The sequence below is a fragment of the Halobacteriovorax sp. RZ-2 genome (assembly GCF_043196685.1).
GTDB lineage: Bacteria > Bdellovibrionota > Bacteriovoracia > Bacteriovoracales > Bacteriovoracaceae > Halobacteriovorax_A.
The window spans coordinates 57,672-115,342 of record NZ_JBEBMR010000001.1; the positions used below are offsets into that span (position 1 = coordinate 57,672).

59 protein-coding genes (1 of these 59 only partly in view) are annotated in these 57,671 nt (G+C 38.5%); 35 read left to right on the forward strand and 24 right to left on the reverse strand.

Annotation, left to right across the window (positions count from 1 at the left end; translation table 11 throughout):
• The first annotated feature begins 177 nt into the window (after positions 1-177).
• The gene (locus ABMA78_RS00215; protein ID WP_392855854.1) at positions 178-921 is read left to right on the forward strand and encodes a glutathione peroxidase; all 744 of its coding nucleotides are present in this window, start codon (positions 178-180) and stop codon (positions 919-921) included.
• A 35-nt stretch (positions 922-956) separates the two neighbouring features.
• Here ABMA78_RS00215 and ABMA78_RS00220 read toward each other — a convergent pair whose 3' ends face one another.
• Positions 957-3,131 (reverse strand): glutamine synthetase III, encoded by a 2,175-nt coding sequence (locus tag ABMA78_RS00220; protein ID WP_392855855.1) that lies wholly within the window; start codon positions 3,129-3,131, stop codon positions 957-959.
• 79 nt (positions 3,132-3,210) lie between these two features.
• Positions 3,211-3,357 carry a hypothetical protein gene (locus tag ABMA78_RS00225; protein ID WP_392855858.1) on the reverse strand — a complete coding sequence of 49 codons (147 nt, stop codon included), beginning with the start codon at positions 3,355-3,357 and terminating at the stop codon, positions 3,211-3,213.
• A gap of 51 nt (positions 3,358-3,408) precedes the next feature.
• Here ABMA78_RS00225 and ABMA78_RS00230 point away from each other — a divergent pair, with 51 nt between their 5' ends.
• The gene (locus ABMA78_RS00230) at positions 3,409-3,981 is read left to right on the forward strand and encodes a 4'-phosphopantetheinyl transferase family protein (protein ID WP_392855860.1); all 573 of its coding nucleotides are present in this window, start codon (positions 3,409-3,411) and stop codon (positions 3,979-3,981) included.
• Positions 3,982-3,985: 4 nt separating this feature from the next.
• Here ABMA78_RS00230 and ABMA78_RS00235 read toward each other — a convergent pair whose 3' ends face one another.
• Positions 3,986-5,728 carry a M61 family metallopeptidase gene (locus ABMA78_RS00235; RefSeq protein ID WP_392855863.1) on the reverse strand — a complete coding sequence of 581 codons (1,743 nt, stop codon included), beginning with the start codon at positions 5,726-5,728 and terminating at the stop codon, positions 3,986-3,988.
• A 118-nt stretch (positions 5,729-5,846) separates the two neighbouring features.
• Here ABMA78_RS00235 and ABMA78_RS00240 point away from each other — a divergent pair, with 118 nt between their 5' ends.
• Complete coding sequence (locus tag ABMA78_RS00240; RefSeq protein WP_392855864.1) at positions 5,847-6,284, forward strand: HesB/IscA family protein; 438 nt, start codon at positions 5,847-5,849, stop codon at positions 6,282-6,284.
• Positions 6,285-6,287: 3 nt separating this feature from the next.
• A complete protein-coding gene (locus tag ABMA78_RS00245; RefSeq protein ID WP_392855867.1) occupies positions 6,288-7,088 on the forward strand; it encodes a LysR family transcriptional regulator in 801 nt (266 codons plus the stop codon).
• 28 nt (positions 7,089-7,116) lie between these two features.
• On the opposite strand, the gene ABMA78_RS00250 is transcribed toward ABMA78_RS00245, so the two are convergent.
• Positions 7,117-7,614 carry a hypothetical protein gene (locus tag ABMA78_RS00250; protein WP_392855869.1) on the reverse strand — a complete coding sequence of 166 codons (498 nt, stop codon included), beginning with the start codon at positions 7,612-7,614 and terminating at the stop codon, positions 7,117-7,119.
• A 128-nt stretch (positions 7,615-7,742) separates the two neighbouring features.
• A complete protein-coding gene (locus tag ABMA78_RS00255; protein WP_392855871.1) occupies positions 7,743-9,461 on the reverse strand; it encodes a DUF6178 family protein in 1,719 nt (572 codons plus the stop codon).
• 226 nt (positions 9,462-9,687) lie between these two features.
• On the opposite strand from ABMA78_RS00255, the gene ABMA78_RS00260 reads away from it, so the two are divergent.
• From ABMA78_RS00260 to ABMA78_RS00300, 9 genes are read left to right on the forward strand one after another with little or no spacing between them, the layout of a single operon-like run.
• The gene (locus ABMA78_RS00260) at positions 9,688-10,392 is read left to right on the forward strand and encodes a Crp/Fnr family transcriptional regulator (protein WP_392855873.1); all 705 of its coding nucleotides are present in this window, start codon (positions 9,688-9,690) and stop codon (positions 10,390-10,392) included.
• Positions 10,393-10,444: 52 nt separating this feature from the next.
• On the forward strand, positions 10,445-12,889 hold the full coding sequence (locus tag ABMA78_RS00265) for a heavy metal translocating P-type ATPase (protein ID WP_392855876.1): 2,445 nt from the start codon (positions 10,445-10,447) through the stop codon (positions 12,887-12,889).
• The gene (ccoS, locus tag ABMA78_RS00270) at positions 12,889-13,065 is read left to right on the forward strand and encodes a cbb3-type cytochrome oxidase assembly protein CcoS (RefSeq protein WP_392855879.1); all 177 of its coding nucleotides are present in this window, start codon (positions 12,889-12,891) and stop codon (positions 13,063-13,065) included. Before ABMA78_RS00265 ends, ccoS begins: the two co-directional genes overlap by 1 nt.
• 8 nt (positions 13,066-13,073) lie before the next feature.
• Positions 13,074-15,227 (forward strand): cytochrome-c oxidase, cbb3-type subunit I, encoded by a 2,154-nt coding sequence (ccoN, locus tag ABMA78_RS00275; protein WP_392858003.1) that lies wholly within the window; start codon positions 13,074-13,076, stop codon positions 15,225-15,227.
• A gap of 2 nt (positions 15,228-15,229) precedes the next feature.
• Complete coding sequence (locus ABMA78_RS00280; RefSeq protein ID WP_021267131.1) at positions 15,230-15,430, forward strand: cbb3-type cytochrome c oxidase subunit 3; 201 nt, start codon at positions 15,230-15,232, stop codon at positions 15,428-15,430.
• On the forward strand, positions 15,402-16,034 hold the full coding sequence (locus ABMA78_RS00285; protein WP_392855883.1) for a cbb3-type cytochrome c oxidase N-terminal domain-containing protein: 633 nt from the start codon (positions 15,402-15,404) through the stop codon (positions 16,032-16,034). Before ABMA78_RS00280 ends, ABMA78_RS00285 begins: the two co-directional genes overlap by 29 nt.
• Positions 16,035-16,052: 18 nt before the next feature.
• A complete protein-coding gene (gene ccoG, locus ABMA78_RS00290; RefSeq protein WP_392855886.1) occupies positions 16,053-17,456 on the forward strand; it encodes a cytochrome c oxidase accessory protein CcoG in 1,404 nt (467 codons plus the stop codon).
• A complete protein-coding gene (locus ABMA78_RS00295; RefSeq protein ID WP_392855889.1) occupies positions 17,440-18,153 on the forward strand; it encodes a sulfite exporter TauE/SafE family protein in 714 nt (237 codons plus the stop codon). Before ccoG ends, ABMA78_RS00295 begins: the two co-directional genes overlap by 17 nt.
• Entirely contained in the window at positions 18,144-18,278 is a 135-nt protein-coding gene (locus tag ABMA78_RS00300; protein ID WP_021266605.1) for a hypothetical protein, read from the forward strand. The genes ABMA78_RS00295 and ABMA78_RS00300 overlap by 10 nt, the downstream gene beginning before the upstream one ends.
• Positions 18,279-18,371: 93 nt before the next feature.
• Here the strand turns inward: ABMA78_RS00300 and ABMA78_RS00305 are convergent, their stop codons facing one another.
• Both ABMA78_RS00305 and ABMA78_RS00310 read right to left on the reverse strand, forming a co-directional pair.
• Positions 18,372-25,991, reverse strand: coding sequence for a beta strand repeat-containing protein (locus tag ABMA78_RS00305; protein ID WP_392855891.1), 7,620 nt, complete (start codon positions 25,989-25,991; stop codon positions 18,372-18,374).
• 305 nt (positions 25,992-26,296) lie between these two features.
• Positions 26,297-26,764: a hypothetical protein gene (locus ABMA78_RS00310; protein ID WP_392855893.1), complete on the reverse strand. Its 468-nt coding sequence runs from the start codon at positions 26,762-26,764 to the stop codon at positions 26,297-26,299.
• A gap of 157 nt (positions 26,765-26,921) precedes the next feature.
• Between ABMA78_RS00310 and ABMA78_RS00315 the strand changes: the two genes are divergently transcribed.
• Complete coding sequence (locus ABMA78_RS00315; RefSeq protein WP_392855896.1) at positions 26,922-28,247, forward strand: cation:proton antiporter; 1,326 nt, start codon at positions 26,922-26,924, stop codon at positions 28,245-28,247.
• Between the two features lie 37 nt (positions 28,248-28,284).
• Positions 28,285-29,001 (forward strand): diacylglycerol/polyprenol kinase family protein, encoded by a 717-nt coding sequence (locus tag ABMA78_RS00320; RefSeq protein WP_392855897.1) that lies wholly within the window; start codon positions 28,285-28,287, stop codon positions 28,999-29,001.
• A 7-nt stretch (positions 29,002-29,008) separates the two neighbouring features.
• Here the strand turns inward: ABMA78_RS00320 and ABMA78_RS00325 are convergent, their stop codons facing one another.
• Complete coding sequence (locus ABMA78_RS00325) at positions 29,009-29,296, reverse strand: hypothetical protein (RefSeq protein WP_392855900.1); 288 nt, start codon at positions 29,294-29,296, stop codon at positions 29,009-29,011.
• A gap of 36 nt (positions 29,297-29,332) precedes the next feature.
• Here ABMA78_RS00325 and ABMA78_RS00330 point away from each other — a divergent pair, with 36 nt between their 5' ends.
• Complete coding sequence (locus ABMA78_RS00330; protein ID WP_392855902.1) at positions 29,333-30,001, forward strand: alpha/beta hydrolase; 669 nt, start codon at positions 29,333-29,335, stop codon at positions 29,999-30,001.
• On the opposite strand, the gene ABMA78_RS00335 is transcribed toward ABMA78_RS00330, so the two are convergent.
• Complete coding sequence (locus tag ABMA78_RS00335) at positions 29,987-31,021, reverse strand: metal-dependent hydrolase (protein ID WP_392855904.1); 1,035 nt, start codon at positions 31,019-31,021, stop codon at positions 29,987-29,989. The genes ABMA78_RS00330 and ABMA78_RS00335 overlap by 15 nt on opposite strands.
• Positions 31,022-31,069: 48 nt before the next feature.
• Between ABMA78_RS00335 and ABMA78_RS00340 the strand changes: the two genes are divergently transcribed.
• The 3 genes from ABMA78_RS00340 to ABMA78_RS00350 all read left to right on the forward strand — a co-directional run bounded on the left by ABMA78_RS00340 (position 31,070) and on the right by ABMA78_RS00350 (position 32,546).
• A complete protein-coding gene (locus tag ABMA78_RS00340) occupies positions 31,070-31,807 on the forward strand; it encodes an NAD-dependent deacylase (RefSeq protein WP_392855906.1) in 738 nt (245 codons plus the stop codon).
• Between the two features lie 88 nt (positions 31,808-31,895).
• The gene (locus ABMA78_RS00345; RefSeq protein ID WP_392855909.1) at positions 31,896-32,252 is read left to right on the forward strand and encodes a hypothetical protein; all 357 of its coding nucleotides are present in this window, start codon (positions 31,896-31,898) and stop codon (positions 32,250-32,252) included.
• Positions 32,253-32,270: 18 nt separating this feature from the next.
• Positions 32,271-32,546, forward strand: coding sequence for a hypothetical protein (locus ABMA78_RS00350; RefSeq protein ID WP_392855911.1), 276 nt, complete (start codon positions 32,271-32,273; stop codon positions 32,544-32,546).
• Between the two features lie 59 nt (positions 32,547-32,605).
• Here the strand turns inward: ABMA78_RS00350 and ABMA78_RS00355 are convergent, their stop codons facing one another.
• Genes ABMA78_RS00355 through ABMA78_RS00375 form a run of 5 tightly spaced genes read right to left on the reverse strand, consistent with a single transcriptional unit; the run spans position 32,606 to position 37,238 of the window.
• Positions 32,606-33,877 (reverse strand): acetyl-CoA C-acetyltransferase, encoded by a 1,272-nt coding sequence (locus ABMA78_RS00355; protein ID WP_392855912.1) that lies wholly within the window; start codon positions 33,875-33,877, stop codon positions 32,606-32,608.
• Positions 33,878-33,904: 27 nt separating this feature from the next.
• Positions 33,905-35,263 carry a hypothetical protein gene (locus tag ABMA78_RS00360; RefSeq protein WP_392855914.1) on the reverse strand — a complete coding sequence of 453 codons (1,359 nt, stop codon included), beginning with the start codon at positions 35,261-35,263 and terminating at the stop codon, positions 33,905-33,907.
• Positions 35,263-36,087 (reverse strand): hypothetical protein, encoded by an 825-nt coding sequence (locus ABMA78_RS00365; RefSeq protein ID WP_392855917.1) that lies wholly within the window; start codon positions 36,085-36,087, stop codon positions 35,263-35,265. Before ABMA78_RS00365 ends, ABMA78_RS00360 begins: the two co-directional genes overlap by 1 nt.
• Positions 36,080-36,817, reverse strand: coding sequence for an ABC transporter ATP-binding protein (locus tag ABMA78_RS00370; protein ID WP_392855919.1), 738 nt, complete (start codon positions 36,815-36,817; stop codon positions 36,080-36,082). Before ABMA78_RS00370 ends, ABMA78_RS00365 begins: the two co-directional genes overlap by 8 nt.
• A 10-nt stretch (positions 36,818-36,827) precedes the next feature.
• Complete coding sequence (locus tag ABMA78_RS00375; protein WP_392855921.1) at positions 36,828-37,238, reverse strand: acyl-CoA thioesterase; 411 nt, start codon at positions 37,236-37,238, stop codon at positions 36,828-36,830.
• 70 nt (positions 37,239-37,308) lie between these two features.
• Here ABMA78_RS00375 and ABMA78_RS00380 point away from each other — a divergent pair, with 70 nt between their 5' ends.
• From ABMA78_RS00380 to ABMA78_RS00400, 5 genes are all read left to right on the forward strand, one after another.
• Complete coding sequence (locus tag ABMA78_RS00380; RefSeq protein WP_392855923.1) at positions 37,309-38,064, forward strand: MotA/TolQ/ExbB proton channel family protein; 756 nt, start codon at positions 37,309-37,311, stop codon at positions 38,062-38,064.
• 11 nt (positions 38,065-38,075) lie between these two features.
• Complete coding sequence (locus ABMA78_RS00385; protein ID WP_392855926.1) at positions 38,076-38,924, forward strand: VWA domain-containing protein; 849 nt, start codon at positions 38,076-38,078, stop codon at positions 38,922-38,924.
• A gap of 127 nt (positions 38,925-39,051) precedes the next feature.
• Positions 39,052-40,269 carry a transglycosylase SLT domain-containing protein gene (locus tag ABMA78_RS00390; RefSeq protein ID WP_392855927.1) on the forward strand — a complete coding sequence of 406 codons (1,218 nt, stop codon included), beginning with the start codon at positions 39,052-39,054 and terminating at the stop codon, positions 40,267-40,269.
• A complete protein-coding gene (locus tag ABMA78_RS00395; RefSeq protein WP_392855929.1) occupies positions 40,244-41,011 on the forward strand; it encodes a PilZ domain-containing protein in 768 nt (255 codons plus the stop codon). Before ABMA78_RS00390 ends, ABMA78_RS00395 begins: the two co-directional genes overlap by 26 nt.
• A gap of 145 nt (positions 41,012-41,156) precedes the next feature.
• Positions 41,157-41,939 carry an endonuclease I family protein gene (locus ABMA78_RS00400; RefSeq protein WP_392855931.1) on the forward strand — a complete coding sequence of 261 codons (783 nt, stop codon included), beginning with the start codon at positions 41,157-41,159 and terminating at the stop codon, positions 41,937-41,939.
• Here the strand turns inward: ABMA78_RS00400 and ABMA78_RS00405 are convergent, their stop codons facing one another.
• The 3 genes from ABMA78_RS00405 to ABMA78_RS00415 all read right to left on the reverse strand — a co-directional run bounded on the left by ABMA78_RS00405 (position 41,940) and on the right by ABMA78_RS00415 (position 45,187).
• Complete coding sequence (locus ABMA78_RS00405; RefSeq protein ID WP_392855932.1) at positions 41,940-42,767, reverse strand: DsbA family protein; 828 nt, start codon at positions 42,765-42,767, stop codon at positions 41,940-41,942.
• 159 nt (positions 42,768-42,926) lie between these two features.
• Entirely contained in the window at positions 42,927-43,616 is a 690-nt protein-coding gene (locus ABMA78_RS00410) for a response regulator transcription factor (protein ID WP_392855934.1), read from the reverse strand.
• Between the two features lie 2 nt (positions 43,617-43,618).
• Positions 43,619-45,187 carry a sensor histidine kinase gene (locus ABMA78_RS00415; protein WP_392855936.1) on the reverse strand — a complete coding sequence of 523 codons (1,569 nt, stop codon included), beginning with the start codon at positions 45,185-45,187 and terminating at the stop codon, positions 43,619-43,621.
• A gap of 120 nt (positions 45,188-45,307) precedes the next feature.
• On the opposite strand from ABMA78_RS00415, the gene ABMA78_RS00420 reads away from it, so the two are divergent.
• A complete protein-coding gene (locus ABMA78_RS00420) occupies positions 45,308-46,078 on the forward strand; it encodes a 3'-5' exonuclease (RefSeq protein WP_392855938.1) in 771 nt (256 codons plus the stop codon).
• A 77-nt stretch (positions 46,079-46,155) separates the two neighbouring features.
• A complete protein-coding gene (locus ABMA78_RS00425) occupies positions 46,156-46,554 on the forward strand; it encodes a DUF309 domain-containing protein (RefSeq protein WP_392855940.1) in 399 nt (132 codons plus the stop codon).
• Here ABMA78_RS00425 and ABMA78_RS00430 read toward each other — a convergent pair.
• Complete coding sequence (locus ABMA78_RS00430) at positions 46,477-46,896, reverse strand: group II truncated hemoglobin (RefSeq protein WP_392855941.1); 420 nt, start codon at positions 46,894-46,896, stop codon at positions 46,477-46,479. The two genes, ABMA78_RS00425 and ABMA78_RS00430, sit on opposite strands and share 78 nt — an antisense overlap.
• 49 nt (positions 46,897-46,945) lie before the next feature.
• Positions 46,946-48,211: a S8 family peptidase gene (locus ABMA78_RS00435; protein ID WP_392855942.1), complete on the reverse strand. Its 1,266-nt coding sequence runs from the start codon at positions 48,209-48,211 to the stop codon at positions 46,946-46,948.
• Positions 48,212-48,409: 198 nt separating this feature from the next.
• On the opposite strand from ABMA78_RS00435, the gene ABMA78_RS00440 reads away from it, so the two are divergent.
• The 4 genes from ABMA78_RS00440 (at position 48,410) to ABMA78_RS00455 (ending at position 51,556) form a co-directional block, all read left to right on the forward strand.
• Positions 48,410-49,126, forward strand: a complete 717-nt coding sequence (locus ABMA78_RS00440) for a VC0807 family protein (protein WP_392855944.1) — start codon at positions 48,410-48,412, stop codon at positions 49,124-49,126.
• A 25-nt stretch (positions 49,127-49,151) separates the two neighbouring features.
• Entirely contained in the window at positions 49,152-50,204 is a 1,053-nt protein-coding gene (locus ABMA78_RS00445; RefSeq protein WP_392855946.1) for an aldo/keto reductase, read from the forward strand.
• A 90-nt stretch (positions 50,205-50,294) separates the two neighbouring features.
• Positions 50,295-50,903 (forward strand): hypothetical protein, encoded by a 609-nt coding sequence (locus ABMA78_RS00450; RefSeq protein WP_392855948.1) that lies wholly within the window; start codon positions 50,295-50,297, stop codon positions 50,901-50,903.
• 95 nt (positions 50,904-50,998) lie between these two features.
• Complete coding sequence (locus ABMA78_RS00455) at positions 50,999-51,556, forward strand: hypothetical protein (protein ID WP_392855949.1); 558 nt, start codon at positions 50,999-51,001, stop codon at positions 51,554-51,556.
• A gap of 74 nt (positions 51,557-51,630) precedes the next feature.
• Here ABMA78_RS00455 and ABMA78_RS00460 read toward each other — a convergent pair whose 3' ends face one another.
• The 3 genes from ABMA78_RS00460 to ABMA78_RS00470 all read right to left on the reverse strand — a co-directional run bounded on the left by ABMA78_RS00460 (position 51,631) and on the right by ABMA78_RS00470 (position 54,015).
• Positions 51,631-52,116, reverse strand: a complete 486-nt coding sequence (locus tag ABMA78_RS00460) for a hypothetical protein (protein ID WP_392855952.1) — start codon at positions 52,114-52,116, stop codon at positions 51,631-51,633.
• 227 nt (positions 52,117-52,343) lie between these two features.
• Complete coding sequence (locus tag ABMA78_RS00465) at positions 52,344-52,814, reverse strand: hypothetical protein (RefSeq protein ID WP_392855953.1); 471 nt, start codon at positions 52,812-52,814, stop codon at positions 52,344-52,346.
• Between the two features lie 181 nt (positions 52,815-52,995).
• Positions 52,996-54,015: a 3-oxoacyl-ACP synthase III family protein gene (locus ABMA78_RS00470; RefSeq protein WP_392855956.1), complete on the reverse strand. Its 1,020-nt coding sequence runs from the start codon at positions 54,013-54,015 to the stop codon at positions 52,996-52,998.
• 218 nt (positions 54,016-54,233) lie between these two features.
• Here ABMA78_RS00470 and ABMA78_RS00475 point away from each other — a divergent pair, with 218 nt between their 5' ends.
• Complete coding sequence (locus tag ABMA78_RS00475) at positions 54,234-55,109, forward strand: endonuclease I family protein (protein ID WP_392855958.1); 876 nt, start codon at positions 54,234-54,236, stop codon at positions 55,107-55,109.
• Positions 55,090-55,536 (forward strand): hypothetical protein, encoded by a 447-nt coding sequence (locus ABMA78_RS00480; RefSeq protein ID WP_392855959.1) that lies wholly within the window; start codon positions 55,090-55,092, stop codon positions 55,534-55,536. Before ABMA78_RS00475 ends, ABMA78_RS00480 begins: the two co-directional genes overlap by 20 nt.
• Here ABMA78_RS00480 and ABMA78_RS00485 read toward each other — a convergent pair whose 3' ends face one another.
• Both ABMA78_RS00485 and ABMA78_RS00490 read right to left on the reverse strand, forming a co-directional pair.
• On the reverse strand, positions 55,537-55,668 hold the full coding sequence (locus ABMA78_RS00485; RefSeq protein WP_392855961.1) for a hypothetical protein: 132 nt from the start codon (positions 55,666-55,668) through the stop codon (positions 55,537-55,539).
• Positions 55,669-55,673: 5 nt separating this feature from the next.
• Entirely contained in the window at positions 55,674-55,835 is a 162-nt protein-coding gene (locus ABMA78_RS00490) for a hypothetical protein (protein ID WP_392855962.1), read from the reverse strand.
• A 196-nt stretch (positions 55,836-56,031) separates the two neighbouring features.
• Here ABMA78_RS00490 and ABMA78_RS00495 point away from each other — a divergent pair, with 196 nt between their 5' ends.
• The 3 genes in view from ABMA78_RS00495 to ABMA78_RS00505 are tightly spaced (at most 15 nt apart) and all read left to right on the forward strand, a layout consistent with a single transcriptional unit that may run on beyond the window.
• Positions 56,032-56,487, forward strand: a complete 456-nt coding sequence (locus ABMA78_RS00495; protein WP_392855963.1) for a hypothetical protein — start codon at positions 56,032-56,034, stop codon at positions 56,485-56,487.
• A gap of 2 nt (positions 56,488-56,489) precedes the next feature.
• Entirely contained in the window at positions 56,490-57,077 is a 588-nt protein-coding gene (locus ABMA78_RS00500) for a tRNA-uridine aminocarboxypropyltransferase (RefSeq protein ID WP_392855966.1), read from the forward strand.
• A 15-nt stretch (positions 57,078-57,092) separates the two neighbouring features.
• Positions 57,093-57,671, forward strand: the 5' portion of a protein-coding gene (locus ABMA78_RS00505; protein WP_392855967.1) for an arginyltransferase. The gene runs 132 nt beyond the window's last position; the window shows 579 of its 711 coding nt (coding positions 1-579); the start codon lies at positions 57,093-57,095; the stop codon falls past the right edge of the window.

Below are 57,671 nucleotides of genomic sequence, written 5' to 3' on the forward strand. Positions count from 1 at the left end.
TCATTTATCAAGTTTTGAATAGTTACCCAGAATTTTTGATAGATTTTACTTATCTTAAGTTAATCTTAATTTAATGGATTTATTAGGCCAGGCCGACGATAATAAATACAAGACAAATGAGGTGACTAATTAAAATGGTCAACTTAAGCTAACTAAACAAAATCAAGGAGAATTATAATGGCATTTGAAAGTATTGATGGAAAGCAAGTCCCTAAGACATCATTTAAAGTTTTTAAAGATGGAGGATTAGTAGATCTAACATATGATGAAGTATTTAAAGGTAAACGTGTTGTAGTCTTCTCACTACCTGGTGCCTATACACCAACATGTTCATCGACTCACCTTCCACGCTACAATGAACTTGCTGGCGCGATTAAGAAAGAAGGTGTTGATGCAATCTATGTCCTATCGGTAAACGATGCATTTGTTATGGACGCTTGGATCCAAGACCAACACGCTGAAGAAGTTGGTGTTCTTCCAGACGGAAATGGTGACTTCTCAAAAGGAATTGGCCTATTAGTTGATAAATCAGATATTGGATTTGGTGCAAGAACTTGGCGCTATTCGATGGTCGTTAATGATGGAGTTGTTGAAAAGTCATTTATTGAACCAGATAAACCAGGTGACCCATTTGAAGTTTCAGATGCGGATACAATGCTTAATTACCTAAACCCAGAAGCAAAAAAACCGGAGGCCATTGCAATTATCACACGCCCAGGTTGTCCTCACTGTCACCGAGCAAAGGAGCTTCTAACAGAGAAAGGCCATAAGTATAATGAAATTATTCTAGGCCAACATACATCTAATCAATCTCTATTTGCCATTACTGGGCAAACAAAGGTTCCTCAAATCTTTATCAATGGTGAAAGAATTGGTGGACGAGATAAATTAGAAGAATTAAACGAACAGGGTAAATTATAAAAAAAGGCCGTCATCATGACGGCCTTCTTATTTATTTAAATTAAAAATAACATTTCAAAATAAGTTGGTACAGGCCACAGGTCATCAGGAATAATACTTTCAAGACGGCCACAGTGGTCAGCAATAATTTCACTAATTGGCATTAAATCGTATGCAAAAGAGTGAGCAACCTTCTCTTCGTCATGGACTTCACTTAATCCAGCAAGAGCATTTTTTAAATTTCTATTTTGCTCGAAAACTGCTTCTAGAGAGAATTGAAGATCTTTTAAAATTTCAGTCTCTACTGTTGCCTCAATTTTGATGGCCTTAGAAGCTGCAATAGATGAAGTTAATTTCGCCTTATAATTTAGTGCGGCCGGAACAACTAATTGGTTCACCATATTAGATAGTGTACTAAATTCAATCGTGCGCTTTGTAATATAAGTTTCAAGAAGAACATTGTAGCGAGTATCCAGCTCTGATTCACGGTAAATTCCATGCTTCGTTAAAAATGCTGTCTCTTCCCTATCCACAAGAACATTTAAGCTATCAGCTGTTGTCTTAAGATTTGGAAGTCCTCTCTTTTGTGCTTCTTCAAGCCATGCTTGTGAATAACCATCACCGTTGAAGATAACATCCCAAGATTCATTAATGAAAGTATGGCAAATATCAAGTAGTGCCTGATCAACTGAGACACCATCACGAGTTTTAGCTTCAAGTAGATTATTGGCCTCTTCTAAAACGGCCGCTACTGCACCATTAAGAATCGTTAATGGGAAACCAATAGATTGATCTGAACCACATGCACGGAATTCAAATTTATTTCCAGTAAAGGCAAATGGCGAGGTTCTATTTCTATCCGTATTATCTTTTGGAAGCTTAGCAAGTGCTCCTGCTCCAAGATCGAGAATAGTTTGTGACTCTGGAGAAAATTCTTCACCTTCTTTGATGGCCTTAAAAATTCTTTCAATTGTTGAACCTGTAAAAACTGAAATGATCGAAGGAGGTGCTTCATTTGCGCCAAGACGATGGTCATTACTATGAGAAGCAATTGAGGCCCTTAAAAGCTTAGCATGGCGATGTACTGCTGCGATAACAACAGAAGTGAAGGCCAAGAAACGATAGTTTTGATGTGGCTCACTTCCTGGATCAAGAAGATTGATTCCACTATCACTTGCAAGTGACCAGTTTAGGTGTTTACCTGAACCATTAATCCCAGCAAATGGTTTCTCATGTAAGAGAGCAACAAAACCGTGACGGATGGCAACGTTTTCAATCGTGGCCATAACCATGTGGTTATTATCGGCCGAAACGTTTGCATCTCTAAAGATTTGCGCAAGCTCAAATTGTCCTGGGGCAACTTCATTGTGACGAGTCTTGGCAGGAATCCCTAATTTATGAAGCTCATAATCAAGCTCTTCCATAAATGCTAAAACGCGCTCATTGATTGCACCAAAGTAGTGGTCATCTAATTGTTGGTTCTTAGTTGAAGGCGCACCAAAAAGCGTACGTCCAGTCATAACCAAATCTTCTCTTAAATTATAATAACTCTTATCAACGAGAAAATATTCTTGTTCAGCTCCACACGTTACAATCACGCGATCAACATTCGTCTCCCCCGTTAAATGAAAGAATTTCTTTGCACTTTCTCCAAGAGTAGAAACCGAACGAAGAAGTGGAGTTTTAATATCGAGGGCCTCACCATGGTATGAAACAAAGGCCGTTGGAATACAAAGAGTTTTTGACTCTCCCGTTCCGATCAAGAACATTGGTGAAGTTAAGTCCCATGCAGTATAACCGCGGGCCTCAAATGTCGAGCGTGATCCACCATTTGGAAAAGATGAAGCATCGGGCTCACCTTGAATTAACTGACTTGCAGATAATTTCTCAATAGGTCTTCCTGTTGAGTAATCGAAGTCTAAGAAAGCATCGTGCTTTTCAGCAGTCGAGCCAGTTAGTGGTTGAAACCAGTGACAAAAGTGAGTTGCACCTTTATCTAGGGCCCACTTTGTTACGGCCTTAGCAACGATCTCTGCCTGGGCCTTAGAGATATGAGAGTTTGAGTGAATTGCCTCGTTAATTTCTTCCTTAATTGAATCAGGTATTTCCTCGGCCGTTTGAATATCAAACGTATTCTCACCGTAGTAATCTGTTACTTTTTGATGCTTACCTGATTTATCTCTGGGACGTAGAAAATTTAAACCTTCAATTAGATTATTTGGGACACTCATTTACTTCCTCTCCGTGGCAGTATAGATGGATAACTACCTATATTATAAGGACTAAAGAGGATTTGTGTCCAATGAAAATTTATTTTTGTAGTGAGATGATTTGAGTTTCAAACACCTGATTATGATCGATTTCAGCTGCTTTAATTTTGGACATACAAAGTACACATCCTGCCATTAAAACAAAGATCATTTTTACGATTGCTTCATATGCATCCGGTGGTAACATTGCTAACTCCAAAAGTTTAGGCTAATTTAATTGACTTAATATTAGAGCATAATGGCAAAAGAAATGCTGATGAGCAATAAAAAATTCATGCGTAGTACATTTTTATACCTAGGCCAAAGCGAGCTTCCAGAGGGCTTTATGGCCGACAAGCGCAACGACTTCAGACTAAGTCGCTTCTGCTTATCTTCACTAACAGGCCTTAAAGATTTATCTATTATCAACCACTTACATTTAGAAGGTGATAAGAGTAAGCTCGTTTCAATTAGCCACACCAAAGAGCTTGCAGCCTGTGCGCTATGCACAAACCCTGAAGTAAAATCTGTCGGTATCGATATTGAGTGGTCTGATCGTAAGATGCGAGAGGGTACATTCAAATACTTTGTCTCTCATGAAAGAGAACTAAAGCTCCATACTCCACTTGAGATCTGGTGTATAAAAGAAGCGGCATTTAAGGCCTACTCACCATTTCACGATGATGAAAAAGAAAAGATTCTCGTCCTAACTGACTTTGAAATTATCGAACAAGGTATTTTACAAGGGCCAAATGACAGTGAGCTTATTTATGAGATTATCGAAGAAGAATATCAGGGCAGGCCATTTAAGCTTGCCCTGACAGAGTATTAATTTTTTATTTTAAGAAACTTTCTAATTTCTTTTCATCTTCAATCTTGATTTCTTTTATCTCTTTTAGGCCATTTCCAAGTGTCACTCTCAAAGTCATAAGCTTTCCTGTGCGAGCGATTAAGAAATCAATTTGATCATTTTCCTTATACATCTCTGCAATGGAGTCATAGGCCTTCTTATCAAGTCTAAGGGAATTAATGGCAATAAGTTCATCTCCAGCATTAAGGCCGGCCTTATACCCACAGCTATCTTGGCGAATAGACTTGATGATAAGCTTACCACCTTCTTCAGCGATATTTGCGCCAATATCTAATTTAGGCGTTGACCACTCAACACTTGCACCCATGCGCTTTAGATAATCTTCAAAATCAATCTCTTCCACACCTTCAACAAAGAGTCTAAACTCATCACTTACATTTTTAGAAACAAGGCCTTCTAGAATTTCAAAGAAGCCTTCTTTTGTTAAGCCAACGGCCGGCCTTTCTTTGTAGTCGGCCCAAAGTGCACGAACAAGATCGTTGATCCCCTTGCCTTCATTCTTCATAAGTGTATTTAGAATAAAGAAAACAAGTCCACCCTTTAGATAATAACTCACAGATGAGTTCTTAAAATTTTCTCCTGCACGGTAAAGTTTAATCCATGCATTGAATGATGAGTCTTCAAGAGAATGGTAACCGCGCCCAGGTGTTGCAAGGTAGTTATTGATATTCTTCTTCATGCACTCAAGATATTCTTTAAGCGAATAAAAACCACTGCGATAAGTGATTAACTGGTCAACAAAGCTTGTCATTCCTTCCGTTAGCCAGTGCATACGAGTATAATTTTCGTTCTTATAATCAAATGGCCCTAGCTCAATAGGACGGATTCTTTTAACATTCCAAAGGTGGAAGTACTCGTGAGCAACAAGCTCCATATACTCTTTGTAGCCTTTCTCTTTGGCCAAGTGGTACGGACAAAATTGCAGAACTGTTGAATCTAAGTGCTCAAGTCCACCAAAGCCACTTGGACTTAAGTGAGTGATGAAATAGTAATGATCATATGGAAGCTCGTCACCGACGATCTTTGCCGTCTCTTCGACGATTGTCTTGATATCGTCATTAAGTTTATCCATCACTTTATGTGACGCTTGTGCATGAGCAAAATCACCATAAAAAGCAATATGGTGCTCCTTATCTTGGTGCATGAAACCATAAGTTTCATGGCAGCCAATTTCAATTGGCGTATCCAGTAGTTCATCAAAGTCGGCCGCTTCATAAATAAAGTGGTCCCTTTTTTCAGAGATATCTTTTAGTGCCGTCGTCACCTTTGACCACAGAGGATTAATTTTAATTTCAACTTGTGAGCTTCCAGTCTCCCCTTCAATACCGATAAAGACACTCGGCCCATGTAAGAAAGCATGAGTGTTATCAACATGGGAAGTACGAACAGTTAGCTCATGACAATAGATCGTATAGGCAATTCTAATTTTTCCATCTTCACTAAATGAAGCAGATTGAAAACTTGGGTGAGCAAGATCAACTCTCCACTCATTCTTTGAAACCTGTTCATGAAAAAGACGATTTCCCTTTGAGTCCTCGACTTTGATTTCTTTGATATTTCGAGCGTACTCTCTCATTAAATATGAGCCAGGAGACCAAGATGGCATGTAAAAACGCACCTCGTTCGCCTTTTTATCAAGCATAGCGTCTAAAGAAATATTAACTAAGTGAGTCTGAGGGTTTGGAATATCGATTATATATTTAAGCATTTAACGCTCCTTTTATAAGCTTTGTTATACCACCAATTTATTTCAAGAAAAACCTCTTGAAAAGGATTCGTTTACTTGCTAAAAGCCCTCTAACAACACAATTTAATGGAAAATCATAATGGAAAATCGATCTGACAACGTACAGCAGTCTGGGCATTATAACATCGACCGCTCGCAAATTATTCTCCCGCAACTGACTTTCACGCAGATAGCACAAGATCAACTTAATCTTATGCTTGAAAATGATTTCACTCTACAGGGGAAATACTTAAGAATTCTTATTAGCGGTAAAGGATGTGAGGGATTCAAGTACTCAATTGGATTTCACAACTTAAATGACGATGACTTTCTAATCCCTGTTCCAAGCATGGATATTGAAGTTATTATCGACCCATTTACAGCTTTCTATCTAGGTGAAACTCTCATTGATTATCAATTTAATTATATCAATGATGAAGAAGGCTTTATTGTGACAAATAAACAGCAAGAAGAATTCCAAGGAAAGTTTTGGCGAAAAGACAAAACAAAGATTCCTCCAAAGGCCGAGGTTCAATAAAAAATGGACTATCGTTACCTCAGGGCGTTTACACTTACTGCAAAATACTTAAGCTTTTCAAAAGCTGCCGCAGAACTAAAGATTGCACAATCAGCGGTTTCAAGACAAGTTAAACTCCTTGAAGAGTCCATGAATGAGGAACTTATCATTCGTTCGAGTAAGAAGGTAATTCTTACGAAGAAGGCCAAGCAGTTGCTAAAATCGATTGACCAATTTGAAGATAGCCTAGGAAATATTTTTGAAACCACTCAGGAGCGCCCAGTACATATTGGGATTCTCGATGGGCTTCTAGTTAATTGGTTTAATCCCATTCTTGCAAAGTATGCAAAGAATTATAAGAGAGATATCTTCATTCACGTGGCCGACAGTCCGGCCCTAAGACGTGGAATCGAAGATGGTATTTACGATATCATTTTCTCAACTGATAATTTTCAATCAGACCTCACTTCTTCTTTAAAACTTTTTGAAGAGAAGTTCGTCATTATTTCAAACGAAACAATTAACAAGAGAAAGCTTCACGAACATACGTGGATTGTTTTTAGTGAGCTAGACCATCTTCATAAGCTCTCGACAAAGGCACCGCCTAAGAAGATTGTTGTGGACTCACTTGAGAGTATCAAGGCCCTTGTAAAGCACGGTGTTGGAATTGCAGTTGTGCCTGATCACACGCTTTCTAAGCACGATAATTTTGTTACAGAGCCTGTTAGTGGACTTAAGAATATGAATATCTATATGACCACTTTAAGCTATAAGAATAGGCCTGCATTTTTAAAAGAATTTATTAAGATTTTAGAAACGAAATAAAAAAGGCGAACAATGTTCGCCTTTTTTATTATTTTCTTTTGATGTCCTTGATTCCAACAACACCAATTAGGAATACTTTATTTGAGATGAAGTGAAGATTCTTAGTCTTTCTATTTTCAAAGTTAAAAAGCCAGTCTTCTCCAACTCTTTCAACTGATGCCGAATACTTTTTTCGACTATCATTAACACCACTATAAAGAGTATCAATTTCAATATCACCACCGTCTGATGGATTTAGGTTACTAACAGTAATCCTAACAACATCACGATCGCTTCTTCTAACTAAGACAACACCTTTCATCACTTGCTCTAGTGAATAAGTGTCAGTTCCGATGATTTTCCCCTTATCAGAGAACTCCTTCTTATAGACTGATGTAACCTCTCCGATTTCCTCATCAACATTTACACCTAGATGATAGAAGCTCTTATCTTCATCATTTGTAATGTGAACAAGTTTAACCTGTGCTGCCATAAGTGAAGTCGTGGTAACAACGGTTAAAAGAAGTAATTTCATCAATGATTTCATATTCATCTCCCTCTCAATTTGATAAGGCATATTGCCATTAATCGCATGCTAATGGGAGAGAAAATTTTACAACTATGTAAGAAACACACGACTTCAAACATTAGCCAAAGCTAATATCGAGAATTAGTCTAGCTTAACGTATTAAAAATAATAGGCCCACCAACGTGTTTGAATTCATCATCGCGAAGATCAGCGAATTCATAACCCGATAAATGGTCGTGTAATATTTTCAGGATATACTCATTAATATTCTCAATCTGATCAAGGCCAAAGGTTTGAGCAAAGCCGGCCACCTTTTGCGTAATATAATCATTCTTGAAAATACCAGAGCTTAAATTAGACTTCTTAGAGAACTCTCTAAACTCTTCAATTGAAACACCCATCTTGCGTGAGTCATCCTTGTCAAATTTATCAAGGCTATAGTTGATAAGAGTTGAAAGAATTATGGCCTCAAAGTCAATTGAGTTAATATCGTAATTTAGATAGAAATTATCAGAAAGCATGCCGTCATCTTTAAGAGACAGGTAAGTTTCTTTTAATGTCTTAATGAAAGGCATTAGCTCTATAAGAAGCTTGCACTTACTTTGTAACTTCTTCCAAACCTCAACATTATTTACCACAACAATTTTATTATCATTGTCACGATACTTCACAAGGTCGCTAAAGAAGTCATCTAGGAATAGATCAAATGAAGCCCCTAGGAAGTTCTCTTCCGAGTCCTCAAAAAGGTGATTTCTTAAGGCCTTCTTTACATCCTTTTGTAGGATACGAATTAGTGAGTTTCCGATCTTATAGATATCAGTGAAATCAAAGTACTCGAAAATGCTTTCATCACCGAAGTTTCGAATATCTTTAATATAAGACATTCCAAGAAGAATAAGCTCGCGGTTTTGATTACCAATACGAGTCATGGCAACAGGGCCATCTTTTAAAACACCGTAGTATTCCATACTTGCATTGAGCATACGAATAAAGTTGAAATGTAAGTAGCTAAAGCGCTTCTCATCTTCCACTTTATTGAGCTCATCATGGATACTTCCAGCATTCTTTTCAAAGGCAATAATCGAGTTCTGATGCAGAGTTTGCATCTTTCCCTTAGTTGTAATATTTCCAGTTAGAGGCTGCTTCTTATTGATAAAGAGGTCGATATGGCCAATTGAAGGAAATGGATTAACCACTTGCAGGGCCTCAAAATAATCAACGAAACCGTAGTCTCTAAGCCTTTCTTTCTTATCTTGGTACTGATTCTCGTTATAGATCATATAATCTTCAGAGATCATTTTAAAGAGGTGCTGGTAAGCGGCTTCAACACCAACTTCAGTGTAGAGGTCCTTGATGAGTTGGCGAACCTCATCAACAATATCGCAATCTTCATCAAATTCAAAAAGAAGAAGATTATCTTCTGTTAAGAAGTAATTGTCGTGATCATCAGGATATAGAGGATCTTCAACATCAAAGGTCCAAACATTGAAGCGTCCTTTAAGGAAAAGAATGAACTGATCTGACTTGACGAATTCATAGCGAATTTCTTCATCTGGGCACTTGGCAACAGTGCTCACCCAAGATGTGAATTCATTGACATCGAGTTCATCTTTTGACCAAAGGTCTATATCGTAGAAGGTTTCTCTTTGCTCTTTAGAAAGTAATTTAAGAGCATGAGACTTTACTTCGATTGGCAGGGCCTTAACGGATACATAAAGAGGCTGAACAGGAAGTTTCTCAAGGCTCTCTCCCTTAGAGATATAGCTATTTACTAGCTCCATCGAAGTGTAGGCCTTAGATTCCTTAAGAATTAAAGAGATTACATCTGTTGCTGGTAATTTATCTTCGTGTTTTTTGTCGCTCATATATCCGCCATTATATCAAATAAGCCTTTAATTTAAGCTATTTAACATAAGTTGTTAACCTAAATCTAAAGTTTGTACTGCACAACAGTAAATAACTAAAAATATTAAGAAGAAAAAGCACTTCTAACACGAAAACATGATATTCGTCATATTATTTCCCCTATAACTTATTTAATTTAGATATATGAAGTGATAAGATGGATTTAACCAAGAAAAGGTATAGATTATGGAAAAGAGACAGTGTGTAGATTGCCCATCAAGAGAGTTAGGAATCTTCTGTGGGTTATCAAATGATGAAGCCGCTAAAGTGTCACTTACAGCTTCTTCTCTAAAATTTAAACGTGGTGAAAAGCTATTTTCTCAGGGAAATCGCCCTGCGGGAATCTACTGTGTTCAGTCAGGTAATATTAAGCTGACAAAGACAGGCTCTGATGGAAAAGAGACAATTGTAAGAATTGCTCAACATGGAGATGTTATCGGTCACAGATCACTATTTACTGCTCAAGACTTCAATGGAACGGCAACGGCCATTGATAATGTTTCTGTATGCTTTATTGATAAACCAAGCTTATTAAAATTAATTAATGATAAACCGGCAATCGCTCTTGAACTAATTAATAAATTAAGTCGCGACATGGGAATTGCTGAAGAGCGCTCAAGTGCTTTTCACCAAAAGAATGTTCGCGAGAGAATTGCTAGACTTCTCCTCGACCTTGCCAAGACTCACGGTAACACTCTTATCAACGGCGAAGTTCAAATCGAACTTAAGCTAACAAGAGAAGAAATGGCCACGATGATCGGTACGGCCAATGAAACACTCATTCGCATTATTTCTGAATACAGAAAGGATGGGCTAATTGATCAGAATGGTAAGTTAATCATCATCAAGGACGCTGTAGAACTAGAGAAAAGAGCTGAAGGCGTTTATTAAAGTTTTACTATTTTAAGTTTATAAAAAAAAGATAACTAACAAGAATAGAGAGATGGATATCCAAAGTATCACAAGCAAGAGTCAGTCTTGCGAGGCAGAAGTGTGCCTTCACTGCTCTGAAGAAATTGCCCCTGGTGAGCTCATCACTAATGAAAGAGATGGCAAATTGGAAAAGTTTTGTTGCTACGGGTGTATGAGTGTCCACTCTCTGCTTCTTAGTAATAACCTTGAAGACTTTTACCGTTATCAAAATGAGCAAGGCTCTCAAGCAAATAGCTTAAAAGAGCGTCCTAGTAACTCGAAAAGTAAGTTTGAATATATGGATAGCGAAGCCTTCATTCGTGAATACGTCACAATTGAAGAAGATAAGCTTAAGGTTCACTTCCTATTAGAGGGTGTCCACTGCTTTGCCTGTATCTGGCTTATTGAAAGAATTTCAAAATTAGAAAACTCGGTCATCGAGGCCCAGGTCAATATTGGAAACAACTTAGGTAGCTTCACAATTGATACAAAGAGGCCATATTCGATTGCAAAGCTTGCTGCGACACTTGCGCAACTTGGCTACACTCCTCACCCATTTAATATTGAAAAAGATCAGGAAAAGAAATTAAGTGATCGTCGCGATATTCTGCAAATTGGAGTCGCTGCTTCGGCCATGAGTAATATCATGATCTATGCGGTATCCAACTATGCTGGAGCAACTGGTGATTACGTTAAGTTATTTGATGGAATCAGTTTTGCATTTTGTCTTCCGGTCATTCTCTATAGTGCAAAGCCTATTCTAGTGAATAGTGTTAGCGCAATTAGACTAAGAAGCACAAATGTTGATATTCCACTGGCCATGGCCATTGTCTTTGGATTCTTACTTTCAGCAATAAATTTCTTTAGAGAGTCGGGCCCAGTTTACTTTGATTCAATCACAACACTTATCTTTCTAATTCTACTTTCTCGCTACTTTGTAAAAATGCTGACTCAAAAGTCCATGTCAACAAAGGGGATCTCTTCACTCTTTCTAAACACAGGTGTGAAGAAGATTGTTGGCGGTGCAATTAAGCATGTTTTTTCTAACGAGGTAGAAGTTGGAGATCACGTTGTCTTTGAAGAAGATGAAAGAATTATCTATGACGGAAGGCTTGCTAGTGAGAAGGCCCTTATTCTTAACTCAATCAACACTGGGGAAAGCCGCCCATTAGTAGTCAATAAAGGTGACTTCATTGCAGCAGGAGCAGTAAGCCTAAGCAATGACCTAGCACTTGAAATTAGTGCCATTGGAACACAAACAAAACTAGGAAAGAATCTTTCTGCTATTGAAAATAATACAATTGTAAAAAATCCTGCCAATGTTTGGGCACAAAAGATCTCACGCTATTTTACAATTGGAATTATCCTTCTAAGTATCGTGGCCCTTACTCAAGGCTTAGTGACAGGAGACCTCTCAAGATCATTTGAAGTCATCCTAGCAATTTTAATTGTTGGCTGCCCATGTGCTTTTGCCATGGCCACACCAATCGTAGTTGCAACTCGAATTAATAAACTTAAGTCATACGGAATCTACGTTAAAAACGAATTGAGCCTTGAAGAGTTAAATAATGCCAAGAATATCATCTTTGATAAGACAGGAACTCTGACAAAGGGGAAATTTGCGGTTAGCTCATTTTCGAATCACTCACAAATGAGTGATGAAGAGGTTCTTGCCTTAACATTCACACTTGAACGAGCGGCCCAACACCCTATCGCCTTTGCTTTAAAAAAATACTCAAAACAAAAAATATCGAACGAGAGTCTTTTAAAGTATGCAGATATTGTTGCTGAAGTTGTCACTGGAAAAGGTGTTCAGGCACAAATTGATGAAATAACTTACTTTATCGGAAAAGGCCTTCTTGACGGCGAGATTGCACTTTATGCAAATAGCGAAGTCATTGCAACTTTCAAGATCGAAGATAGTATCAGACCTGAATCAAAGGATCTCGTTAGCTTCTTACAACAACGAGGTATCGATATTCACCTCTCAACAGGTGATGCCTCAGAGATGGCCAAAAAGATCGCAAGTGAAGCCGGAATTAATGAGACTAGCCTCTATATCGAACAAAGCCCAGAACAGAAGCTAGAGCTTGCTGACAAGCTAGAAAACGTTGTCTTTGTTGGTGATGGCGACAATGATGCCTTGGCCATGATTAAGTCTAACGTGTCCATTGCTATTGGTGCACAGGCCGATATTGCCCTTAGAAGCTGCGATATCTATCTGCCACAAGAAGATCTAAATTTAATAAAAGTCTTATTTAAAGTTGCACGTAATGTGAAAGGTACTTTACGCCGAAATATTATGTTTGCAGTTACATATAATATTGTAGGAATTACATTAGCGCTTATGCATATCATTACTCCTCTGCATGCTGCGATCTTAATGCCTATCAGTTCTTTAACAGTTCTTCTCTCAAGTACATTGCCATTAATTGGATTTGATAAGAGAATGTTAAAAAATAAAGGAAAAAGCTGATGGAAGTCATTATCGTTCTATTACCAATTGCAATATTCTTAGCAGTAGGATTCCTATTGATTTTTATTTGGGCAACTAAGTCAGGTCAATATGATGACTTGGATACGCCATCCATTAGAGTTTTATTTGAAGAAGAGAATAATAATATTGTTCACAACCAAAAAAAGGAAGAATGATTATGAGCATGAGTACGAATGCCAATCTAGAAGAGTTCTCGTATAACGATAAGATATCGAAAGCTTTTCTAATGGCGACAGTTTTCTGGGGGGCGATTGCACTATTTATGGGTGTTTTCATCGCTTTTCAATTGGCCTATTGGAAACTTAACCTAGGTATAGAATGGACAACTTTTGGCCGTCTAAGACCACTTCACACAAATGCTGCAATTTTTGCATTTGTTGGAAACGGGATGTTTCTTGGGGTTTATTATTCAACTCAAAGGTTATGTAAGGCGAGAATCTTTTCAGATTTCTTATCTTGGGTACACTTTTGGGGATGGCAGCTGATTATTGTTTCAGCAGCACTAACACTACCACTAGGTATTACAACAGGGAAAGAGTATGCCGAACTAGAATGGCCAATTGATATTGCCATTGCAGTTATTTGGGTTGTCTTTGCAGTAAACTTCATTGGTACGCTAATTAAGAGACGTGAACGTCATATGTATGTGGCCCTTTGGTTCTACATTGCAACAATTGTAACAATTGCTGTTCTTCACATCTTTAACTCTCTTTCTGTACCAGTTAGCTTTTTAAAGTCTTATCCTGTTTACGCTGGTGTTCAAGATGCGATTGTTCAATGGTGGTATGGGCACAACGCTGTTGCCTTCTTCCTAACAACTCCGTTCTTAGGTATCATCTACTACTTCTTACCAAAAACAGCTAATCGTCCAATCTATTCATATAGACTTTCGATTATCCACTACTGGTCTTTAGTATTTATTTATATTTGGGCAGGTCCTCACCACCTTCTATACTCATCTGTTCCAGATTGGGTACAGACACTTGGTATGACTTTTTCAATTATCCTATGGATGCCTTCTTGGGGTGGGATGATCAACTTTCTTCTAACACTAAGAGGTGTTTGGGATAGAGTTAGAACTGAACCAATCTTAAAGTACTTTGCTACTGCTGTAACTTTCTACGGTATGGCAACTTTTGAAGGTCCACTACTTTCAATTAAATCGGTAAACTATATTGGTCACTTCACTGACTGGGTTGTAGGTCACGTACACGCTGGTACAATCGGTTGGAACTACATGCTAATTGTTGGTGTCCTTTATTACTGTGTCGAAAAACTATGGAAGACAGAGCTATACTCTAAGAAAATTGCAAACGCACAATTCTGGTTAGCAACAATCGGTCTTCTACTTTATATGATGTCAATGTGGGTTGCTGGTATTACTCAAGGTCTAATGTGGCGTGCAGTAGATGCTACAGGAAAACTTGTTTACCCTAACTTCATTGAAACAGTTATTAAAGTTATTCCAATGTACTGGGTACGTGCATTTGGTGGTGTATTTGTTTTACTTGGTTTCTTCTTAATGATCTTCAACCTATGGATGACTTATAAGAAAGCTAAGTATGCAAACAAAGACAAAGAAGAATCACAAGAAGTGTTTAAAGCGGCACCTATTTCAGCTCACCCTGAAGATGCGAATGCTGAAACTCACAGAAAGCTTGAGGGGCTTCCTGTAACTTTTACTGTTCTAACTTTAATTGCAATCGTTGTTGGTGGAGCAATTGAAATTATCCCTTCAATGCTTTCAAATAAATTTGTCGAAGTAGACCCAAGAGTTAAACCATACACTCCACTAGAGCTTATGGGACGAGATATCTTCGTTAAAGAAGGATGTTACGTATGTCACTCTCAACAAATTCGTCCAACAGTTGCTGAGAAACTACGTTACGGAAACCCTTCAACTGCTGCGGAATCTGTATACGATAGGCCATTCCAATGGGGATCACGTCGTATTGGACCAGACCTTGCTCGCGTTGGTGGAAAATACAATGATATGTGGCACTACCGTCACATGATCAATCCACGTGAAGTAACTGCTGGATCAATCATGCCTAATTATGATTGGCTAACTAAGAAGAAAGTTAACTTCAAAATGCTTCCGAAGAAAATGGACGTTATGGTTGCCCTAGGTACTCCATATAGCGAAGATGAAGTAACAAATGCAATTGATCTTGCAATGGAGCAAGCAACTCAAATCACTAAAGGTTTAAATGAGTTTGGTGTTCCAATGAAAATGCAAGATAAGGAAATCATCGCACTAATTGCGTATCTACAAAGACTTGGGGTCGATACAAAAGAATCGAAGTCAGAGGAATAGAGATGAAATCTGAAGTAATGCAAAATATGCCGTGGGAATGGATGCCAGCAGTGTCGCTATTCATTTTCGCGGCCATCTTCTTGGGCGCCTTCTTCTGGTCAATGAGACCGGGCTCAAAAGAGCTTTATGAAGAAGTTGCCAACAATGCACTTTCTGACGGCGAGGCAGTCGTTAATGAAAACAAAGGAAGCAACAATGACTAACGAAAATAACAAATCGAAGCAAGAAAATATCGTACTTGAAGATGAGAAAGATCTTGTTATGGATCATGAATACGATGGTATTCAAGAGCTTAACCACCCTCTACCTAGCTGGTGGACAGGTGTTTGGGCACTTTCATTTATCTTCTCTATCCCATACTTTATGTATTACGTCCTAATGGACGGGCCAACTCTTTTGGATACATACAAAATGGATATGGCGCAAATGCAAAAGATCATCGATGCTGAAGCAGCAAATACTGCAAACTTTGATATCCAAGCATACGATAGCTACGTAGCAACACCTGCTGCAAAAGAACTTGGTAACACTGTCTTTATTGAAAACTGTGCAGCTTGCCACCTTGACGATGGTGGTGGGGATATCGGTCCAAACTTAACAGATAAACACTGGATTAATATTACTAAACTTGATCCAGAACAAATCTATAAGTTTGTTGTTCATGGTAATGAAGATATGGGGATGCCTGCTTGGGGAGACATCCTAAGTAAGGAAGACATCATGGCCGTTACTGACCATGTAATAGCACTGCAAGGAACAACTCCTGCAAAAGCTAAAGAGCCACAAGGTGAGCTACTTAGCGAATAAAAATTAAAAGAGAAAGAAATGGCAAAGAAATCACAATTTGAATTACACGAATCGAGACTAGGTACAACTGATGACAGTGGACACCGCGTCTTCCTGTTTCCAGAAGAAGTAAAAGGTATCTGGAAAACCAGGCGTGAGATATTCTATTGGTTTCTAATTTTTGTCTATCTCGTCTTGCCGTGGATATATATTCAAGGAGAACAAATGATTCTCCTTAATATCCCGGCCAGAGAGTTTTCATTCTTTACATACAAATTTTATGCCCACAATGCGCCTATTTTAATATTTGTGATACTCGGTTTTCTATTTTTTATCGGGTTTATCACAAGTATTTTTGGGCGCGTTTGGTGTGGTTGGGCATGTCCTCAAACAGTTTTTATCTCATCTATTTTCCTCAAGCTTGAGGCCCTTATTGAAGGGAAGCCAAGAGCGAGAAAGAAATTAGCTGAAGGGCCGTGGACGAAAGAGAAAGTTATTAAGAAATCACTTAAGTGGATTGCTTTCCTTGCCGTCTCTCTACATATCTCACATACATTTCTGGGATACTTTGTAGGAACACATCACCTACTCTCTGTTAGTTTCCAAAACCCAGCAGAGAACTTCACTCTATTCACAATCATGCTCCTTATTACAACAATTGTCCTTTTAGACTTCGGTTGGTTTAGAGAGCAGTTTTGTATTATCGCTTGTCCTTACGGAAGAATGCAGTCTGTAATTATGGATGAGAATTCACTGGCAATTCTATATGATGAAAGACGTGGAGAGCCAAGACGTCAACCAGGAATGAAACCTGAAGAGCATGGTGATTGTATCAACTGCTATGCTTGTGTTAAGGCCTGTCCAACAGGAATTGATATCAGACGTGGTGTCCAACTAGAATGTATCGCTTGTACAAATTGTATCGATGCATGTGACGACATCATGTTAAAAACGAATCGACCAAAAGGGCTCATTCGTTACGACACTCAAAGTAATATTGAAGGAAAGGGCCGCCATATTTTTTCAATTAGAAATATCGGCTACCTTGTTGTTCTTATAGGTCTAATCATCGGATTTGTTTATAGTCTTTCTTTATCACAAGGGATCACAACGACAGTTCTAAGAGGGCCAGGAACACCGTTTACGGTAAGTTCTCCGACGACAACAAGAAACCACTTTCATATCGTTATTGAACAAAGTGGTGATATTGTCGAAAGAAATATCGAAGTTGCAGTCCAAGGTATTAAAGAAGGCTCTTACGAGTTAAAAATGCCAAGAAACCCTTTCGTTTTCAAATCGAATCACGAAAGAAAAATTGTCTTCATCGTCTTTAACAATGAAGTACTAACTAACGGAAGCTTAAAATTTAATTTCATCATAAAAGATCTCGACACAAATGAAGAGATCATTAAAGAGGCGGTACTCGTTGGACCAGTTAAGTAGTCTACAGGGAATCTCTCCATACGTTATCATAAGCGCAGGTCTTACAATGGGGCTTGTTGCTAATTTCCACTGCGTGGGAATGTGTGGCGGAATTACCATGGCCGTCTCTAAGTCCTTTAGTCAAAACATGTCCTACCAAGTAGGAAGACTTCTGGGCTACATGGCCACAGCACTGGTTATCCCGGTGCTTGGCTTTACAATCTTAGATATCAAATCAAACCCATATCTTATGCTTTTTTCAGGTTTGAGTATTGGTTTGATCTTAATTTGGATGGGACTTAAAAGGCTTTTTAAATTCTCAAATTTCAAATTTGCTCAAACAGTTTCACAAAAATTACACAACTTGAATGCCAAGCTTTGGCCAAAGATTTCAAAGAAAGTTGGAAATAAACCTCACCTCTTTAATTTTTCAATTGGAAGCATCAGTGTTCTTCTTCCATGTGGGCTTTTATGGGCGATGTTAGCACTAGCGATAAGTGCGGCCTCACCTGCACTAGCAGCACTCTTTGTATTCTTCTTTTGGCTAGGAACACTTCCGGGACTATTATTTGGGCCAAGTGCCATTAGAAAGATAAAATTCCCAAGTAGAATTCAAGCTGGTGTCCCTTACCTATTTTTAATTATTGGAACTGCTACAATCGTCTACCGCGTGTATATGATGTGGAGTCCAGCGCCAGGAGCGCCAACATGTCACTAAAGAAAATGATAACTAAATTTTTTCAAGATCCAGAGTTCTATGCATTTAACTTTTTGCTCTTCACTGTGATCATCCTCTTTCCTTGCCTACTCGTTGCTTTAACAGTTAAGTACTGGTCTTGGTAAGAGGGTGCCATGCTCCTTTGGTTTCGCACTTGCTAAATACGAAAACACAAAGATATTTTTTAGCAGGTGCGAAACCAAAGGTGCATGGCACGCTTACGGAATAACTGTATAATCGACGCTACCAACTCCACCATCACGACTGGCATCGGCACCAAGGCCACCAGAGGCATCAGCAAGTCCAAGCCAATTATTCGTTCCACAATTTACGTGAATACGGCCACCACCCCCACCTGATCCGCGATAACCTGTCGTATTTGACCCACCAATTGTTGATATATTTCCACTACCATCACAAGTTAGGCCCTTTACATAAACCGAACCACCAGCACCAGAGCCACCTGTTGCTCCAGAGAGGTTTCCGTTAACACCATTTGAATCGACTACAGCGGAAATATTAACATTGGCATCTGAAACTAACCAGATGACACCACCACCAGCACCACCACTGTAATCACCCGAGTCATCACTTCCACCACCAGAACCCGGAGTATTTGGCTCAGTTGCACTACCATATGTAATTCCACTATTAGTACAATAACCATTTCCACCGGCTCCAGCGTGTCCTCCCGCTCCGGCCGGATTATTTCCACTTGAACAGGCAAGTCCACCTGCCACTCCATATCCATTATGACCAATTCGGCCAGGAAGCTCCCCTTTACCAAGAGAAGAAATAGATGCATTCACATTAATGTCTCCGATTGCATAGACATCAGGAAGCCCAGCTTCAACAGCTCCATCAAAAGTGACAACACCACCTGAATGGATTTGAGTAATATCTTTACTTGCAGAAATTAAACTAGAAGTTGCTGTTGAGAAATTCCCACTAACATCAAAACCTACATCAGTATTATTTCCATAAACTCTAAGAGTCATAGCTGTATCAAGAATAAAGTTTCCGGCACCTGTAAAGCTTTGCACACCACCTAGTGTTAGGTCGTTACTAACGGTACAAGTTGAGGCAAAGTCACCTGTTGTACAAATTGAGTCCTGATCCATTAATGATACATAGAATGAACCTTCATCAATTCCACGATCGTTATTTTTCATATCAATTGTTCCACCATATTGATAGACACCACTAATGTCTGTCATCGTGATAGCAATTCGGCCCGCACCACCATGTCCACTTGAAGATCCAGTTGCAGAACCACCTTGAGCGGCCATTGATCCATTTCCAGTAATTGAACCAGTATTGATCCAAATTGAACCACCAGAACCACCTGAACCATAGTTTCCTGATATATAAGTACCATTTCCACCATTAGCTAAAATTGCTCCCGTGAAATTTGTTAAGTTTGAAATAGAAAACTTAACGGCACCACCACCGTCACCTCCGGCAGCATGAGCATGACGTCCACCACCTGAACCGAAATCAGTTGGTGCAGTTTCATCTCCATACAGATTTCCCCAAGTATTGGCACTATAACCTTGGCCACCAATACTTCCATAACTAGCAGCACCGCCATGATTATTCCCACCACTAGAGTCTTTCCCTCCACCTGGTCCGGACGTACTCGTATAACCTCTTTGCGAAACATCAACTGTTCCAGCAAGATCGAGATTTGTTGCAATAAAGTCCGCAAGGTTAACCTTCATCGTGGCACCGGCTTCAATCGTTGCATTTCCAGATATATCGAAAGTGTACTTATCACGATTTTGGGACTGAATCGTTGCACCAGATTTCACTAGTAGATCACCAGTAACGTTAATATTTGTAGCGCTATCATAGAGATAAATATCATTATTTAAAGTTAAGTTACCAGCAAAGAGATCACTCGGTAGCCACTTAGCATTGTTAATTTCACAAGTCGTTCCACTTGTTCCAACATCACAGAATTGGTCTAATGTTGAGTAAGCAAAATATAGAGTTCCAGAATCTCCTGGATGAGTTGAAGTACCAGGCCCATAGTCAAAAAATCCAGAAAATGTATTAGTTGAAGTTGTGATATCAATTGATAAGCGACCGCCTGATCCTGAACCAGCACCACGTCCACCAGAGTTACCGCCTTTGGCCTGAATATTACCTGTACCAGTAAAACTTGTATTAGCAGTAATCCAAATGGAACCACCAGCACCACCACCAGCAGCGTAAATACTTGCACCTAAACCAGCATTGGCGTCGGCCTTAATCTCACCATCAACATTAACAGTATCAGCAATAATTTTGATGGCACCACCACCATTACCACCTCGGTAATTTCCAGATGAACCACCACCTGAACCAAAAGTGACAGGAGCAGTTAAGCTACCATATGGACTATTTCCACCAGCAGTCGATGTTGCGTTTTCACCATTTCCACCATTTCCACCGTGCGCCCCGCCCCCAGCTTCATCATTACTATTTGTGAGTCCAGGAGAAGGCCCAAAACCTTCTTCAAGGCGATTTCTAGAACCGTAGTACCCAAGTCCAACTGCACTAATTAGGCCACCAGATTGAAGATCAAAAGCAGATGTTTCAAGAAGAGATAGGTTCGCATTAATTGATGATCCATTCTCAATTGTGATGGCCGTATCGGCCGCAATTGAAATCGATTTAAGATATTCTGTATAAGAAATACTTGAGCCAGCTTGAAGGCTTAGGCTTCCTGTTAAATCAATCGAGAAATTTCCATTATGGCCTTGAATTGCAAGCCCTGCACTTGGAGATAGAATAAGATCCGCACCAGTGAGAACAATATTATTTCCTAATGGTTTAGTTGCAGCAATTGTACAAGTAGTTGCGAAATTACCACTATCACAAATGGCATCATTAGTTGAAAGTCCTAAGTGAAATGTTCCAGGGCCACCGTGCTTACTACTAGATCCACCATTAGTATTAACAACACCTGTTAAGTTATAATTACTACCAGCAAGTTCAATTGAAAGCCTTCCACCAGAACCACTACCACTTCCGTAGTAATATAATTTACCTTCGCCACCAGAAACAAGAATATTTCCAGTTCCAATAATAGAGTTGGCCGCTTGAATCCAAACAGAACCTCCGGCACCACCACCTGAAGCATAAATAGAAGTGGTCGCTCCGTCATTTCCTTGTGCCAGGATATTACCATTTACAATAATATCGTTGGCCACAATCTTAATGGCCCCTCCACCATTACCACCAGAAACATTCTTAGAAGCTCCACCACCTGAACCATAGTCAACAGGATTGGTTGCACTACCATATGGAGTTTGTCCACCTAGCGTTGCTGCGCCTTCTCCGTTACCACCAGCAGATGCGTGAGCACCACCACCTGCTTCATCTGTATTATTTGAAAGTCCAGGAGAGATCCCAAAACCATCTTGACGGCCAAGACCGGCCCCAAGATATCCAAGCCCTTTTGCATTGAGGCTTGAACCTGTTTGGAGCTCAAGAGTCTGCGTTTCTAGATTTGTGAGATTGGCTATAATCATTGCATTTGTTTCCAATGTCGTATTTCCATCAGTTAAGATTTCAATTCCGCGAGCATTAGCAAGATATGTGATACTAGAGTTTGGCTTAAGAGTTAAGTTACCAGTTAGATCAAGTGCAACACCAGGGTTTAGGCCATCGATAGAAAGTGAGACACTATCTGCAATTTCTAAGTTATTTGCATTGATTGTATAATTTGCACCAATTGTTTTACTTTGATTAATAAAGCAAGTTGAAACGAGATCACCACTATCACAAATCGCTGAAGGATTTGCTAGAGCTAAATAAAACGTTCCATCTGCGGCCCTTTTCTTTCCAAGGCCACCTGTCGTTAAAACATTTCCAGAGAAGTCATAAGAAGAACCATTAAACTCAATAGCAATACGGCCCCCAGAACCACTCCCTGCTCCATAGGTATATGTCTTACCTGCACCACCAGCAGCACTAATCATTCCTGATCCAGAAAAAGAATTACTTACTTGAAGCCAGATTGAACCACCAGCACCACCACCGGCCGCATAGATTGAGCCAGAAGCACCGTCTGTACCATTGGCAGTTAGTGAGCCATTAACCGTTAGGTTATCTGTAATAATTTTAATGGCACCACCTCCATCTCCACCATCGTAACCACTTGAAGCACCCGCACTTGAGCCGTATTCAATTGGAGCGCTAGCTACACCGTAGACAACACTACCACCAGCTGTTGAAGCATTCTCTCCGTTTTCACCAACAGAAGCGTGGCCTCCACCACCTGATTCATCAGTGCCATTGCCTAACCCTGCAGATGGTCCCTTCCCATCGGCACCACCATCACGGCCTCCAGTGAAACCTCGGCCATTAAGATTAATAGCACCACCAGACTGAATATCAATATTTGTAGCATTAAGTTCTGTTATATTGGCCGCAAGTGTTCCACCAGATTCAATCACAAGATTACTTCCAATATTAAGATCAATACTTGTAGCATCAGGAGTTTGAACAAGAGCACCACTTTGAAGAGTTAAATTTCCTAAGATTGTATAAGTTACATTGGCCATGAGTGTTTGAGTGTCATTGATATAACACGTTGTTAGAATATCTCCACCACCACTACAATTTGGATAAATATTTGGGATATTTACATAGGCCGTTCCCTCAGCAACTCCACGTCCAGCAAGGTGGCTAACATTTGCATTAACAGTTGCCTGATTTGCAATAATTGAAATTCGTCCTCCAGCACCATTGGCAGCGGAGTTGGTATGACCAGAACTTCCACCAGTTGCCGTTAGTGTCGCAGCTAAAATTAAGTTATCAGCAGTTAGCCAAATTGAACCACCAGCACCACCTCCAGATATATCACTACTTTCTTGGCCATTGCCACCATTAGCAGAAATTGTTCCTGAGATATCTAAAGTATTTGTCACACTTAACTTAACGGCACCACCACCGCTTCCACCAATACGTGAACCACCAGCACCTCCACCTGAACCATAATCAACAGGAGCACTAATTGAACCATATGCAGGAGCTCCGGCCGTCCCTGCATTACCATTGAAACCATCAGTTGCGTGACCACCGCCACCACCATTATCATCAGTTCCAATACCTCCAGCTGGTCCACCACCATTGCCCATGGCACGGCCTCCGAAGTACCCCTTATTATTTACATTAATGGCACCAGAGATCGTTGCATTTGAAATCGTTGAGTCTGAAATATTAGCGTTTAGTGTTCCGGCCATATTAAAATTATTAGCAACAATATTACTAATGGCCGTCATTGCATCCATTGAGAAAACACCACCAGTGGCCATTGTGAAATCGCCGGCAGCATTATTAAAAGTAAAGTCAGAGTCAAGGCCCTTAACCCTTACGTTACCTGTTGTATCAATTGTTAAGTTACCACTTGTGAGATTTATGTCACCACCGATAACTTTAGAAGTATTAATAATACAAGTTGAAGAAAAATTTCCACTATCACAAAGTTGGTCATTGCTTGCAAGACCTAAATAGAAGCTTCCATCTGATGCGCGAGTACCAATACTTCCTCCAGAAACACCAATGGTTCCATTAAAAGTATAAACCCCAGAGTTTTGATAAATTGCAATTCGTCCAGCTGCTCCAGCTCCTGTCCCTTGTGAACCATTAATTCCACCAGCTGAACCACCATTAACAGAAACACTTCCACCACCAGTAATTGTATTTTGAGAAATAATCCATAGCGATCCACCAGAACCACCAGCTCCTTGATCACAACAACTGTTAACACCAGCACCACCTTGGGCAAGAATGCTTCCATCAATATTTAAATTAGTCGCAATAATTTTAGCGACACCACCACCGGCCCCACCGGCCTGAGCATCACCAGCACCACCACCAGAACCAAAGTCAACAGGCTCAGTTCTTGAACCATAGACAGTTGTCCCTCCACTTGAGCGGCCATCACCGCCAGGCCCTGCGTGCCCTGCTCCACCTGGGTCAGCACTTGTGTTAGAGTGTCCAAAACCTCCAGAAGGTCCACTTCCATTAGCAGCGCCACTGGCACCACCAGCATAACCTTTGCTTGAGACATCAATACTTGCACCTGCTTGAATATCAAGAGTCGTCGTACTTAAAAGAGTAAGGTTTGCAGAAATTTTTCCACCCGATTCAATCGTAGTACTCCCATCAACTTGCATAATAATTTTCTCAACAGCATTTGAAGAGATATCACCACCACTTTGAATCACAAGATTACCAGGAATATAAATGACTGTTGCATCGGCCATGGTTTGAAGATCATTTACATAGCAAGTTGTATTAACATCTCCTCCACCTGAACACGTTAAGCTCGTTCCAGAAGAAGCGATGGCCGCAGTTGTAAACGTCGTACTTTGTTGTCCAATCGTATTACTTGAAGTATCGATATAACAAACTGTTAGGCTATATTGTGTTGAAGGATCAAGTGATGAGATGGATTGCGAAAGATTAGTATTTCCAAAATCAACACCTGCGCTACAATCACTTGGCGCCGTTGTTCCTGTTGCTATTTGATATTTATAAGTTTGAAGATTTGTTGTGTTGATTACTGCGTAACTGAGGTCAATATCGTAACTATTAATGGTATCAATATTTAGAGAGTGTAAGTAGCTTGAAGTTTTTGAGAAGTTTTTAGATTCTGGACTAGATGTATTTCCGGCATTATCGGAAACTGTCGCACTTACGGTTACTGCTCCATCTGCCTGGGAGCTAAAGTCAAAGGTATCACTCCAATTCCCTCCAGTACATGCTGTTGACTTCGTCACGACATTTCCACTTAGAGTCACGCTACCATCTTCTGTACAGGTTCCTGATAAAGTAGCACTTGGGCCAAAGACTTCACCAGCTGTATTTGTAATAGTCACACTTGGAACTGAAGTATCATAATTGATCGTAGCGCTAATTGGATTATCACTGATATAGTCACCAGTTGTGGCCGTCCAAATATAAACAGTTCTTGATCCATCTGCACCTGCTGAAAAAGTAAAATCAGTTGGCTCAGTCGTCACCCAACTTCCACCAGCACATGTCGAAGTATCGGCCGGCTTTGTGGCCTGAGTTTCAGATAAACACCACATCGTCGCATAAGTATCATTTCCAACACTAAGTCCAACTGTTAAATCATTTGAGTCACTAGATGACATTGTAAGTGTTGGATCAGGCATCGAAACGTTCTTTGTCAGAGAAATCGTTTCTTGGGGCGAAGAATTTCCTGCGCTATCAGTATAGACAACATCAAAGTCGAGGGCACCATTAGGAACTGCTGCTGTATCAACATCAACACTCCATGCTCCCCCTGAACAAGTTGTCGTCGCATTTGCTGCATTTGTTAATTGAACCTCACCACCGTCTTCACTACACGTTCCACTAAGAGTAAAACTTGTTTGATTTGATTCATCAATGACAGTGGCAGGAGATGTTGTAATGGCCGTTGTTGGTGCAACGGTATCAACTTCAATAGTTCCAACAATTGGATCTTCGGAAATATGATCAGCACTATCTGCCGTCCAAACATAGAGATCACGACTCCCTTCACCAGGATTGAATGTATAAGTAGCAGGAGGAGTCGCCATCCAAACGCTGCCATTACAAGTTGCTGTGTCTGTAGGTTGAGTTGTTTGAGTTTCAGAAATACAATATTTTGTCGCACCATCTGTATTTGCGACACTAATACCAACAGTTAAGTCATTACTAAACTCCTCACTGCTAGAGTCTGAGTCTAAGAGAGAGACTGTTGGAATTGTAATACCTCCACCACCAACGATAGAGTACTTAATCTTCGAACAGGAGCTAAAAGCTATTGCTATTAGAAAGAGAAAAACGTGCATCGATATCAAACCTGTTAAATAATTTTCGTTACTCAAACAAGTTTATCGACATAAAGTAAATTTTCTTAACAATTTTTAGTATTTAGCATAACTAGCTAAAGATACTGTTCACAAATGCTAGTAATATTAGCTATTTGCAAACCTAATCTATTGAGATCTCAAGTTATGGCCATCGGCCTGATTTAGCATCGAAGATTTTCAAGCTGCCAAGCTTAGGTGCCATGCACCTTTGGTTTCGCATCTGCTAAATACGAAATAATCAAGGCAGTTCTTAGCAAGTGCGAAACCAAAGGAGCATGGCACACTTATTTACAATCACGCATGCGCTGTAGCAGCTCACTATCCTGCTCTTGAATTCGAGGTCTTAGGTACTCAACAACAGAAGAGTTTTCTTGTAGGATACGAACTAAGCGGCATAGAAAGACATTATCCTCAGCACTTTCAACAATCGACCAACCATCAACGACATTATTCGTCTCGTAGAAGAATTTAAAGAAGAGCTCTTTATATTCAAGTTTTACGTTCTTTCCGGCCTGAGCAACTAACTGCTCGCCTAGTGCCTTATCATGAACTGAAAATCCCCACGTCAGTCGATCTCCACTACCGAGATCAAGTGTTCCCTCGTATGTTTTAAAGAAGACACCTTTCTTTGTAATTCGCACTAATTTTCCAGAGCGAGTCCCATCAGATTTAGGGTAATTTAAGATTCCCCAACCTAGAAGACCTGCAATGATAGCGAGAATAAAAAGTGTGAAATAGATTTTCTTCTTCAAATGAACAACCTCGTTAAATAATTGATACTTCTATTGTAGCCATTTACATCATTAGTTGTAAAAAACTTAATCTTATTAACGCATCTTTATACCTCTTAAGTTTAATCTAGCGCCTGTGTGCGTTAAATTTCAACAAAGCCAAAGAGCGAGGTTAAATGTGTTCAACTTCATCGATTTAACAGATACCCAGGCCGTTATTCCAATACTAGGCCTGTGCCTTCTGCTTTGTCTTGTGGTAGCACGTTTTACTAAATTCATCGGTATTCCCAAAGTCAGTGGCTTCATTATGCTTGGGATTATCCTAGGTCCCTATGTCACGGGTATAATCACTCACGAATTTCTAGAAAAAACAAATTATCTTTCAGACCTGGCCTTAGGGCTCATCCTCTTCAATATTGGTGGAGAATTTAATAAGTATCTTTTACGGCGATTAAGTAACGAGCTCATCAAAGAAACGCATTATAAAGTCTTTCTGATGTTTCTTATCAGTAGCATCCTCTTTGCTACTTGCCTGCTGATATTTACCGGACTCTCCGCCGCCAATGTATTTATCATTGCCGTCATGCTTGGAATTATAAGTATTGAAGCAGCACCGCCTACTACGGTTCTTGTCATGAAAGAATATAATACTCATGGCCCGATAACTGATGCCATCATGATCCACCTTGCAGTAGTAACAGGTTTAACTATTGTTGGTAGCTTATTCTTTACATCAGTCTTTCAGGCAACGGGGCTTTGGCCCTCATCTGTTTCTTCCTATCAGTCGATTCTTTCCATGGCCAAGGAAGTTATTGGCTCCATTGCAATTGGAGTTGCACTTGGACTTCTTTTGACATGGCTTGAGAATTTTGAAAATAAGATTGGTAACTTCCTCTTTTCAATTCTTACTATGATTCTCTTTTCTCAAACCCTGGCCCATTTTTTAAACTTAAATGTACTCTTAATTTCACTAGTTCTTGGATTTACGGTGACTCAGGCTTCTTCAAAAGGGAGACTCATTCACACAACAGTAAGAGATATAGGAAGTTCACTCTATGCAATCTTCTTCGTCTACGCTGGTACTCATATAAATATTGCAGGTCTAATTTCTGAAAACGCCCTCTTTGTGATCATGTACATTGTCATTCGTACTTTTTCTGTTTTCTTTGCCCACCGTATCTTCGCTAGGCGAGTAACAACTAATGATTACAATATGTTAGGACATTGCCTCTACTCGCATGCTGGGACAGCAATAGCCATTGCCATGGCCATTCAAAAAATCCCCCATATTACGAGCGACATTATCTTTCAAACCATAATCTCCAGTATTTTCATCTTTGAAATAGCAGGTCCACTAATCCTTAAAGAAGCACTTAAACGCAGCGGAGAGGTCTCTCTAGAGTCTCTAAACGACGGGCAGTTTAGCTATGGACAGGATCGCCGTTCAATTTTTAAAATCACCAAAGACTTTATCTCGAACAGCCTCTCGGGACTAAAAAAATAGTTTTGTCAGGATTAACAACCTGAGTTAAGATGCCTATATGGATACGACGATTTCAAATAATGAAAATAACGATGTGGAAGCATCGAATAAAGATATAGCTGAACAAGTTTCACAAGAAGAAAACGAAACAAAAGAAGAGATTACGAAGACAAGAAAAGACCTACATATGCCTCGTAGGATATTTCACTTCTCGATGGGCCTCATTGCGGGGATGATCTATAAGCATTTTCTAACTCACGCCCAGGCCGTCCATATTCTTGGTATTGCTACATGTGTTTTCTATATTCTTGAACAAATTAGAATTAATTACCCAGAAAATCGATTAATGAAATTAGGTAGTCGCTACCTTTTACGTGCAGAGGAACAACTTAAAGAGTCGGCCTCGATGCCGTATCTAATGGGACTCCTTCTAACAATCCTAACATTTCCAAAAACTATTACACTTGTTGCTGTTTTCACACTTGCAGTTTGTGACCCTTTAAGTGCTATCATTGGAATTCGCTTTGGAAAGACAAAGCTAAAAGATAACCGCTCCCTTGAGGGAACTCTTGCTTTTTTAATTGCAACAGTTGCGATTCACCTGATGGTCCTTCTAAGTGTTTACGAGTTTAATATAAGAATTGCTCTTGTCACAATTTGTAGCTCTCTTGTTGTAACGGCCGTGGACTTTATGGATTTTAAAATTGATGACAACCTAACGATTCCTCTATCAACAGCAGGGGCCCTTTGGGTATTCATGGCAATCTTTCTATAATGAGACACTAAAAGAATTTCAAAAATTTCTTTTTCTTAATTTGAACACGACGGTAAAAAGCTTCGTTCTTGGCCTCGTACTTTATTTCCACGAGTCCTTCTTTGATAAATTCGTTTAGGTAGGACTCCAGTACTTCCATATTCACTTCATCAAGAAGACTGAGATCCTCACTTTTGATTGAAATGAGGAGGTTCTCCATATTCATCCACTCAAAGAACGATATATTCTCCAAGATTATTTCTTTGGCCAAATCCATATCATCATTTTGTAGGTTCTTATCGGTTTTAGAATTCACTTTAAAATTCCCCTCGCCCCATCTATTATAGAACATATGGAAAATAATACTAGTCGCACAATTGTTGGTACAAATCTCCCAATTGATTACTTTGAAATGGGTAACGCTAAAGCACAGAAGACACTTTTAGTCCTCCATGGCTTTGCTCAAAATAACGAACAAATCAAAGAAAATATCGTTGATAAATTATCACCACAAATTGGCGAAAGCTTTCGTATACTCATCCCAAATGGTGTCTTTCCAATTCCTAAGATTAGGCCAAATCAAATTACCTATCGCTATAGCTGGTACTTCTATGATCACACAAGACAGAAGTATTATATCGATATGAGTACACCGATTGAGGCCCTCGGAAATTTATTAAGAGAAAGAAATATTGAGTTTAAAGATGTCACTATCGTTGGTTATTCTCAAGGAGGCTATCTTGCACCAATTATGGCAAGCTACCTTCCAGGGATCCGTGCCTCTATTGCCATAAATGCAAATACGAGAGTCGATAAGCTTGGCGAGAACTTAAACTTTAAGCACCTTTCAATTCATAACGAAGGTGATCCTGTTGTCGAATTTGAAAATTCTCACAATAGCTTTTTAGAGCTAAAAAAGAAAATAGCTGATGCTCGATACGAAAGCTTTGAGATTAATTCTCATGAAATTACACCAGAGAATTTAAGGGCCTTAGAATCTTACCTACTAGAAATCAAATAAGAGCTTTAAAAATTCTTTACGTGAATTGATGTCCACAGCACGGGAAGTATTAAAGGTTACGTGCCCTTCACCTTTGTGAAATTCAATATCCCACATAGACTCTGACGAGTAAGGAAGAATACTATAGCGAGAGTCCACAATTGTATTGCCTTCTCCCCAATGAAGATAGCCACTTGTGAAACTTCTAAATCTCTCATAGTCATAAGGGAACTTATCTGATTTATAATGTTTTAAAAGATTCTTAATTTCTTTTTCTTTAACAATGGATGCACTCTCACTTTTTGGATAGAGTTTAATCTTACCAAAAGGAATACTTTTAACGGCATAGAATTTTGCCTGATCTTGATCGACAACAATTCCACGCCAGACCACATTATTAAAGATCGTAGGCTTGATCATCTTTCTTTGGGTCTGCTCATTAATAAGCCCCTTTGTTGTTAGAAAGTTTGTCACGCGCTCTCTTTGATAAAAGCCAAGAGACATGAAAGCAATAACATAGATGATGGCCGCAGTATTAAATTTTAAATTCTTCGTAAGTAGACAAATAAGAACAAGAATAACAAGTGGAATTGTACAAAGAGGATCAATAACGGCAACAGTATTTAGAGCAACCCTATTAGAAGAAAGGGGCCAAAAAAGTTGTGTTCCATAATTTGTAAATGAATCCAATAGGCCATGGGTGGCATAGGCACAAAATGTATAAAGATAACTTCTTTTAACAGGAACCCTAAATAGTTTAAGAAATAAACTAACAATCAAGGCACCTATGGGAATAAAAAAGAGTGAATGAGTAAAGTGTCTGTGAAATTGAACGTGAAATAGTGGATCAGTTGATGAGCGAATGAGAATATCGAGGTCCGCGGCCATTCCCGCAAGGGCACCCCAAAGAGCTATCGCCTTTAAACTAGGCGCTTCTTTAGCTTCTTTTGGTTCTTCCTTCTTTCTTTGTATCTTTGACTTAACCTTGGTCGCTCCTAGAGCTGCCATTGATCCAAGTACGGCCTGCGATAATGGGTCCACTAAAATCCTCACTTTATGTATTCACCTAGAGTATGTTACCATAATTCCATGAAGTTTTTAAAAGACCAAGCACTCCTTGCAGGCATAAAAAACATTTGTATACTAACTGGTGCCGGCATCTCTAAAGAGTCGGGATTAAAGACTTTTCGTGACCAAAATGGGCTTTGGGAAAATCACGATATTTACGAAGTGGCCTCTCCCTTGGCCTTCAACAATAACCCCAATTTAGTCCACGAATTCTATAATCAAAGAAGACGACAGCTACAATCAGGTGAAGTTCACCCTAATGATGCACACCAGGCCTTGGCCGATCTAGAAAAGTCAGGTAAATTTAAGACAACTATTATCACTCAAAATGTTGATAACCTCCATGAGAGGTCTGGTTCAAAAAATATCTTCCACATGCATGGCCAGCTTTTAAAAGTTCGTTGTAAGAAAACGAAGAAAATCTATGAATGGAAAGATGACCTTACAGTTGAAGATCGCTGCCAGTGTTGTCATACGAAGGGCAATCTAAGGCCACATATCGTGTGGTTTGGCGAAGTTCCACTCTATCTCGACGAAATTCAAGAGGCCCTCTTAAAATGTGATCTCTTTATTTCAATTGGAACTTCTGGGCTTGTCTACCCTGCGGCCAACTTTGTGGCGATTGCTAAGAGCGCCGGTGCTCACTGTCTAGAGATCAATCCGCACCCGACAAATAACGCTGAACTTTTCGATGAAACCATTGCAGAGGTAGCAACGCAAGGCGTACGCCACTTTGTGGAATCCATGCTTCAAATCTAGCGTGCAGAAATTACATATTTCATAAAATCACTTTAATTTTCGTATCCCCTTGGCTATAAGTGGGCACTCAATGCTATTGGAGAGATATATGAAATCAGTGATTTTAACACTAGCGATGCTTTTTGCAGTTACATCTAACGCACAAGCTTCAAGTAATATTAGAGAAATTTGTGAAAACGCTTACTATGCCACTGGCTATACTAAGCTTCATCAATATAATCTCATCGTCAACTGGGCCCGTATTTCGGATCATGCCCTAGTTGATCTTGAGAATATTATCTACTCGGACTATTTCAAGGTTCTATCTGAAAAAGATCTGGGAAATAACAAGTCAAAATATACTTTAAAAGAAAATGGAAAACTGAATTCATATCAATATGAAGCGGCCCTTAGTGAACTTGCGAAGATCACAGGAAATAACGCTTCATGTGTTTATGATCTTTAATCGTTAGAGGGAAAAAATATGAAAAAATTATTACTAGCTGCTACTCTTTTTATTTCTGTAAACGCAAGCGCAAACCAAATCAAAATTTGTGCAATGGAAGCTCAAGAAACTTGTAAAGAGTTAACAAACAAAGAAGATTTCTACACATGTTTCAATTCAGTACGTGACTATTGTATTGATAGCTACATGTACCAATCAGGTAACAAGTCGATGCCATGGTGTTTTGATGAGTGTGCTCTTGTTCAAGACGAAGCTCAAAGAAACCTTTGCTACGAAACTTGTACTGAAAAATAATTCAAACAAATAAGTACAAATAAAGAAGGCACCCATTGGGTGCCTTTTTTAATTCATTTTTATCTTTCAACGATAGCAACAACGCCCATCCCACCTGCAGTACAGATAGAGATTAGTCCGCGTCCGCCGCCTTTTTCTTGAAGCATTTTAGCAAGGCCTGCGACTATTCTTGCACCAGTAGCACCAAATGGGTGTCCAAGAGCAAGTGAGCCACCTTTAACATTTAGCTTTGAGCGATCAATTGATCCAAGCGCACCGTCTAGCCCGAGCTTAGTTTTACAGAATTCCTCATCTTCCCAAGCTTTAAGAGTACAAAGAACTTGAGCAGCAAAAGCTTCGTGAATTTCGTAGAAATCAAAGTCTTGAAGAGTTAGACCTGCACGCTTAAGAAGCTTTGGTACAGCATAAACAGGTGCCATTAAAAGCCCTTCTTCCTCGATAAAATCAACTGCTGCCGACTGGCAAGTTGTGAAGTATGCTGAAACTTCTAAGTTATGTTCTTTTGCATATTCTTCTGAGCATAGAAAAACACAAGAAGCACCATCTGTAAGAGGTGTTGAGTTAGCAGCTGTTAAAGTAGCTTTATCTGATTTTTCAAAAGCTGTTCTAAGAGATCCCATCTTTTCAACAGTTGTGTTAGCTCTTAGAATTCCATCACGCTCAAGGCCTTTAAATGGCACAACAAGGTCACTATAGAAACCTTCGTTATATGCACGCTCAGCATTTTGATGAGACTCCCACGCTAGTTGGTCTTGATCCTGACGAGCAATATTCCAACGTTGGGCCATAAGCTCACAACTTTGTCCCATAGAAAGACCTGTACGAGGCTCCTTAACCGCAGGGAAAGATGGTTTTAGATCGGCCGGGCGAATACTTAGTAATGCCTTTATACGATCACCAGTTGTGCGAGCGTAGTTTGCACGGCTCATGGCATCTGAGAATTTCTTAGAGAATTCAACTGGGATATCACTATTTGTATCAACACCACCAGCGATACCACACTCAATTTGTCCTGTCGCAATTTTCATGGCAATAATATTTGAGGCCTCAAGAGAAAGCCCACAAGCTTTTTGAATATCTGTAGCTGGAGTGTGAAAAGACAGTCCAGATTCAATTGTACACTCACGCGCAAGAGAGAAGTCATAGGCATGCTTACTAACAGCACCAAGAACAACCTCGCCGACTTCTTGTCCCTTAAGATTCATCTTGTCGACTAAACCTTTTAAAGCAGCAGTCATTAGTTCCTTGTTAGAAACACCCTGATATTTTGTACCAGATCTTGCAAATGGAATACGTGATCCCGTGATAATACAAACTTTTCTTTGTTCCATTAGATTTCCTTTTTATTAATTTGCCTTTTAACCTATTAGGCTTTTTAGTTCGAAGATTATTTTACGATAACTACTTAAATGAAAGAACTCTTCTAGCTCTGATAGTATCGTATTTAATTTTAATTTTTCACGTCCCTCAATACACTTGAGTATTTCCACAACATACTTTTCGATAACGATAAAACATATCGCCAATGGTGAGAGATTTGACGTGTACACGTCAGGAAACCCCACGCCATTTAGTGAACCGTGGTGCTGGCGAACGATAACATCAATCCCTGTTGGAATTCCTGATATTTCTTGAAGTAAAGTAGTAGTCATATTGGCGTGTTCTAAAACAAGCTTCCTTTCTGATTCACTTAAGTCCACTTGCTCCATATCGTCGAGAGAGTGAATTTTAAGAAGCTTCTCTTCACGTAAGACAATATCGTGAAAAAAGCAAATATAACAAACCTTATCCATCGTTTGCTTAAGTTGTTCACCTCTTCCCCATCCAAGATTTGGAATAATTTGGTAGAAGAATAAACTCGCTAGATAATTTCTTTTGAATGCGTATGTTGTTTCATTTTCTAAGAGAGAGCGAAGTAGTGTCGAGAGCTTCTTTGAGCTATTTACCGTCTTTGTCATAGCAACAATTGAAGTCTTAGCAAGCTTAACAGTTTGTGGAGTGATTCCTATTTCATTGAGAAGATTTTGAGAGATCTCAAAAGTATCACTACTCACTTCCATCACCTTCTTGTCTTCTTTGAAGGCCTTAACGACCTTAGTTAAAGACTGAGAAAGAATTTGGCCCATAAGCTTTTCGAAGTCTTCTTTTTGGACATAGAAATAAGTTAGGTTATTTTGCTCATAGCGCCTAACAATATCCTTATCAAGAATATCGTTAGCATAGATACGCTTTACAAAATGCTCCTCACCGGACTTAGTCATTTTTATATAAATATCACAACATGGATTTGAAAGCTGATAGAAATTAGTAATTTCAACACTAACAAAGTCGGGCATCTTCAAATGTCTTAATTCTTCATCTGTAATATTTAAGCTCTTGATAAGTTGAAGGCTAATGTCTCTAAGAGAGAATCTTGATGGTAGAGAAGTAAAATTACCATAATCAATCTCCATCTCCCCTAAGATAACAACAGGCTTTTTAATCGTGTGATCGATCATGAAATTAACAAAATTTTGACCACCGGGGATATTCCTCCCCTCACTATCGATATATTTATTTTCGCAAATAATTCCATCGAAGCTTGCTAAATCATCCGCACTCTTTATTAGAGATGAGTTCTCGAGGCATTCAATCTCAAAAGAGTACTCATTTGTTAAGTACTCTCTCACACTAGATTGGATACGCTCATCAGAATGGATAATTAGCAATTTTCTCATTAAAACGATCTTCTCTTAAAGATAGAGTTAAAAATAAATCCCCATATCGCCATAGTTGCCACAAGATGAACAAGGCCAAAGACAAAACTCTTAACGATATCGATATTTAACTCGGCCCCTAAAGATAACATATCCGCAAGACCTGAAATTTCTCCAATTCTTGGCAATAGCCAATAAAAGATAAATCCAAAAATAGAAGAAAGGTTAAGCCCTGATAGTGCAGGATTTCCTGCCTGAATATAAGTGTAGACACCAACCGAGGCGATAACATAGAAACATGTTAAAAGTAGTGTTCCAATCTTATTAAAGAATAAGCTAAAGAAGCAGCTAACAAACATGATAATTAAGATTTGTAAGAAGTGTGGAATAAGTGAAGCGGTCATCTTAATCATTGAAAAGTCCACTCCCTTAGGAACAAGATCATTCGAGATTAAGATAATAATACCGATAATAAGAATGAATACTAAGTAAAGAAAACTTAAAAGTGCCCCACCTAGCATACGATTAATCACGTATGAAGAACGATTGATTGGTAGCGCTAAGATTTGAGAAATAACACCACTCTCTAAATCACTACGAAAGATATTTGCCGAAATCAGGGCCGCAACAAGCTTTGCACTAAGACTGATAATCCATATCACAACCGTCATACTTGCTGTTGCGAGATAAGTACTAAAACCCGACTCTTGGATTTCAATTTGTAGAGTATTACTTAAAACACCACCTAGATACATTACGACAACAGTCATAGCAAATAAGAAGATGACTGATTTATTTCTAACTTCTTTTTCAATTGTATTTTTAATTAGCGTAAAATTAAACATGAGCTTCCTCACTTTCTTCTTTTGTCCCTTTAACTAGAGTATAGAAACGATCCTCTAAAGACATCCCATCACGAACATCATCAATTAGGCCTTGGGCCTGAACTTTACCGTGATTTAAAATAATAACTTTCTTTGCAAACTTCTCCACCTCAGAAAGAATGTGAGAGTTGATTAAGATTGTTTTCCCTTTGCTTGAAAGCTCAAGACAAATATCCTTCACATCTTTAATCCCAATTGGATCAAGACCAGAAAATGGCTCATCTAAAATAATGAGATCTTTGTCTGCGACAATTGCGATACAAAGACCAACTCGTTGCATTTGTCCTTTTGACAGCTCACTAAGTTTCTTCTTACCCAACTCTCCTATTGAAAGCTTACCTAGGGCCTCCTTAATTCTCTCTTTTACTTGAGACTTCTCGACTTGATGAAATTCAGCAAAGAACTTTAGAGTTTCCTCAACAGTAAAGTAATTATAGAAAGTGAATTTTTCAGGTAGGTACACAAGGCGTGATCGTGACATTGGATCATTAGAATCGATATCATAAATCGAGATCTTTCCACTATCAGCACTAATAAGATTTAGCATACACTTTACAAAAGTAGTCTTACCGGCTCCATTTGGCCCTAAAAGAGCAACAACATCACCATGCTCAACAGTCAATGAAAAGTCAGATAATGCCTTTTGGTCTCTATAACTCTTAGAGACATTTTCAACGTTAATTACGCTCATATATAAATCCTTATTTATCGAGAATTGTTTTAGAGTTGATACTACGTGGGCGCTTTTGCTCATCAATGGCCACGTAAGTAAAGATTCCATCTGTTACTCTTACACGCTCAGTTTCAAACTTACGAATAACCCAAGCTTCAACCTTGACAGCAAGAGATGTATTTCCTTCTCTTACAGTTGAGCAGTAACAACAGAGAATATCCCCGACCCCAACAGGTTGGATGAATTTCATTGCTTCAATTGCAATTGTTGCCGTACGGCCATTACAGCGTTTTCCAGAATAGATTGCACCGGCGATATCCATTTGCGAAAGAACCCAACCTCCAAAGATATCACCATTGTGATTTGTATCACAAGGCATCGTTAGCGTACGAACACATAGTTCTCCTACTGGTTCATTTTCACTATTTTTTCCCACCATTTATATCCTTTTAAAGTCAGTTATAATAATTATAAAATATACCTATAATTTTAGAGTAAAAGGTCATTCAATGCTAGAAAAGAAAGAATTGCAACTCATTGGACAAGCTGTTGTTGTCAGCAGTGTTATTGTGGCAGTATTAAACGGAGTGTATCTGTCTGGTATTTTCCCACAAGATGGAATGGTTTCAAGATTGCTAATTCTCTTAGGTGGAAATTTCATCAAAGGTGGCTACATTCAGTGGCTAACGTACTTGGCCTTCTTCTGGTCAATCTCCGAAATAAAAGCATTAAAGGCACAAATAAAAGCAGAGAAATCCTACTTTAAGGCCAATCTGCTGCCTACAGATGAAAAACACCTGCTCATGTCTGACGATGTTATTCAGATTGGTCAAAAAGTGAAAGACTTTGAGAAGAAGTATTCAAAGACTCTGCTTACTCAACTCATTAAAAACTCTTGTGCGAAATTTCGTTCAACGAAAAATGTTTCAGAAGTTCTTGAGGTTATTAATATCATCACAGACCTACACAGAGATAACTCAGAAACTGAACAGTCCAATATTCGCTATCTCTTATGGGCCATTCCCTCTCTAGGATTCATTGGTACCGTACTTGGTATTTCAAGCGCCTTAATGCTTGCGAACTCTAAAGACATGCAGCTAATTACATCAACTCTTGGTGTTGCCTTTGATACAACACTTGTTGCACTTATTCTAAGTATCATTCTTATGTGGCTCTTTCACGACCTACAAAAAGCAACAGATCAATTTCATATGAAGACAAAAGAATATGTTATTGAAAACCTTGTTAATAAGATTGAGATGTAGGAAAGCAAAGAATGCGCCAAAGAAAGTCCATAGACGTTTTTAATATTTCATTTCTCGATCTACTTTCAGGAGCACTTGGAGCGGTTATCATCCTCTTTATTGTTGTTCCAAAGAATGAAACTCCAGTTGCTGAAAAGCCAAAAGAAGTTTGTGTTGATAATTCACAGGCCTTGTCTCAATGTGAGAAGCTTGCCCAAGATCAAAAGAAAGTCATCCAGGAGCTTACTGCTCAAATTACTCCACCTAAGGCAAAACCAGAACCAAGGCCTAAGCCAAAACCGACACCTGCTCCTGTTGCCAAGAGTGCTGATGTAGGATTTAACTTTAAAGGCAAACGCGTGGCCTTCCTCATTGATGTCTCGGGCTCAATGGGTACAGATGATCGCATCGGCCAAGTAAAGGCAGGACTTAAGATGCTTATTGCCTCAATGGGTAAGGATTACTATGTCGATATTATCTATTTTCCAGGCAAGAATCGCAGTTCACAATATGCCCTCTGGGGTGTTTTACAAGACCTTAGGGATCTAAAAATAAAAGAAGAAGTCTATGAGTTCTTGGCAAGTTTAAGGCCTTATGGGGCCACACCAACAAGGGCCGCCCTTAAGTATGTCATTGACCAATATCCACAAGTAACTGATATCGTTCTCCTAAGTGATGGCTCCCCGACAAAGTCAGGGCGAACAACTTCACCGGATAATATCGATGATATTGTTAGGGATATCACTGATAAGAATCGCCTTCGAAAAGTACAAATTAATGCCATTGGGGTTGGGGCAAAGAACTTTAGTAAGTCGTCGGATTTATATAAGTTTTTAAAGAATTTAACAGATGCCAATAACGGTTTTTTCTATGGCTTCTAAAGTTGGCGAAATTTACGGATTTTGCTAACTATAGATTTTATAGTGATTTTCACCTAAGCCTCTGATTTTATTAATTTAGTTAACCAGCGACTTCAGCGACTTATCCAAAATTGTCATAATAGTGTCAATGAACATGGCACTTAAACCAACATTTCGTCAGCACATTGTCAGAGTCTTGTTAAGAGCAAGTTTCTCGGCACTCTTTTTTGGAGCGACTCTCCTATTTACCTCATGTGCAGGGCCAATGAACCCATTCGGAAGTGACACTCTTTCAATTATTAATGATGGAGATAGTTTCGAAAATCTTGAGGCCTTTACTAATATCTTAGACAACCATCTAAACTTCGATAATGTTGGAACGAGTACAATAGGTATCGAGTTTTTTCCAAAGAAACAAAATCGTCACACTATTTATGATCTCTATATTAAGATCAATTCAACTCGAGGAAAACTTAATCCTGAAAATATTGTGATCTTTTGGAACGGTAGAAATATCACTTCAAGTTTTAAGAATAATAATAAAGTTATCTATGAAGACGACCAAAATATTATTTACAAGATCAACCGACTAAGTCTACCTGCAAGACTTGAGACTGATATTAAAATTGGCTATCAGTACCGTGGAGAAATTCGTTCACTATATCGTTATGAAGAACCTTCATGTAAACAATTTACAACGGCCAATAATAAAACAACGATTACAACAACTGACCCATTTAATGTTAAGACAAGCTTTATTGATCTTGTAAAAAGAGAAGCTTCTAAAGTACATACTAACCCTTCCATGCTACTAGGTATTATTGCCCAAGAGTCAGGCTTTAATTATCGCTCGGTAAGCTCAGCAAAGGCCATTGGACTGACGCAAGTTACAGATGCAGCAAGCCAGCACGTTATTAAGAAGTACGACACGTGGAAAGTTGACAAAAGAATTGAAAAACTTCCGTATGGACTAGTTAAGTTTATGGTTAGATCTGGAAAGATTAATCAAAATAATGATTGGCGACTTAATCGAAAAAAATCGGTTATCGGTGGACTTGAGTATATTGAATACCTAAAGAAGTATTGGCGTGGCAATATCGACCTTGTTCAAAAATCATATCCAAAAATAAAAAATCTTAAGACTTTTGAAAAGAGCCAACTCTATACCGACTTAATTCTTGCCAGCTACAACTCTGGGCCATTTAGAGTGAAGTCTCAATTAATAAAACTAGAAACAGACTGGCGTAATTCTGATCGCCTTCAAGAAGCAAAGAATTATATTAATCGCGTAAATAGTTACTGTTATCACTTTACACAAAATGACACTCAAGGAGTCATCAATGAAGATCAAGCCATTAATCTTTAATATCTATGCATTTGTGTTTATTGCAATTGCAGTTAGTATTCCAATTCAGGTCATGTTCCTCTATGGTCATGGTGCAACTGATATTGGTGCCATCTGGTCGAAAATGACAGTCTTTAACTTCATGGTTATGGCCTCTTGTTTTCTTAATGCTTACTTTTCTTTTACAGCACAAGATGACATCAAGTGGAGCTTCCCATTATCGATTGGCTTTGTTTGTTTAAATAATTCGATTGTCCTAGTTTATGGAAATGACTTTGAAGCGGCTTCAGTTATTCTATCAACTTTTGCCTATATCCTTATGACTTCATACTTTATTCTGAGTCATGAAACGAATGTTATTAACTCACCTGCAGCTCAGTGGTGGAAAACAGCAATTCGTTACCAAGCACCACTTCCAACAAAAGTGTCATCAACAGATATTCCAATTAACCTTGGTGAAACTTTTGATATCTCAAGAACAGGTGCTTATATTTCATATAATACACCAACACAAAAAGATATCTTCAACTGTGGAGACACTTTTACTTTCAATATCGGAACAGATTTAGAACTAAAGGCCAAGGTCGTTAGAAAATCGAATGCTGTCGGACGCTACCCAGAAGGAATGGGGGTACAATTTGTCGAGCTTGGGGTTGGTGAAAGACTTCAATTAGAGAAGCTTTTAACAAGCCTTAGACAAAGTGTAGATGAAGAAAATATGGATAGTGATAACGATTACGAAGAGTACAATAACGCTGCTTAGTCGTCCCCTAAGTAGCTAAAATAACGAGCTTGATATTTAAATTGGCAGGACCTCACTGAGGTCCTGTTTTTTTTATTGGGACTATATTTCAAGTAAATTCTACAATCTCCTACCATCTGTTCATAAATTACCGTAAAAGCAAAGTATGTTACGTACAACTCTAATAATTTTAGCAACATCACTAACAGTGGCCCAGCCCCTTGACCTCAAGGCACATGGTGACACTAAACCTCAGTTTAACCAAGCAGAATTCAGAAAACGCTTATCTGCCCTGATGAAAAAAGGAAAGCGCACGCTCTACTACAAAGAAGCAAGGCTTTATCTTTTTAATAATATCTACGCTTATAATAAGAGCGGTTCTGAGAATAAGTTTCTAAAAGATCTCTACTGTGGCAATGAGTACGAAACGAATGTTGACATTAACTTAGATCAAGAAAATCTTCCTGATGGAAATATCATTAATACTGAGCATACGTGGCCTAAGTCACGCTTCTTTGAATATGGAGACTCAGTTGAACACGGAAAGAATGAATATGATGATATGGTTGCAGATATGCACCACCTCTTTCCAACGGACTCTTTTGTAAATAGCATGAGGGCCTCATATCACTACGGTGAAGTTGATGAGAATAAACTTCAAGACTGTGGGGAATCAAAATTTGGAAAGAATAAGAAGTATCCAACAATGCCTTTATTTGAGCCACCAAATGAAGTTAAGGGCGATATTGCCCGTGGCCTATTCTACTTTGCTGTCACATATGAGCTACCAATCAATGATCGCGAAGAAGAGTTCCTAAGAGCATGGGATAAGTTAGATCCAGTATCTGAGTTTGAAAAGTTTAGGAATGATGAAGTAGAAAAGTATCAGGGCAACCGTAATCCATTTATCGATTACCCTGAACTTATTAATTTGCTAACGGACCTTTAATTATTTGATCTTTGCCATTTCACTTGCTGGATCCTTAGAGTTTCCATTCAAGCGACGGTCTAAGATCATTTTAAAATGAGAATATGGGTATGCGCCCTTAACTGGAACACCGGCCACGACAAAACCAGGAGTGCCACTAAAGCCCAGTTTATTTGCACTTGCTACGTCCGCAGCAATTTTATTTTCAACACGTTTAGAACTTACAAGTTCTTTAATTTTACCAACATCTAATTTCATCTCTTTAACAAGACTAATGAAATATTTCTCACCATGGCGAACCTTATTTTGATTCTTCAAAATTGTCTCATGGAAATCAAATGCCTTTTGTCCATACTCAATTCGAATGGCCTCATAGTACTTGGCCGCAAGCCTAGCATTAGGGTGAATTGAATCAATAGGAAGGTGACGATAAACAAAAGCTACATCATCTTTATAATCATCAAGGACCTGCTTAACAGTCTCTAGTGCGCGATAACAGAATGGACACTGAAAGTCAGAGTATTCATAAATAATAACCTTTGCGTTTGGATTACCAATAATTAAGTCTTCGCTATGCTTTTCAACTTCAATTGGATTTTTAAAAGCAGCTTCTAAGAATTCTTGCTCTTTCTTATTTCGATCTTCAAGGGCCTTCTCTCTCATTTGAGAGGCCATCTTCTGAAGTGTCTCCATAAATAGCTGTGGGTTCTTTTTCATCACTTCAGTTAAGATTTCAGGATTATCTTCCAATGTTTTTTGAAGATCACTTGCTGATTGCTTTGACTGGCATGATGCTAAGAACAAGGCAACAAAGGCAAAAAGAAGTGGAATGGTTAATCGCTTAGACATAAATGGCCCCTAGTAGTTATTTTTATTAACAAACCTTTCGTAATATTATGGCCAAGCTTTATTCACTCTACGTTAGAGTTATGTCAAATCTTTGAAAAGAATATAAAAAAAGGGCCTTTATAAAGACCCTATTTATCGGTTATTCGACGTTTTTAAATTTTACTGAGCAAATTGCGGGCGGAGTTTGTAACCAATTCCACGAACTGTTTCAATTAAATTTTCATTAAACTTCTGACGTAATTGAAGAACGTGTGTATCGACTGTACGAGTTGATGGATAGCATTCATATCCCCATACCTTATTTAAAATTTCATCACGTGAAAGAGCACGGTTTGGATTTTCAACAAGTAGCTTTAAGAAATCAAACTCCATTTTAGTTAGTTCGACTAAATTTCCGTCCCAAGTTACTTCTCTGGTATCATTATCAATCTTAAGCTTTCCAAGAGTTAGCACACCCTTTGTGTCAATATCCTTGGCCATGGCACCTTGATCACCAATACGAAGCTGAACACGGATACGAGCAAGTAGCTCGCGTGACTCAAAAGGCTTAGTCATATAATCATTCGCACCAGACTCAAGCCCTACGACCTTATCAATAAGGTCAGTCTTGGCCGTTAGAATAATCATTGGCGTGTTATTATTATTTGCACGGATCTCTTTAAGAAAGTCGATCCCTTGCCCATCAGGAAGCATCCAATCTTGGATAATAAGATTAAATCCTTTTAGATCAATTTTTCTTGCCTCTTCAAGAGTCTGTGCCCAAGTTGTATCAAACCCTTCCATTTTAAGAAAATCAAGAATTCCTTTTCCCAGTGAAACATCATCTTCAACTAATAGAATCTTATCCATACTTACTTCCTTTTAGGTAGCGTAATAATAAATTTCGTCGGCTTCTTTACCAACTCAATTTTTCCGCCCCATTCATCAACAATATTTTTAATAATATTTAAACCTAAACCAGTACCAGAACTCTTTGAACCTTTTACGAATTCACTTGTCAGTGTATCGAGATCCTTTGTGATCTCACCACCATCACCTACTTCAATAACAAAGAATTTATCCTTCTCATAAATCTTCAAATAGTGTTTTTCTGCACCGTGAATAAAAGAGTTCTCAACAAGGTTCTTTATTAAAATTTGAAACCAGTAATAATCAACAAAGATCGTATCATTGACTTCAATAGAGATTTCAATTTCCTTATCGTAAGTTTCCTTAATAGGAATGATTGTATCATAAATAAGATCTTCTAAATGATCTAACTTTTCATAACTGAAGGTTAACATGCCTGAAGCATTTGAACCCTGAAGGTAGTGCTTTGACTTCTCCGTCAAACGCTGTAGGCGGTAAACCTCACCCGCAATACGAAGAACATCTTCTTGCTGGTCTTCCGGCAAAGACCCCAAAGAGCGATTCATTTTTTCGACGATAAGAAGGAGAGATGCAACAGGAGTTCTAAACTCGTGAGTTAGAACCTGAAGGGCCATCTTCTTTCGACTTTCTTCAATCTTATCATCCTTAATTTTACTAAAGAGCAGCCAAAGAATGATAAAGAAGATAACAATAATCCCAGTAAATGAAGTCAGGGTTGATGTCGAAACAGTCTGTAGGAGATGCCTTGTGTTCTGTCTCCAACAAATTGGGCCATCATTATAAACACACCACTTTCCAGCACGTGCTCTTGTGATTTGATAGGGTGTCTGGTCTAAGAATCTTTCAATGGAGTCATTGGCATAGAAACGATATTCTAAGACATTGTACTGTCTTGGGTATTTAATCCTAGCAAGTAAGAAGTTCTTAGCAAGGATTGTCCCCTCTTCATTAATAATATCCTGAAGAGTTTCTTGTGAAAGACTTGCTAGAAGTCCATAGATCCCACCAAGTGGCCCAATCTCACGTTGAAGTTGAGCAAGCTCTGAAACATGAAAGTATGAAAGTCTACGTCTTACCCAAGACGTCTGAGAAGCCTGACCTGTGGCCAATTGATATTGAAATAAGAGATAGGCGTAACTTACTCCCGACTCGTGAATATAGGGAGGTGATTTCACAAACCAATTTGGGATATTTCTGATTCTGCCACAACGAATTTGTTCCCATACTCCCTTCTTGCGTGTTCCCGTTAATTGAGACTGAAGAATTTCAATATTTGAACAACCCTTTGAACTTGAAAGAAGAGATGCATCAAATTCTTCAATTGCAAGAGATGGATTAAGAAGCTGGAACTGCTCATCGGAATAATATAGTGATGAGAAGTTGACGATGGCGTAAGGAGTAATCGTGGTCTGCATCTTAACTTTTAACTCGTTAATTTCGTCAATTTGATACTGACTGGCAAAACGAGGTGCGAAAGTTTTTAAAACAAAACTTCCAGAAAAGAAGGCAACAATTAACGCCGTGAATATAAGTACAATATAAGGTTTCATTAAATCTAAGTAATCCCAGCATTTACAATATTAAACGTATCGTTAATAATTGTCCTAAATAAGTCAGAATATTGTCAATTAATCTTATGGCACACAGCAAGACCAACAAAAGGACGTCAAATGCTCATTCTTGGAGTTGATTTAGAAGGTATTAACGAAAATTTAACGCAAAAAGGTGTAAACCTTGAAGTTGACCGCGTTACAGAAATTGGAGCGGTTCTTTGGGACACACGTATCAACTCTCCAGTTAGAGTCTTCTCTGAACTTATCGATGAAAAAGATCGCTTAAAACTTACAGAAGAAGTTATTGAGCTTACAGGCATTGACGAACAATTACTTGCTGAGTGGGGCCGCCGTGGAGATGAAATCAAGATGGCCCTTGAAAGAGTTGCCCTACTTATGAAGAAGGCCGACTATATGATGGCCCACAATGGCGCAAAATATGACAAGCCGATGCTAACGGCCATGTTTAAAAGATATGGTATCGAGATGCCAAATAAAGTTTGGATTGATACTCAGGAAGATGTTGAGTACCCAAGAAGAATCACTCACAAGTCGATGGCTCTTCTCGAGCACTCACATGGCTTTATTAACCCGTTTCCACATAGAGCGGTTACTGATGTTCTTGCAATGCTTAAGATTGCATCTCACTACGACTATGCACGTATGGCAAAATTAGCGAGTGCACCTAAAGTACGTATTGTTGCAGAACTTAAGGCACCAAATTGGAAGAACCGTCAAGAAGTTGAAAAATTCAACGCTATCAAGCATAAGGTTGCACGAGCAAGATTTCAGTGGGATCCAAATGAAAAAATTTGGTCAAAGATTGTTTCTCAAGTTCATATTGATGAAGGAAAGCTTCTCTTTGATTTCGATTGGAGACTTTCATAAGATATTCCACTCGAGCACTACCACCATATAGGTTTCGTCCAGGAGTGAATCCTCACCCCTTAAAACCTGGTGGCCATATGGAAGAAAGCGGCGAGCCCCAAACAGCTCGCCTAGGTTCCAGTGAAGCTTTTAAAAATAATGAAGATTATTTATTTGCCATAGACTTAGTTAATGAAGGCTATTTCTGGGAGGCCCATGCCTACCTAGAGTCATTGTGGAATGAACATAACCGCACGGATGACTTTGCCATTTTATTTAAGGCCATTATCAAAATTGCAGCAGGACTATTAAAGCTAGAGATGAAGCAAGAAAGTGCGTTTAGAACTCACTTTGAACGCTGTCTTGAACTTTTAAATGAATTAAATTACGAAGTTTTTTGCGGAATCGAAATCAAAGAGCTAAAAGTCTTGGTTTCTCATATGCTCAGCGAATCTTTCGAAAGCGCCCCAGAGTTCTTTATCAAACTCAGGCTTTAGCTGCTTCTTATCCATGGCCTTTCTCATACAATAGAGCCACTCATCTCTTTCAGCGAAACCAATCTTAAATGGAAAATGACGCTTTCTCATACGAGGATGGCCATACTTTTCAATATATAAACTTGGGCCACCTAGCCAGCCCGATAAGAACATAAAGAGCTTCTTATTAGCACTCTCAAGTGAGCTTGCGTGAATGGCACGACACTTTGAGGCCTTAGGATCAGTATCCATGATTTCGTAGAAGTTATTAACAAATTCTTGAACGCCCTCGGCGCCACCTAGCTTATGATAAGGAGTCATCTTTAATTTTCGAATAAGAAATTCTGGCAGTTTGATTTTCATAAATAAAAAAGGGAGTCGCTCTTATAGCAACTCCCCTCTTTATATATCACTAGTTTTGGATATTGTTAAGTAGGCGGTAAGCTTCAATACGTCCAGACTTAGCTTTTGTGATAAGTCCTGGATTAGGTACAGAAGTAGAATAAATTCTTTCTTTAATTTCAGAAAAAGATAGTCCATCTTCTTTTGAAAGTAGAAGCCCTAGAACCCCTGAAACCATTGGCGTGGCCATTGAAGTCCCAGACATTTTCTTATAACGGTTATTTGGAACAGTTGAAAGAATATTTGATCCTGGAGCAAATACGTGAACTGTTTCTTGTCCATAGTTAGAAAATGATGAACGGTTACCTTTTCCATCCATTGCACCAACAGTGATCACGTTAGCAACATCATAATTTGCTGGATACGTTGGCCTAGAATCATTATCCATCCTCGAGTTACCTGCAGCAGCTACGAAAAGAACACCTTTATCACGTGCGTTTTCGATCGACTCCTTAAGTGCTTCAGAGTACTCTCCTCCACCCCAAGAGTTTGAAAGAATTTTTGCTCCATTAGCAACAGCGTAGTCAATTGAAGAGATTGCATCAATTGTTTCACCTGAACCACTATCACTTAGGAATTTAATCGACATAATTTTAACATTTGCCATTACACCCATAATACCAGTTCCATTGTGACGAGCACCAATTACACCAGCACAGTGAGTTCCGTGAGAGTGGCCATCCATTGGGTCACCATCTTTATTTGCGAAGTCATATCCGTATACATCATCAATGAATCCGTTTCCATCATCATCAATTCCGTTACCTGCGATTTCACCTTCATTCTTCCAAGTGTTAGCTTTAAGATCAGTGTGAGTGTAGTCAACACCTGTATCAATAACAGCTACAACTAGGTCGCGATTACCTGTTTCAACATTCCATGCAGCAGTTGCATTGATGTCTTCACCAGCTTTTCCTCTTGAAAACCAACCACCAGAGTTGCTTCCATCATTTAAAAGTCCCCACTGCTTAGAAAATTGTTCATCGCGATTTTCAGTTAGTGAAGAGTCATCTTGTTGAGGTGCAGAGAATTCATTTAAGTTAATAATCCAGTTTTTCTCAACATACTCAACCGCTGGGTCTTGTACAAGACCTTCGAATTTTTGCTTAACAACAGCAAATGTACCAAAGCTAAGTTTTCTAACCTGAGCATCGGCCATATTTGTGTTAACAAAAGATTCGTAACCTGGCTTTAATTTAACAATGTAACCATTGTAATTTTGAGCTGAAGCGCTCAGTGCGCACGTCATACCTAGTGCAAGAAATAGTTTTTTCATGATTTATCCTTATGTTCATCCGTGATCAAAAGTAATTCGGGTAAAAAAAATGATTTCATTTAAATTTTCTTAAGACAAGTTCAGATTTCAGGTTGTAAGAAGTTGTTACAATACCCGAGTTTTCACATTGGTCTTTTAAACCTTTTCCTACTTTATTGATTTAGGTATTATGAAGAGCAAATTATAAAAGGATTTTAAATGTCAGATTCGACTGAAACGAATATTCAAAAAAGTAAAAACGAAAAAAATGAAAACCCGTTCATCAACATTCTTTGTAATGTTGTGATTCCGTCAGTAATACTAACGAAGTTCTCAGGGCCTGAAAAACTAGGACAAGTTAATGCTCTTATCATTGCCCTTGCTTTTCCACTTCTCTATGGTGCATGGGACTTTATCTCTAAAAGAAAGTTTAACTGGATTGCGGCCATTGGTCTTGTGAGCGTTCTGCTAACAGGCGGAATTGGTCTTTTAGAACTAGATCGCACATGGATGATTGTCAAAGAAACTGCTGTTCCACTTGTAATTGGTCTTTTTGTACTTGCTTCTCAATTTACAAAGAAGCCACTGATAAGAACTTTATTTGAGCAAATTTTTGATATGGAAAAAATCCACCTGGCTTTTGAAGCAAGAGGTTTACACGACGACTTCAAACAAAAGATTCACATTGCAGGATTCTACTTCTCTTCAACATTCTTTCTGTCAGCATTTTTAAATTATGTTCTAGCGGTCATCGTCCTTAAAGGCGCCCCTGGAACAGTTGAGTTTAATGAGAGCTTAGGAAGAATGACTGCACTTAGCTTCCCAGTGATCTCTGTACCAACTTTAATTGTGACAGTGATTATTATTTTTACTCTAGTAAATTACATCAAGAAACAAACACAGCTTCCATTAGAAGAAATGGTTAAGCAGCAATAATAAAACCAAATATAAATGAGGGTTTATGAAATTTAATCAACTTGGAAATACAGATATTAAAGTCAGTGAAATTTGTCTTGGGACAATGACATGGGGTGAGCAAAATACAATTGAAGAGGCCCATGAGCAACTTGATTTAGCGCTCGACTATGGAGTTAACTTTATTGATACAGCTGAAATGTATCCAGTTCCTGGTCAACAAAGTACATACACAAAGACAGAACAATTCATTGGTAAATGGGATAAGATGCAAACTCACAGAGACAAGTTTATTCTTGCTTCTAAAGTTGCAGGCCCTGGATCAATGGATAGCTACATTAGAAATAGTGACATTAGAAAGATCGCCTTTTCAAAAAGCGATATTAAAACAGCTTGTGAAGCTTCTCTAAAAAGACTTAACACTGAATACTTAGACCTCTACCAAATTCACTGGCCATCACGTGTGACAAATTTCTTTGGCCGTCTAAATTACGAGCATATCACACCTGAGATTGAAGTAAGCTTCAATGAAAGAGTGGAGGCCATGGATGAGCTTATTAAAGAAGGTAAGATTCTTCACTGGGGATTATCAAATGAATCACCATGGGGAGTTATGAAATACCTTGAAGCGGCCAAAGAAACAAATATTGAACGCCCAGTTTCAATTCAAAATCCATACTCTCTACTTAATCGTTCATTTGAAGTTGGTCTTGCTGAAATGGCAATTCGTGAGAAAGTCGGACTACTTGCTTATTCACCACTTGCTTTTGGCGCGCTCTCTGGAAAGTATCTAGATGGAAAGAAACCTGCAAATTCTCGCCTAACTGAATACGGTGAGTACTTCACACGCTACTCTTCAGAGCATGCACAAAACGCGATCAGAGCTTATGTCGAACTTGCTAGCGATGTTGGACTCTCTCCTGCAACTCTTGCTCTTGCCTTTGTGAACAAGCGTGAATTTAATACATCAAATATCATCGGTGCAACGACGATGGAGCAATTAAGAGAGAACCTTGCCACAAGTGAAGTGACTCTTGATAGCGACACTCTTAATCGCATCGAAGAAATACACAAGGTATTTACTATACCTTGCCCATAAGACTGGCACTTTCTGCCACTCACTCCACATAAGTTCTTGATTTAATTTAATTTGATAAAATCTAGAACAAGAACTTATGTGGAGGCGTTCATGTTTTCAAAATTTAAGCACAAGAGTGAATTCGATCTTGGCAAACAAGAGCTTGCAAAAATCTTCTTTGAATTAGAAGAGTTTGAAGATGCACCTCTTAAGATGGCCCTTGCTAGTTATGAAAACTTAAAAGCTGGAACAAAATCCACAGAAGACTTCTTCTACTATCTAATTGAAGATTCAATTTTTACTTCCCTATACGCTACATTCTATGAGCGCATTTTCATGGCCATCAATCAGTATCCGGAACGTGCACTTGAATTAGTTGAGAGCTTTAGTGCTGACTCAGATGAGAGGGAGCAAGTTATTGCAACTCAAACTCAGCAGCACCTGGCCTTTGTTGAAAACTACGGAATGTGTAACGGATGCGGCTCATGTGAATACCACCAAGACGTGGCCGAATTAATCGCCTACTATCAAAAGGGTGATATCGACTTCTTTACTGAGTTATATATCGGTATGCAGACAATTCAATTTGCCATGGAATACTTTCTTTACGACTATATTCCAAGCGATCCAAAACTTGTTAAGCTTACGGCCCCTGCGCTTATGCAAAACTGGCGTGAATTAATCTACAATTACGCTAAACTTAAAGCGCGTGAGCTTTAACTCATAAACTTACAAGTTCTATCTTTAAGCTAGATAAAATTGCATAAACTAAAACTCCTTAATATCATTAATAGGATTATAAAAAGGAGTTTATAATGAAAGTACTAATTAGTTTACTAATGCTTCTGCCTGCTTTCGGTGCAGGACTTCAAATTGGAAATGATTTAGCTTCCAACCCTGTTGAAGGGAGTATCCGCTTAACATGTAATGACAGAAATCAGCACCAAATTCGCTACGTAAATTGTAGTGCAAATTACTTAAGCCCATCTGAGTTTTCACGCTTTGTTCTAGACGAAGGTGAAAGAGTTGATGCAGACGAAGTAACTCTATACTACAAGGACCACAAGGGACGCAAAAAATCGAAGTCATCTTCATTTGATGCTGAAAAAGGTGAAAGTTCTAAGAAGTTCAATCTTTGGATCTACACTCTACTTCAAAGGCCACTACTTAACTACTACGGTGAAAATGAAATCGAGTACAAGCTAGAAAAAAATGGACGCGAAGTTGCTACTGGAAAGTTCATTGTTAATGTTGAAAAACAAGACACAAAGTACTGCCAAAGTGCAAGCTACTGGTCAAGCAATATGGATGACTGTCGCTTCCCACAAAACTTCTGTGCTCGCTACTTCCGCGATTACAACTACTGCCAATAAAAAAGCAAAATACAAAGCCTCCAGTTCGGAGGCTTTTTTTATTAAATAGAAATTTAAAAAGATGTTCTAAACACTTATTTATGTTTATTAATTACAAATATGTCTTCCTTAACTTCCTCTGGCCCCTTAGGTATTACTCGATAAATCATATGTGCAACAAGGCCACTAAACATAATTAGCGAACAAATACTTTTGGATATTCCAGGCACTGTTAAGAGGTATAAACCTAGTGCCAGAGATAAAAAAGAAACAGACAAAAAAAATCGATTTAATCTTATCGAAATCATCCCCTTATACTTCTTTTCACACACACCACAAGTTTGAGGTACTTTAACTGCATGTATCCAAGAGATTGTTCTTGTCTTACAATTTGGACATGCCAGAATCGTGAAATCTTTAAATCGTGGCTCCTTGACAATCCTTAAATCACCATCAAACTCAGTTGGTATGCCCCACTTCTCATACTGTCGGGAAACGATATAAATAAAGAAAAATAAAAGAGCTAAGGCCAAATAAATTATCAAAATAGTGTATATTCCCTTCTGTGTATCAAGTAACAAGAAGCTAAATATAAAGCAGCATAAGAGATAAGCAATAATAAGTGTATTCTTATCCCTCTCTTTTTTATCAGTTATTTTGTTTGAGTATTTTGAAATTAGCTTAATTGCATAATTTACAAAGATAGAGATAAACAGATTTATTATCAAAAGTATAAATAGATCATGATGTAAAAACTCAGGTGTGAATTGTTTTATTAATTCTATTAAGTTATCAAAAAAATTAAATATCATAGATATTTAGCTACAACTTTTGCCAAAACAGTTATGAATGAATCTCTTTCATCAATTTGATAATAGTTCTTAAATTCATAACTATCTAACTCCATCTTTTGATTCTGAGATTCAATATCCTCAAGATTTAAATCACCCAAGATAATACTCTCAATATCTTTAAATACCTTTTTCTCATTATCACAAAAATTATTATCTAAATGTCCAATTGTACGAACCATGTGTAAAATAAAAGACCTTCTTGCGGGTGTCTTAATTTGTGAGATCGCTTCAACATAGTTTCCTATAGGTTGACTAAAACTTAGCTTTAAGGCTTCAATGTCTTCTTCAGTCGCATTTAAAAGCTTGTGAGACCTTAATTCATTTATTTTTTCCTTAAACCACTTCTCTTCTGATGAAGAGATAACGCCATCCATATGTATAAGACTTAAGACTAACTTCCATACTTCTAGTAGTTCTTTATCCATCTAGCTTCCTCTCAAAAATCATTATAATTAAATATCGGAATAAAAAAGTATAATTGTGAAGAAAATCACAGGCCTTAGCAAAAAACTAGAAATATAAAATAACTAACTGAAATTATAAAATAAAAAAGCCTCCAGTACGGAGGCTTTTTAGCAGTTGCGAAACCAAAGGTGCATGGCACCCTTACACGCGGTAAAGAGAAGCGGCCCAAGTAAAGCCAGCACCGAATGCAGCACTTGCCACAAGCATACCTGGCTTTAGAACACCTTCTTTCATCGCATCGTGCATTCCTAGAGGAATTGTCGCAGCAGTTGTATTTCCATATTTTTGAATTGTATTGAAAACTTTCTCTTCAGGAATTCCCATCACCTCTGCAACTTTAGAATTGATTCTTAAGTTTGCTTGGTGGAATAAGAAAACATCAACATCATCAACTGTTACACCATTTTTGGCCATAAGCTTTGAAAGTGCTTCAGTCATTCTTTTTACAGCGTGTACAAAGACAGTCTTCCCATTCATTTGTGGGTAGTGAAGTTTTTCATCAAGCATTGCCTGTGAAAGTCTTTCCGTTGAATCAAAACCAGTTCCTGCAGCAGGAAGCCAAAGCTCTTTAGCATACTTACCTTCACTGTGAAGAGAAGCATCGATAAAGCAAGGCTCAGTCTTCTTATCATTAACTTCTGTCGCACTCATAACAATTGCACCAGCACCATCACCAAAGAGAACAGAAACATTACGTCCATCTGGAGTTTGATCTAATCCTTTTGAGTGCACTTCAGCACCAACAACAAGAATATTCTTATTTGAACCACTAACAATAAATTTATCAGCAACAGTCATGGCATATAGAAAACCAGAACACTGTTGACGAATATCGATTGCTGGGATTTCTGAAAGCCCAAGCTTCTCTTGTAAGAAACAACCTGTACCTGGAAAGTCAAAATCAGGAGAGAGAGTTGCTAAGATAATCATGTCGATATCTTCTTTATTAATGCCAGCGTTTGCAATGGCCTCTTCACTCGCCTTAAGAGCAAGATCTGAAGTTGAAGTCTTTGAATCAACCCAATGACGTTGCTCAATTCCTGTGCGCTGAACGATCCATTCATTAGAAGTGTTCATCATTTCTTCGATATCTGAGTTTTTAAAAACTTGTGGTGGTACGTAAGAACCCACACCAATAATTTTACTTGCCAAAACACCCATAGTATTTCCTTTTCATAAATTTTCTTACATCTGAATTGGTGATTGATATCTTTTCAATTTAACATAAGATTCGCATATGCGATAGAGAGGACACTTACAATTTTATTTTTCTTAAATTGCCCCGATGTGATTTTTATGGGCCGTTTCTTGCTCCGTTTTTTTATTGGCCAAGATATGTTTTCTTGTTAAAGTATAATCATTCCAAGGAAGGAATTAAAATGACTAAGCTTAGTCACCTTATGGTGCTTATCTACATTCAAATGAGTTTCAGCGCGTCTGCTGGTTACAACTCAACCCAACTGACGAAATACTCTTACTACCCAGAGGATACGGCCCAGTTCATCTCAAACACAACGATAAATTCTTCTGAAAAAATTAAAGCAAAGCTTAGAGAGATCTTAGTATCTGCTCATATTAGAACACCAAATAAAAACGACTTACTTGCTAAAGATTGTAAGGGTAGACAAAATTGTTTTATTCAAAGAGTTCCAAGAAATTATAAGGAAGCTAGAAAGTATTTATTTGGAGATGTTTACCTTCAAACTTCTTCTCAAGGATATTACGTAAAAGATATTTACTGTAACCAAGAAGTTGATGAAAGAGATGGTATTGGAAAAATGCAAATTCCAAATCATCAAGTTATGAATTGTGAACACAGTTGGCCTCAATCTCGCTTTAATCCAAGAGAAGGCCGCAACACTCAAAAGAACGATCTTCATCACTTATTTCCTGCAAATTCAAGAGCTAATTCATCACGCAGTAATCACCCATTTGGTGAAGTTAATGGAAGAGTTGTGAATTCTAATTGTCAGGTTTCGCATATTGGTGAAGTCGATTATGCAAATGAAACAACAACATCATTTGAACCACCTCAAGAAATTAGAGGTAATATCGCAAGAGCACTTTTCTACTTCTCTACTCGCTATAATCTTCCAATCGATGAAGCTCAGGAATTCTATTTGAGAAAATGGCATAATGATGACCCTGTTGATGCATTTGAGGTAAGAATCAATAACCGAATTTACGAAATTCAAAATAGTCGCAACCCATTTATTGACGACGAAACTCTAGTTGATGCTATTAAAGATTTTTAAGCTTACCATTCTACTCATATCTGCTAGCTTGATTGCCTCATGTGCAACTAAGCAAGCACCTGTGAAGCCCCTAACTCAAAGAGAGAGACAACTTCTCTACTATAAGAAACTTAGAGCGGCAAAGTGGAATGAGATCACAAAGAAGCGCTCTCAAGCTCAAGAGCGTCGCTACTACAAGAATAAGAAAATTACCGTTGAAACAAGAAAGAAAAAAGTTTCTCCTAAACCTAGAAAGGTTTCACCAGTAATTCCTGTTGATCCTAATGAGCAACGAATAGAAATTGAGCAACTAATATCATTCCACTGTATAAAAGAGAGAATGGATAATTGCGATGAATTATCGACTAAGATCTACGAAAAATGCCTCCAAGAGTTTAACCCTGGAGACAAGAGACTTACTAACTGTGTGACAAAAGCTCTTAGATAACTATTCGTTACCGGCTTTCTTTTCTAACTCTTTTTGAAACTCTTTGAGTTCTTTTTCAGCTTTCTTTTTAAGTTCTTCTTGTTTCTTCTTTAAGGCCTCTTTCTGCCTACGTCTCTCCAGGAGATCACGCACAACACCTACTCGTTCAGCATTAGGCCCACCTGCTTTCCCAGCTTTTCTTCATCCTCCTCACTAACAGCTTCCTTCTTCTTAGGTTTGACTTTTGAAAAATGCCAATAGGCCTTTACTAGATCCCTGGCCTCTTTCTCTTCGAGCTTTAACCTTTCCTTTAAATTCATAGATTTCTCCTTGCCATCATGGTTGAGTGGTCAACTATATTCTATTTGGCCATATGAATCATTTCATATCAACTTAAGATAGTTTTAGATTTTCGAACAAAGTAAAAATTAACTTTGTGTTAAGTTTTTCTATTATTTTTAAACATTAGAGACTGGTTGTTGAGTTAAGTAAGTATCAGATGTATAATTCTATGGAATGAAGAGTTTAGTAATCAATACCATTGTTAATGCAAGTGTCGAAGAAATTTTGAATAATTTCAATGCCGATACAATGCAGGAGGCGACACCTCCTTTTATCAATTTAGAAGTGCCTCGCTTCGACGGTAACTCTGTATCTGATCAAACTCACCTAATTACATCAATCTGTGGCCACTACCAGTCTTGGGTTATCGAAGTGACTCAGAAGAAAGAAACTTCTGATGGAATTATCATTCGAACAGAGGCCATTGAAACCCCATTTCCATTCACAATGTGGATTCATACTTATCATATTCGCGATATTGGAAATGGCCAAACAAAGATTACAGATAATATCAAATATAAAACTGAAAACTTTGCATTTGATTTACTTATTTATCCAATTATCTACTTCATTATGTACTACCGAAAACCAATTCTAATGGACAAGTACAATAAAGAATTAAATATCTAATTATGGCCAAACGAAACCATTGCCCCAATTGCCTACGGCCACAAGGCCAGTGTCTATGCCACACAATTGAACAAGTACCTTTAGAAAATAGACTGATCATTTTACAAGATCAAAAAGAAGCACTTCACCCCTTTAACACGGCCAGGCTGGCGAAGCTGGTTGCGCCAGAAATTGAACTTGTGACGAGTGAAAATATCAACGAGGAGTTGATGCAAGAAATTAAGGGACTAAGGCCATTTCTACTTTTTAAAAATGAAAAATCCATTGCCTTAAATGTTGAAAACATTCACTTATTAGAGAGCAAGAATTTTATTGCTTTAGATGGGACTTGGAAGAAGGCCAGAAAGATCTATCACACATGGCCCCAGCTTAGTGATCTGCCTTGCTTTCACTTGGAATTAGATGATCAAAAGACAATATATCAAAGCATTCGCAAGTCTTGCGGTGAGACACACCTATCAACTCTAGAAGCCATCACAGCAACTCTCCTTGCCCTAGGTGATATTCAAGAGAGTCAAAAGGATCAATTTCTTGCGCCATTAAAAGAGCTTATAAAACAACAAGAAGCCTTTCAACACAAACCCAATTAATGCTATTATAATCAAATGAAAATGATTCTAAGCCCTCGAATTAGCGATCTTGATCAGTGTCCATATTTAAAAGAGGAAATGGAACAGCACGAGTTCTTCTTTAGTTCTGAATTAAATGATACTGAATTAGACTTTCTGCTTGAGCGTGGTTGGAGAAAGTTTGGCCAATTCATCTTTAGGCCACTTTGTCCCAATTGCCAAAAGTGTATTCCCATTCGAGTTGATCTTAAAAAATTCAAACTTACAAAGAACCAATCAAAGTTTTTAAAAAGAAATCACAATAAAGGTTTGCAAGTAAAGTTCTCACCGCTTTTATACAGGCAAAAGCATTTTGAGATTTATCGCCTACATGGGCAAAACCGTTTTGTCGACAGTATTGATGCAACGATTATTGATAACGAGTTGCTCTTTAAAGAAACATTCTATCGTTTCACTGGAACCCAACTACTAAGTGAAGTCTTCTTTGATAATAAATTGATCGCTTTTGGAATTTTAGAGCAATCCCAAAATGCTTTAAGTAGTGTTTATTTCTGCTATGATCCGCAATTTGAAAAAATGAGTTTAGGGCATCTTGGAGCACTTGCTGAAATTATG

Excerpts from the sequence above, each read along its gene's own strand:
- ABMA78_RS00215 (WP_392855854.1), top strand. The coding sequence starts at position 178 with ATGGCATTTGAAAGTATTGATGGAAAGCAAGTCCCTAAGACATCATTT.
- ABMA78_RS00220 (WP_392855855.1), bottom strand. The coding sequence starts at position 3,131 with ATGAGTGTCCCAAATAATCTAATTGAAGGTTTAAATTTTCTACGTCCC.
- ABMA78_RS00225 (WP_392855858.1), bottom strand. The coding sequence starts at position 3,357 with ATGTTACCACCGGATGCATATGAAGCAATCGTAAAAATGATCTTTGTT.
- ABMA78_RS00230 (WP_392855860.1), top strand. The coding sequence starts at position 3,409 with ATGGCAAAAGAAATGCTGATGAGCAATAAAAAATTCATGCGTAGTACA.
- ABMA78_RS00235 (WP_392855863.1), bottom strand. The coding sequence starts at position 5,728 with ATGCTTAAATATATAATCGATATTCCAAACCCTCAGACTCACTTAGTT.
- ABMA78_RS00240 (WP_392855864.1), top strand. The coding sequence starts at position 5,847 with ATGGAAAATCGATCTGACAACGTACAGCAGTCTGGGCATTATAACATC.
- ABMA78_RS00245 (WP_392855867.1), top strand. The coding sequence starts at position 6,288 with ATGGACTATCGTTACCTCAGGGCGTTTACACTTACTGCAAAATACTTA.
- ABMA78_RS00250 (WP_392855869.1), bottom strand. The coding sequence starts at position 7,614 with ATGAAATCATTGATGAAATTACTTCTTTTAACCGTTGTTACCACGACT.
- ABMA78_RS00255 (WP_392855871.1), bottom strand. The coding sequence starts at position 9,461 with ATGAGCGACAAAAAACACGAAGATAAATTACCAGCAACAGATGTAATC.
- ABMA78_RS00260 (WP_392855873.1), top strand. The coding sequence starts at position 9,688 with ATGGAAAAGAGACAGTGTGTAGATTGCCCATCAAGAGAGTTAGGAATC.
- ABMA78_RS00265 (WP_392855876.1), top strand. The coding sequence starts at position 10,445 with ATGGATATCCAAAGTATCACAAGCAAGAGTCAGTCTTGCGAGGCAGAA.
- ccoS (WP_392855879.1), top strand. The coding sequence starts at position 12,889 with ATGGAAGTCATTATCGTTCTATTACCAATTGCAATATTCTTAGCAGTA.
- ccoN (WP_392858003.1), top strand. The coding sequence starts at position 13,074 with ATGAGTACGAATGCCAATCTAGAAGAGTTCTCGTATAACGATAAGATA.
- ABMA78_RS00280 (WP_021267131.1), top strand. The coding sequence starts at position 15,230 with ATGAAATCTGAAGTAATGCAAAATATGCCGTGGGAATGGATGCCAGCA.
- ABMA78_RS00285 (WP_392855883.1), top strand. The coding sequence starts at position 15,402 with ATGAAAACAAAGGAAGCAACAATGACTAACGAAAATAACAAATCGAAG.
- ccoG (WP_392855886.1), top strand. The coding sequence starts at position 16,053 with ATGGCAAAGAAATCACAATTTGAATTACACGAATCGAGACTAGGTACA.
- ABMA78_RS00300 (WP_021266605.1), top strand. The coding sequence starts at position 18,144 with ATGTCACTAAAGAAAATGATAACTAAATTTTTTCAAGATCCAGAGTTC.
- ABMA78_RS00305 (WP_392855891.1), bottom strand. The coding sequence starts at position 25,991 with ATGCACGTTTTTCTCTTTCTAATAGCAATAGCTTTTAGCTCCTGTTCG.
- ABMA78_RS00320 (WP_392855897.1), top strand. The coding sequence starts at position 28,285 with ATGGATACGACGATTTCAAATAATGAAAATAACGATGTGGAAGCATCG.
- ABMA78_RS00330 (WP_392855902.1), top strand. The coding sequence starts at position 29,333 with ATGGAAAATAATACTAGTCGCACAATTGTTGGTACAAATCTCCCAATT.
- ABMA78_RS00340 (WP_392855906.1), top strand. The coding sequence starts at position 31,070 with ATGAAGTTTTTAAAAGACCAAGCACTCCTTGCAGGCATAAAAAACATT.
- ABMA78_RS00345 (WP_392855909.1), top strand. The coding sequence starts at position 31,896 with ATGAAATCAGTGATTTTAACACTAGCGATGCTTTTTGCAGTTACATCT.
- ABMA78_RS00350 (WP_392855911.1), top strand. The coding sequence starts at position 32,271 with ATGAAAAAATTATTACTAGCTGCTACTCTTTTTATTTCTGTAAACGCA.
- ABMA78_RS00355 (WP_392855912.1), bottom strand. The coding sequence starts at position 33,877 with ATGGAACAAAGAAAAGTTTGTATTATCACGGGATCACGTATTCCATTT.
- ABMA78_RS00360 (WP_392855914.1), bottom strand. The coding sequence starts at position 35,263 with ATGAGAAAATTGCTAATTATCCATTCTGATGAGCGTATCCAATCTAGT.
- ABMA78_RS00365 (WP_392855917.1), bottom strand. The coding sequence starts at position 36,087 with ATGTTTAATTTTACGCTAATTAAAAATACAATTGAAAAAGAAGTTAGA.
- ABMA78_RS00370 (WP_392855919.1), bottom strand. The coding sequence starts at position 36,817 with ATGAGCGTAATTAACGTTGAAAATGTCTCTAAGAGTTATAGAGACCAA.
- ABMA78_RS00375 (WP_392855921.1), bottom strand. The coding sequence starts at position 37,238 with ATGGTGGGAAAAAATAGTGAAAATGAACCAGTAGGAGAACTATGTGTT.
- ABMA78_RS00380 (WP_392855923.1), top strand. The coding sequence starts at position 37,309 with ATGCTAGAAAAGAAAGAATTGCAACTCATTGGACAAGCTGTTGTTGTC.
- ABMA78_RS00385 (WP_392855926.1), top strand. The coding sequence starts at position 38,076 with ATGCGCCAAAGAAAGTCCATAGACGTTTTTAATATTTCATTTCTCGAT.
- ABMA78_RS00390 (WP_392855927.1), top strand. The coding sequence starts at position 39,052 with ATGAACATGGCACTTAAACCAACATTTCGTCAGCACATTGTCAGAGTC.
- ABMA78_RS00395 (WP_392855929.1), top strand. The coding sequence starts at position 40,244 with ATGAAGATCAAGCCATTAATCTTTAATATCTATGCATTTGTGTTTATT.
- ABMA78_RS00400 (WP_392855931.1), top strand. The coding sequence starts at position 41,157 with ATGTTACGTACAACTCTAATAATTTTAGCAACATCACTAACAGTGGCC.
- ABMA78_RS00405 (WP_392855932.1), bottom strand. The coding sequence starts at position 42,767 with ATGTCTAAGCGATTAACCATTCCACTTCTTTTTGCCTTTGTTGCCTTG.
- ABMA78_RS00410 (WP_392855934.1), bottom strand. The coding sequence starts at position 43,616 with ATGGATAAGATTCTATTAGTTGAAGATGATGTTTCACTGGGAAAAGGA.
- ABMA78_RS00415 (WP_392855936.1), bottom strand. The coding sequence starts at position 45,187 with ATGAAACCTTATATTGTACTTATATTCACGGCGTTAATTGTTGCCTTC.
- ABMA78_RS00420 (WP_392855938.1), top strand. The coding sequence starts at position 45,308 with ATGCTCATTCTTGGAGTTGATTTAGAAGGTATTAACGAAAATTTAACG.
- ABMA78_RS00425 (WP_392855940.1), top strand. The coding sequence starts at position 46,156 with ATGGAAGAAAGCGGCGAGCCCCAAACAGCTCGCCTAGGTTCCAGTGAA.
- ABMA78_RS00430 (WP_392855941.1), bottom strand. The coding sequence starts at position 46,896 with ATGAAAATCAAACTGCCAGAATTTCTTATTCGAAAATTAAAGATGACT.
- ABMA78_RS00435 (WP_392855942.1), bottom strand. The coding sequence starts at position 48,211 with ATGAAAAAACTATTTCTTGCACTAGGTATGACGTGCGCACTGAGCGCT.
- ABMA78_RS00440 (WP_392855944.1), top strand. The coding sequence starts at position 48,410 with ATGTCAGATTCGACTGAAACGAATATTCAAAAAAGTAAAAACGAAAAA.
- ABMA78_RS00445 (WP_392855946.1), top strand. The coding sequence starts at position 49,152 with ATGAAATTTAATCAACTTGGAAATACAGATATTAAAGTCAGTGAAATT.
- ABMA78_RS00450 (WP_392855948.1), top strand. The coding sequence starts at position 50,295 with ATGTTTTCAAAATTTAAGCACAAGAGTGAATTCGATCTTGGCAAACAA.
- ABMA78_RS00455 (WP_392855949.1), top strand. The coding sequence starts at position 50,999 with ATGAAAGTACTAATTAGTTTACTAATGCTTCTGCCTGCTTTCGGTGCA.
- ABMA78_RS00465 (WP_392855953.1), bottom strand. The coding sequence starts at position 52,814 with ATGGATAAAGAACTACTAGAAGTATGGAAGTTAGTCTTAAGTCTTATA.
- ABMA78_RS00470 (WP_392855956.1), bottom strand. The coding sequence starts at position 54,015 with ATGGGTGTTTTGGCAAGTAAAATTATTGGTGTGGGTTCTTACGTACCA.
- ABMA78_RS00475 (WP_392855958.1), top strand. The coding sequence starts at position 54,234 with ATGACTAAGCTTAGTCACCTTATGGTGCTTATCTACATTCAAATGAGT.
- ABMA78_RS00480 (WP_392855959.1), top strand. The coding sequence starts at position 55,090 with ATGCTATTAAAGATTTTTAAGCTTACCATTCTACTCATATCTGCTAGC.
- ABMA78_RS00490 (WP_392855962.1), bottom strand. The coding sequence starts at position 55,835 with ATGAATTTAAAGGAAAGGTTAAAGCTCGAAGAGAAAGAGGCCAGGGAT.
- ABMA78_RS00495 (WP_392855963.1), top strand. The coding sequence starts at position 56,032 with ATGAAGAGTTTAGTAATCAATACCATTGTTAATGCAAGTGTCGAAGAA.
- ABMA78_RS00500 (WP_392855966.1), top strand. The coding sequence starts at position 56,490 with ATGGCCAAACGAAACCATTGCCCCAATTGCCTACGGCCACAAGGCCAG.